This window comes from Paenibacillus sp. N119s, from assembly GCF_059447605.1.
The window spans coordinates 1-57,671 of sequence record NZ_JCAJRU010000003.1 but is presented as its reverse complement, the minus strand read 5'-3'; the positions used below and the strand labels follow the sequence as shown (position 1 = coordinate 57,671).

Annotated in this window: 59 protein-coding genes and 1 riboswitch; of the genes, 44 read left to right on the top strand and 15 right to left on the bottom strand. The window is 45.9% G+C overall.

The features are described from left to right. The first annotated feature begins 24 nt into the window (after positions 1-24). The 3 genes from AC5V8P_RS01145 to hcp all read left to right on the top strand — a co-directional run bounded on the left by AC5V8P_RS01145 (position 25) and on the right by hcp (position 4,718). Positions 25-2,025 (top strand): cache domain-containing sensor histidine kinase, encoded by a 2,001-nt coding sequence (locus AC5V8P_RS01145; protein WP_064795584.1) that lies wholly within the window; start codon positions 25-27, stop codon positions 2,023-2,025. Continuing rightward, positions 1,976-3,277: a response regulator gene (locus AC5V8P_RS01140; RefSeq protein ID WP_064795515.1), complete on the top strand. Its 1,302-nt coding sequence runs from the start codon at positions 1,976-1,978 to the stop codon at positions 3,275-3,277. Before AC5V8P_RS01145 ends, AC5V8P_RS01140 begins: the two co-directional genes overlap by 50 nt. 148 nt (positions 3,278-3,425) lie before the next feature. Continuing rightward, positions 3,426-4,718 (top strand): hydroxylamine reductase, encoded by a 1,293-nt coding sequence (gene hcp / locus AC5V8P_RS01135; protein ID WP_063212429.1) that lies wholly within the window; start codon positions 3,426-3,428, stop codon positions 4,716-4,718. Positions 4,719-4,766: 48 nt separating this feature from the next. Here the strand turns inward: hcp and AC5V8P_RS01130 are convergent, their stop codons facing one another. Next, on the bottom strand, positions 4,767-5,114 hold the full coding sequence (locus AC5V8P_RS01130) for a helix-turn-helix domain-containing protein (RefSeq protein ID WP_040101959.1): 348 nt from the start codon (positions 5,112-5,114) through the stop codon (positions 4,767-4,769). 209 nt (positions 5,115-5,323) lie between these two features. Between AC5V8P_RS01130 and AC5V8P_RS01125 the strand changes: the two genes are divergently transcribed. The 6 genes from AC5V8P_RS01125 (at position 5,324) to mmsB (ending at position 12,786) form a co-directional block, all read left to right on the top strand. Beyond that, complete coding sequence (locus tag AC5V8P_RS01125; protein WP_063212428.1) at positions 5,324-5,827, top strand: hypothetical protein; 504 nt, start codon at positions 5,324-5,326, stop codon at positions 5,825-5,827. A gap of 122 nt (positions 5,828-5,949) precedes the next feature. Beyond that, positions 5,950-6,276, top strand: a complete 327-nt coding sequence (locus tag AC5V8P_RS01120; protein WP_064795514.1) for a nucleoside triphosphate pyrophosphohydrolase — start codon at positions 5,950-5,952, stop codon at positions 6,274-6,276. After that, positions 6,260-8,704 carry a DEAD/DEAH box helicase family protein gene (locus tag AC5V8P_RS01115; protein WP_064795513.1) on the top strand — a complete coding sequence of 815 codons (2,445 nt, stop codon included), beginning with the start codon at positions 6,260-6,262 and terminating at the stop codon, positions 8,702-8,704. Before AC5V8P_RS01120 ends, AC5V8P_RS01115 begins: the two co-directional genes overlap by 17 nt. Before the next feature lie 266 nt (positions 8,705-8,970). Then, a complete protein-coding gene (gene chvE / locus AC5V8P_RS01110; RefSeq protein WP_064795512.1) occupies positions 8,971-10,056 on the top strand; it encodes a multiple monosaccharide ABC transporter substrate-binding protein in 1,086 nt (361 codons plus the stop codon). Between the two features lie 32 nt (positions 10,057-10,088). Continuing rightward, positions 10,089-11,639 carry a multiple monosaccharide ABC transporter ATP-binding protein gene (mmsA, locus tag AC5V8P_RS01105; RefSeq protein WP_064795511.1) on the top strand — a complete coding sequence of 517 codons (1,551 nt, stop codon included), beginning with the start codon at positions 10,089-10,091 and terminating at the stop codon, positions 11,637-11,639. After that, positions 11,623-12,786 (top strand): multiple monosaccharide ABC transporter permease, encoded by a 1,164-nt coding sequence (gene mmsB / locus AC5V8P_RS01100; RefSeq protein WP_064795510.1) that lies wholly within the window; start codon positions 11,623-11,625, stop codon positions 12,784-12,786. Before mmsA ends, mmsB begins: the two co-directional genes overlap by 17 nt. A gap of 106 nt (positions 12,787-12,892) precedes the next feature. Here mmsB and AC5V8P_RS01095 read toward each other — a convergent pair whose 3' ends face one another. Both AC5V8P_RS01095 and AC5V8P_RS01090 read right to left on the bottom strand, forming a co-directional pair. Next, positions 12,893-13,798, bottom strand: coding sequence for a glucose 1-dehydrogenase (locus AC5V8P_RS01095; RefSeq protein ID WP_064795509.1), 906 nt, complete (start codon positions 13,796-13,798; stop codon positions 12,893-12,895). A gap of 78 nt (positions 13,799-13,876) precedes the next feature. Then, complete coding sequence (locus AC5V8P_RS01090; RefSeq protein ID WP_064795508.1) at positions 13,877-14,629, bottom strand: MBL fold metallo-hydrolase; 753 nt, start codon at positions 14,627-14,629, stop codon at positions 13,877-13,879. Between the two features lie 158 nt (positions 14,630-14,787). Here AC5V8P_RS01090 and AC5V8P_RS01085 point away from each other — a divergent pair, with 158 nt between their 5' ends. Further along, the gene (locus AC5V8P_RS01085; RefSeq protein ID WP_064795507.1) at positions 14,788-15,213 is read left to right on the top strand and encodes an Lrp/AsnC family transcriptional regulator; all 426 of its coding nucleotides are present in this window, start codon (positions 14,788-14,790) and stop codon (positions 15,211-15,213) included. 63 nt (positions 15,214-15,276) lie between these two features. Here AC5V8P_RS01085 and AC5V8P_RS01080 read toward each other — a convergent pair whose 3' ends face one another. Beyond that, positions 15,277-15,753 (bottom strand): GNAT family N-acetyltransferase, encoded by a 477-nt coding sequence (locus tag AC5V8P_RS01080; protein WP_081276711.1) that lies wholly within the window; start codon positions 15,751-15,753, stop codon positions 15,277-15,279. A 133-nt stretch (positions 15,754-15,886) separates the two neighbouring features. Between AC5V8P_RS01080 and AC5V8P_RS01075 the strand changes: the two genes are divergently transcribed. After that, positions 15,887-16,810, top strand: a complete 924-nt coding sequence (locus AC5V8P_RS01075; RefSeq protein WP_064795505.1) for an EcsC family protein — start codon at positions 15,887-15,889, stop codon at positions 16,808-16,810. 111 nt (positions 16,811-16,921) lie between these two features. On the opposite strand, the gene AC5V8P_RS01070 is transcribed toward AC5V8P_RS01075, so the two are convergent. Continuing rightward, a complete protein-coding gene (locus tag AC5V8P_RS01070; protein ID WP_064795504.1) occupies positions 16,922-18,190 on the bottom strand; it encodes an MFS transporter in 1,269 nt (422 codons plus the stop codon). A gap of 376 nt (positions 18,191-18,566) precedes the next feature. On the opposite strand from AC5V8P_RS01070, the gene AC5V8P_RS01065 reads away from it, so the two are divergent. From AC5V8P_RS01065 to AC5V8P_RS01045, 5 genes are all read left to right on the top strand, one after another. Further along, positions 18,567-20,345: an acid phosphatase gene (locus tag AC5V8P_RS01065; RefSeq protein ID WP_064795503.1), complete on the top strand. Its 1,779-nt coding sequence runs from the start codon at positions 18,567-18,569 to the stop codon at positions 20,343-20,345. Between the two features lie 268 nt (positions 20,346-20,613). Then, on the top strand, positions 20,614-22,020 hold the full coding sequence (locus AC5V8P_RS01060) for a sucrose-specific PTS transporter subunit IIBC (protein ID WP_064795502.1): 1,407 nt from the start codon (positions 20,614-20,616) through the stop codon (positions 22,018-22,020). 18 nt (positions 22,021-22,038) lie between these two features. After that, a complete protein-coding gene (gene bglX, locus AC5V8P_RS01055; protein ID WP_064795501.1) occupies positions 22,039-24,297 on the top strand; it encodes a beta-glucosidase BglX in 2,259 nt (752 codons plus the stop codon). Next, positions 24,290-25,681 (top strand): glycoside hydrolase family 32 protein, encoded by a 1,392-nt coding sequence (locus tag AC5V8P_RS01050; protein WP_064795500.1) that lies wholly within the window; start codon positions 24,290-24,292, stop codon positions 25,679-25,681. The genes bglX and AC5V8P_RS01050 overlap by 8 nt, the downstream gene beginning before the upstream one ends. A gap of 210 nt (positions 25,682-25,891) precedes the next feature. Further along, a complete protein-coding gene (locus AC5V8P_RS01045) occupies positions 25,892-26,725 on the top strand; it encodes an AraC family transcriptional regulator (protein ID WP_064795499.1) in 834 nt (277 codons plus the stop codon). 193 nt (positions 26,726-26,918) lie between these two features. On the opposite strand, the gene queF is transcribed toward AC5V8P_RS01045, so the two are convergent. From queF to AC5V8P_RS01015, 6 genes are all read right to left on the bottom strand, one after another. Then, positions 26,919-27,416 (bottom strand): preQ(1) synthase, encoded by a 498-nt coding sequence (gene queF / locus AC5V8P_RS01040; protein WP_007429143.1) that lies wholly within the window; start codon positions 27,414-27,416, stop codon positions 26,919-26,921. A 430-nt stretch (positions 27,417-27,846) separates the two neighbouring features. Next, entirely contained in the window at positions 27,847-28,740 is an 894-nt protein-coding gene (gene queE / locus AC5V8P_RS01035; protein WP_064795498.1) for a 7-carboxy-7-deazaguanine synthase QueE, read from the bottom strand. Beyond that, complete coding sequence (queD, locus tag AC5V8P_RS01030) at positions 28,733-29,224, bottom strand: 6-carboxytetrahydropterin synthase QueD (RefSeq protein ID WP_063207595.1); 492 nt, start codon at positions 29,222-29,224, stop codon at positions 28,733-28,735. Before queD ends, queE begins: the two co-directional genes overlap by 8 nt. After that, positions 29,217-29,900 (bottom strand): 7-cyano-7-deazaguanine synthase QueC, encoded by a 684-nt coding sequence (gene queC / locus AC5V8P_RS01025; protein ID WP_064795497.1) that lies wholly within the window; start codon positions 29,898-29,900, stop codon positions 29,217-29,219. Before queC ends, queD begins: the two co-directional genes overlap by 8 nt. A 135-nt stretch (positions 29,901-30,035) precedes the next feature. Further along, a riboswitch (PreQ1 riboswitch) is annotated at positions 30,036-30,079 on the bottom strand. A gap of 85 nt (positions 30,080-30,164) precedes the next feature. Then, positions 30,165-30,869, bottom strand: coding sequence for an AIM24 family protein (locus tag AC5V8P_RS01020; protein ID WP_064795496.1), 705 nt, complete (start codon positions 30,867-30,869; stop codon positions 30,165-30,167). 24 nt (positions 30,870-30,893) lie between these two features. Next, positions 30,894-31,334, bottom strand: coding sequence for an SH3 domain-containing protein (locus tag AC5V8P_RS01015; RefSeq protein WP_064795495.1), 441 nt, complete (start codon positions 31,332-31,334; stop codon positions 30,894-30,896). A gap of 314 nt (positions 31,335-31,648) precedes the next feature. On the opposite strand from AC5V8P_RS01015, the gene AC5V8P_RS01010 reads away from it, so the two are divergent. From AC5V8P_RS01010 to AC5V8P_RS01000, 3 genes are all read left to right on the top strand, one after another. Continuing rightward, positions 31,649-31,804 (top strand): hypothetical protein, encoded by a 156-nt coding sequence (locus AC5V8P_RS01010; RefSeq protein WP_196771803.1) that lies wholly within the window; start codon positions 31,649-31,651, stop codon positions 31,802-31,804. A 224-nt stretch (positions 31,805-32,028) separates the two neighbouring features. Continuing rightward, positions 32,029-32,796, top strand: a complete 768-nt coding sequence (locus tag AC5V8P_RS01005) for a hypothetical protein (protein ID WP_064795494.1) — start codon at positions 32,029-32,031, stop codon at positions 32,794-32,796. A 71-nt stretch (positions 32,797-32,867) separates the two neighbouring features. Then, positions 32,868-33,851 (top strand): helix-turn-helix transcriptional regulator, encoded by a 984-nt coding sequence (locus AC5V8P_RS01000; protein ID WP_063207609.1) that lies wholly within the window; start codon positions 32,868-32,870, stop codon positions 33,849-33,851. Between the two features lie 40 nt (positions 33,852-33,891). Here the strand turns inward: AC5V8P_RS01000 and AC5V8P_RS00995 are convergent, their stop codons facing one another. The 4 genes from AC5V8P_RS00995 to AC5V8P_RS00980 form a co-directional block, all read right to left on the bottom strand. Next, a complete protein-coding gene (locus AC5V8P_RS00995) occupies positions 33,892-34,563 on the bottom strand; it encodes a 3'-5' exonuclease (RefSeq protein ID WP_064795493.1) in 672 nt (223 codons plus the stop codon). Positions 34,564-34,806: 243 nt separating this feature from the next. Next, entirely contained in the window at positions 34,807-36,714 is a 1,908-nt protein-coding gene (locus tag AC5V8P_RS00990) for a 5'-nucleotidase C-terminal domain-containing protein (RefSeq protein WP_064795492.1), read from the bottom strand. A 199-nt stretch (positions 36,715-36,913) separates the two neighbouring features. Beyond that, a complete protein-coding gene (locus tag AC5V8P_RS00985; RefSeq protein ID WP_064795491.1) occupies positions 36,914-37,339 on the bottom strand; it encodes an ImmA/IrrE family metallo-endopeptidase in 426 nt (141 codons plus the stop codon). Positions 37,340-37,350: 11 nt separating this feature from the next. After that, positions 37,351-37,824 (bottom strand): helix-turn-helix domain-containing protein, encoded by a 474-nt coding sequence (locus AC5V8P_RS00980; protein ID WP_064795490.1) that lies wholly within the window; start codon positions 37,822-37,824, stop codon positions 37,351-37,353. Between the two features lie 278 nt (positions 37,825-38,102). Between AC5V8P_RS00980 and AC5V8P_RS00975 the strand changes: the two genes are divergently transcribed. The 25 genes from AC5V8P_RS00975 to AC5V8P_RS00855 form a co-directional block, all read left to right on the top strand. Then, a complete protein-coding gene (locus AC5V8P_RS00975) occupies positions 38,103-38,591 on the top strand; it encodes an ArpU family phage packaging/lysis transcriptional regulator (RefSeq protein WP_064795489.1) in 489 nt (162 codons plus the stop codon). A 107-nt stretch (positions 38,592-38,698) separates the two neighbouring features. Next, a complete protein-coding gene (gene ant(6), locus AC5V8P_RS00970) occupies positions 38,699-39,553 on the top strand; it encodes an aminoglycoside 6-adenylyltransferase (RefSeq protein WP_064795488.1) in 855 nt (284 codons plus the stop codon). Between the two features lie 479 nt (positions 39,554-40,032). Beyond that, positions 40,033-40,167 carry a hypothetical protein gene (locus tag AC5V8P_RS00965; RefSeq protein WP_269203108.1) on the top strand — a complete coding sequence of 45 codons (135 nt, stop codon included), beginning with the start codon at positions 40,033-40,035 and terminating at the stop codon, positions 40,165-40,167. Continuing rightward, positions 40,164-41,024, top strand: coding sequence for a hypothetical protein (locus tag AC5V8P_RS00960; protein ID WP_064795487.1), 861 nt, complete (start codon positions 40,164-40,166; stop codon positions 41,022-41,024). Before AC5V8P_RS00965 ends, AC5V8P_RS00960 begins: the two co-directional genes overlap by 4 nt. Before the next feature lie 10 nt (positions 41,025-41,034). Next, complete coding sequence (locus AC5V8P_RS00955) at positions 41,035-41,253, top strand: YqzN/YkzM domain-containing protein (protein WP_064795486.1); 219 nt, start codon at positions 41,035-41,037, stop codon at positions 41,251-41,253. A 2-nt stretch (positions 41,254-41,255) separates the two neighbouring features. After that, a complete protein-coding gene (locus AC5V8P_RS00950; RefSeq protein ID WP_064795485.1) occupies positions 41,256-42,722 on the top strand; it encodes a phage tail sheath family protein in 1,467 nt (488 codons plus the stop codon). 122 nt (positions 42,723-42,844) lie between these two features. After that, positions 42,845-43,252, top strand: a complete 408-nt coding sequence (locus AC5V8P_RS00945) for a phage tail tube protein (RefSeq protein WP_016821317.1) — start codon at positions 42,845-42,847, stop codon at positions 43,250-43,252. Positions 43,253-43,350: 98 nt separating this feature from the next. Further along, positions 43,351-43,785, top strand: coding sequence for a phage tail assembly chaperone (locus AC5V8P_RS00940; RefSeq protein WP_007429164.1), 435 nt, complete (start codon positions 43,351-43,353; stop codon positions 43,783-43,785). 172 nt (positions 43,786-43,957) lie between these two features. After that, a complete protein-coding gene (locus AC5V8P_RS00935; protein ID WP_064795484.1) occupies positions 43,958-45,835 on the top strand; it encodes a hypothetical protein in 1,878 nt (625 codons plus the stop codon). 16 nt (positions 45,836-45,851) lie between these two features. Further along, on the top strand, positions 45,852-46,493 hold the full coding sequence (locus AC5V8P_RS00930; protein ID WP_063207644.1) for a LysM peptidoglycan-binding domain-containing protein: 642 nt from the start codon (positions 45,852-45,854) through the stop codon (positions 46,491-46,493). Next, the gene (locus AC5V8P_RS00925) at positions 46,490-47,467 is read left to right on the top strand and encodes an XkdQ/YqbQ family protein (protein ID WP_063207647.1); all 978 of its coding nucleotides are present in this window, start codon (positions 46,490-46,492) and stop codon (positions 47,465-47,467) included. Before AC5V8P_RS00930 ends, AC5V8P_RS00925 begins: the two co-directional genes overlap by 4 nt. Further along, positions 47,460-47,867 carry a hypothetical protein gene (locus AC5V8P_RS00920; RefSeq protein ID WP_013369781.1) on the top strand — a complete coding sequence of 136 codons (408 nt, stop codon included), beginning with the start codon at positions 47,460-47,462 and terminating at the stop codon, positions 47,865-47,867. The genes AC5V8P_RS00925 and AC5V8P_RS00920 overlap by 8 nt, the downstream gene beginning before the upstream one ends. Next, positions 47,854-48,324 (top strand): DUF2634 domain-containing protein, encoded by a 471-nt coding sequence (locus AC5V8P_RS00915; RefSeq protein WP_081276710.1) that lies wholly within the window; start codon positions 47,854-47,856, stop codon positions 48,322-48,324. Before AC5V8P_RS00920 ends, AC5V8P_RS00915 begins: the two co-directional genes overlap by 14 nt. Continuing rightward, positions 48,324-49,475, top strand: a complete 1,152-nt coding sequence (locus AC5V8P_RS00910) for a baseplate J/gp47 family protein (protein WP_064795482.1) — start codon at positions 48,324-48,326, stop codon at positions 49,473-49,475. The genes AC5V8P_RS00915 and AC5V8P_RS00910 overlap by 1 nt, the downstream gene beginning before the upstream one ends. Beyond that, positions 49,468-50,142: a YmfQ family protein gene (locus AC5V8P_RS00905; RefSeq protein WP_064795481.1), complete on the top strand. Its 675-nt coding sequence runs from the start codon at positions 49,468-49,470 to the stop codon at positions 50,140-50,142. Before AC5V8P_RS00910 ends, AC5V8P_RS00905 begins: the two co-directional genes overlap by 8 nt. 1 nt (position 50,143) lies before the next feature. Then, the gene (locus tag AC5V8P_RS00900) at positions 50,144-52,726 is read left to right on the top strand and encodes a hypothetical protein (protein WP_064795480.1); all 2,583 of its coding nucleotides are present in this window, start codon (positions 50,144-50,146) and stop codon (positions 52,724-52,726) included. Between the two features lie 16 nt (positions 52,727-52,742). After that, positions 52,743-53,348: a hypothetical protein gene (locus tag AC5V8P_RS00895; protein ID WP_064795479.1), complete on the top strand. Its 606-nt coding sequence runs from the start codon at positions 52,743-52,745 to the stop codon at positions 53,346-53,348. 57 nt (positions 53,349-53,405) lie between these two features. After that, complete coding sequence (locus tag AC5V8P_RS00890; protein WP_064795478.1) at positions 53,406-53,672, top strand: hypothetical protein; 267 nt, start codon at positions 53,406-53,408, stop codon at positions 53,670-53,672. 40 nt (positions 53,673-53,712) lie between these two features. Continuing rightward, complete coding sequence (locus tag AC5V8P_RS00885; protein ID WP_269203096.1) at positions 53,713-53,844, top strand: hypothetical protein; 132 nt, start codon at positions 53,713-53,715, stop codon at positions 53,842-53,844. A gap of 52 nt (positions 53,845-53,896) precedes the next feature. Beyond that, on the top strand, positions 53,897-54,664 hold the full coding sequence (locus AC5V8P_RS00880) for a putative phage tail protein (protein ID WP_064795583.1): 768 nt from the start codon (positions 53,897-53,899) through the stop codon (positions 54,662-54,664). 41 nt (positions 54,665-54,705) lie between these two features. After that, positions 54,706-55,095: a phage tail-collar fiber domain-containing protein gene (locus AC5V8P_RS00875; RefSeq protein WP_064795477.1), complete on the top strand. Its 390-nt coding sequence runs from the start codon at positions 54,706-54,708 to the stop codon at positions 55,093-55,095. Positions 55,096-55,110: 15 nt separating this feature from the next. Further along, complete coding sequence (locus AC5V8P_RS00870; RefSeq protein ID WP_231116717.1) at positions 55,111-55,812, top strand: phage tail protein; 702 nt, start codon at positions 55,111-55,113, stop codon at positions 55,810-55,812. An 11-nt stretch (positions 55,813-55,823) separates the two neighbouring features. Next, on the top strand, positions 55,824-56,015 hold the full coding sequence (locus AC5V8P_RS00865) for a hypothetical protein (RefSeq protein ID WP_064795476.1): 192 nt from the start codon (positions 55,824-55,826) through the stop codon (positions 56,013-56,015). Between the two features lie 408 nt (positions 56,016-56,423). Next, positions 56,424-56,870: a phage holin family protein gene (locus AC5V8P_RS00860; protein WP_040101929.1), complete on the top strand. Its 447-nt coding sequence runs from the start codon at positions 56,424-56,426 to the stop codon at positions 56,868-56,870. A 153-nt stretch (positions 56,871-57,023) separates the two neighbouring features. Then, positions 57,024-57,671, top strand: a 648-nt coding sequence (locus AC5V8P_RS00855; protein WP_495473542.1) for a glycoside hydrolase family 25 protein, incomplete at its 3' end; no start/stop codon positions are given.

Sequence of the window (57,671 nt, the reverse complement as noted above, 5' to 3'; positions counted from 1 at the left end):
CGCATCCAATTAAGGGTACATCAAATGATGCCAAGGTTACGCTTGCGCAATATGCCTTTACGTTATCAGCTCATGCTGCTATTCCTGCTGTTTGGCATCGTGCCTTCGCTGGGACTAGGCCTGCTGGTGAATTGGACAGTGGAGCGAATTGTGGAGCGGCAGGTGGAAAACCATACGATGCAGTTGATTGGCAAGGTGAACGAAGCACTCGATACCAAAATGGAAAATTTGCAGAACATGACGTATCTGATTGCGTTTAATCCTGAAATTGGGGATTTTTTGAAAGGACGGACCCTGGCTGATGGCCACGCGGGTCATACAAGTGGTGCAGCGCCAGAAAACCAAGGGAAGCAAGCACAGCAGCCCCTCCTTAACCAGTCTCCAGGCTCCAAGCAGGTAGTAAGTTCCGTACAGGAGCAGGATACACTGTATGAAATGAAGCAATTTTTACAGGGCTTTACCACCTTATATCCTGAAATAGCCGGGATTCTGATCGTGAACGAAAAAGGCGATTATATTAGCAATGAAATGTATGCTCGAAGCACGCGCAGCCTGACGGAAGAAGACTGGTACACACAGGCGGCGCAGCATGCAGGGATATTCACGGTGCTGGGACAGCCAAGTCACCGTAATGTGACCACTCATGTCCGATATAAAGACAGCGAAATTGTATCTGTCGTTCGCTCGGTCACGGACTCGGAGACGGGACATGTACTGGGTGTGATTATGATCGATCTCAAGCTGCGGGCAGTGTCGCAAGCTGCCAGAGATGTAACCCTGGGCAAAAGCGGGTATGTCATGGTGACAGATGCTGAGGGACGCAGTGTATACATGCCGGATATGCCTTTGATTGAACGCATTCCGCCGCAATGGTTTGGCACAGGGGACAGCGGGATGTTTACCCGTGAAGCGGGAGGTAGGGAATTGCTGTTCATGTTCCAGGCTTCCGAGTTCACGGGCTGGAGAACCGTGGGAGTATTCCCGGCGCGCGAGTCTACACTGGAAGTGCGGCAAATTCAGTTCTATGTCGTTTGTTTTGTTTTCATTGTATGTCTGTTTGGCTTAACGGCATCCTTGCGATTGTCCAGTTCCATCGCGCAGCCGATTTTCCGGCTTATGTCTTATATGCGTAAGGCAGAGACAGGGGATCTTACGGTTCGCCAGTGGAGTGAGCGCGGGGATGAGATCGGAATGCTGGGCCGGAGCTTTAACCGAATGCTGGAGCAGATCCGCCGTCTTATGTCGCTTAGCGAACTGAGGGAACGGCAAAAACGGGATGCCGAACTGCGCAGTCTTCAAGAGCATATTAAGCCTCATTTTCTATACAATACGCTAGATACCATTCATTGGATGGCCCGAAAAAATGGAGCAGACGACGTATCTGACATGGTGGGGGCGTTATCGAAATTGTTCCGCCTTGGGCTATCCAAAGGGGATGACTTTATTCCGCTGCACTCCGAGATTGAGCATATTTCAAGCTATATGCAAATCCAGCAAACCCGTTATCGTGACCGGCTTCGCTGGGAATTGAATGTACCCGACGAGCTGAAGGATCTATTCGTATTGAAGCTGATGCTTCAGCCTGTGGTGGAAAATGCAATTTATCACGGCATTAAGGCCAGACGCGGTCCGGGCACGATTTGCGTAGAAGCTAAAGCCGAGGACGACAAGCTGCTGCTGACGGTACGTGACGACGGTGCAGGGATGACAGCGGAACGTCTGCGTGAGTTGCGTGAATGGCTGGAAAGGCCACTGGAAGCGATGGAAGGAAGACAGAAACAAAAGGGAGTTCGTACAAATGGCAGGAGCTACGGCATGCTAAATGTGCAGGCGCGTATACGATTGTCTTTTGGCGAGGAATATGGAATTGCATTGGACAGTAAAGAAGGGGGAGGGACCTGCGTAACAATCACTCATCCGTTGCTGCTGGATATGGCGCAACTGAAGAAGCCTTATGACAGAGGAGAGGGTCAGGATGACGAAATTCAAGGGAACAGACAACGCGACAACGGCGAGTCTGATTGACCAAGCCATACCAGAAGTAGGCATAGCCACGGCCAAACATTATCAAGTACTGATCGCAGATGATGAGCCGATCATTCGTGAAGGGATTCGAGATTGCCTCGACTGGGCGGCTCTAGGCATGGAGGTTGCAGCAGAGGCAGAGGACGGTGAGGAAGCGCTGGAGCTGGTTGCTCAGCTTGGCATCGACATCGTGCTGGTCGATATGAATATGCCGTTCATGGACGGGATTGAACTGATTCGGCGACTGCGGGAAGAACGCCCGGAGTGCCGTTGCCTGATCATTTCCGGGCATGATGAATTTGCTTATGCGCAGGAGGCTGTCCGACTTGGCGTAGAGGATTATATTTTGAAGCCGGTACATGCGGAGCAACTTCACGCTGCATTGTCGCGTCTTCGTCAACGACTGGACGAGGAGCGCAAGCGTGCGGTGTATATAGAGCAAGCTGCCGGGCAGATTGAACGGAATATTCCGCTGCTGCGCCAGCGGTTTTGCCTGGAATGGCTGGAAGGACAGCACACGGGAATAGACATTATGGAGCAGTTGGCGTTTTTACGTCTTCCATCCCGGCCGCCTGTTCAGATCGGTGTGGTACGGTGGCCAGCGGTAGAGGCACGGCAGACGATGATGCGTGAGAATGATCGCCAATTGTTTCTTTTCGCCGCTGAAAATATTATTGGCGAACTGCTGGAGGACCGATCACATGTGTTGTTCCGCGATGCGAATGGGCTGATCGGCATATGCCTGTGGCAGGAGGCACCCGAGACGATCGGTGCTTCCATAGAGCAGGCCATTGGACGCTATCTGAATATAGCGGTTCACACACATGTGGAGCCCAACACAGGTGGGATGGAAGGCGCAATCGATGCGTATCGGCTCAGCCGGGATCGGGTGCACGGTGAATCGCAGCTATCTCCCATCGTGCGCCGGGCACGGCAGCTTATTCAGGAAGGTTATGCCGATCGGGAACTGACGCTGGAAGCACTGGCCTCGCGTCTACAGGTATCTCCTGTATATCTCAGTCGTGTGCTCAAAAAGGAGCTCAACGACAGCTTCGTGACCCTCGTCACACGTGCCCGTATTCGCAAAGCAGTGCAGCTGCTGGACTCTACGACGTTGTCTGTGCTTGAAATAGCAGAACGTACGGGATACGACAGTCAGCACTATTTTAGCACTGCTTTTAAAAAGGCCATGGGCGTGTCGCCTGTGCAGTACCGTAAGAACGGAGGAATTCAGGAGAATTCGTTGGAGTAGGAATGGAATGTTGGAATGCGGAATTGTCCTGCACCGTCCCATGATAATCTGTGCTAAAAAGTGTGTGTGTAATCACACCTGCACGTTCAGGGGTTTGTTACGCTGTAGATAACGAACAAATATCTATCAATATTTGGAGGAAAACAATATGTTTTGTTATCAGTGTGAACAGACGCCGAGTGGCGGGTGTAAAGTCATTGGAGTATGCGGAAAAAATGAGACGGTAGCGAGTTTGCAGGATACAATGATTTTTGCATTAAAAGGCATTGCTGCCTATGCCACACATGCACGTCAGTTGGGATATAGCGATCCTGAGGTGGATCGGATTACGCATGAAGCGTTATATATGACCTTAACTAATTCTAACTTTAATGTACAAGAGCATTTGGAAATGGCGATGAAGGTCGGAAATGCAGCTGTACGGATCATGGATGTGCTGGATCGTGCGCATACGGATCGTTTTGGCATTCCACAGCCGATTACCGTCAGCCAAAATAAAATCGAAGGCCAATGTATCGTCGTGACTGGACATAATTTGTACGCGCTGGAGGAATTACTGCGGCAGACGGAAGGAAAGGGTATCAACATCTACACCCATTCGGAAATGCTGCCTGCCCACGGTTATCCGGCGTTAAAGAAATATGCACATCTCAAGGGCAACATCGGCAAAGCCTGGTACGATCAACGCAGATTGTTCGAAGAATTCCCGGGCGCGATTCTTGCCACGACCAACTGTGTTATGCCGATTAAAGGCACCTATGCAGACCGTTTCTTCTCTTATGAAGTAGCAGGACTGGAGGGTGTTGCCAAAATTGTGAACGATGACTTCTCTCCACTGATCGAACGTGCGTTGGCCCTGCCAGCCGCAGATGTAGACTCTGAACAGGTGCTTACGACAGGATACCATCATGAGACGGTCATCGGACTGGCACCTGAGATCATTCAGGCAGTCAAAGACGGACATATCCGTCGTTTCTTCGTCATCGCGGGCTGTGACGCACCAGGCAAAGGCGGCAACTATTACCGCGAGCTGGCGACATCCTTGCCGAATGACACGGTCATTTTGACCACGTCCTGTGGTAAATTCCGCTTTAATGATGTGGACTACGGCACTGTTGGAGATACTGGCATTCCGCGTTATATTGATTTGGGGCAATGCAACAATTCGGGTTCTACTGTGAAAATCGCTCTGGCATTAGCAGATGCTTTCGGCTGTACAGTGAACGAGCTGCCTGTCAGCATCGTGCTGTCCTGGTTTGAGCAAAAAGCGGTTGCCATCCTGCTAGGCTTGTTCAGCCTGGGCATTCAGGATATTCGTATTGGGCCGAAGCCGCCTGAGTTTATTTCTTCTGGTGTACTGGATGTACTGGTGGAGATGTTTGGCTTGAAGCTCATTACGACTGCAGAAGAAGATATGAAAGCGATGCTGGCGTTATCGTAAGGAATAGAGATGGTGGGGAACTGCAAAGCGCAGTTCCTTTTTTTTGCTTCATCGTTCATCGATTCTCATAAAGATGTCCGTAAGAATCTTTAAAGCCAGTTCAGTATCTTTGGATTCACGAGTTCTTAGGAGAGACAAAATGGCTTTTATACTCGAATCTTCTTCGGTAAGCTCATCATTTTCCTTCACATATGTAAGTAACTGATAGACGCTCACGTTCAATGCCTTTGCTATTTTCTCCAGATTTTTTAAAGATATATTTCTCTCCGCGCGCTCAATGAAACCAATGTAACTCGAATTGAATCCTGCTTGTTCGGCTAAAGCTTCTTGGGAAAGTCCTTTAGACTTTCGAATATCTCGAATACGTGTACCGACTAATTCTAAAAGTTCTGACATGTTTACACCTCTCTATAGTTAGAAGTGTAGAGAAAGAGTTACATCTAATTAATATGCGTTAGTAAGTAAATTGAATTAAAAACTACTATATAGTAATATTCAATATGAAGCTTGTCCGATAGCTAGAAAATTATACATTTTAGTGGTCCAATGATATGCTACGTTGCTCACACTGTTTGTGAAATTTTAATTCAGGAGTTGATTCCCCCATGAAACATTACTCCTTAAGCAACCAACTACATAGTGAAGCTGATTTCAAATTGCCTAAGTATAGCGACACCCACATATTGAATTGCATGCTGGATTTTCAAAAGCTTGCCCAATACCAAATGCAGCTTGCCCAGATGATGCGTGACCATAATCAATGGCTAAACTGCCTCATTCTTTGTGATCGTGCCATGTTTTCTATGGCGAAGGCCATATATGTACATCGAAATCAAATCATACCTTTATCCATTAGCCTATCCATGAACGATCTGCTTAGGCTAATTCGCTCGGATGCGGAGCCGTGTTTAGATGTGGTGCTGTTTATGGGCACCGTGCATTATCTGGTTTCCGGAGAGGATGAAGCATCCGAGGAGTCGATGAAACAGGAGGAAGTAGACATGTTGCTTTATAAAACAGACTCTATTCTAGAGCGTCTATCGCGGCGTATTGTAACGAATCCATCGAAGCAGTATCCGTCTATTTTTAAAGAAGCCCCGTTGCATTAAATTGTTAAATTTTTATCCATAACACCCGATTATTTTAGAGCTGATGATATAATGGCGAAAAGGGAGATATTGGCTAAGGCCTAGACCCTAAAACCTCCACATTAGAAAGGGTGTTATTTGATATGCCTACATACAACAAGCTGGTGCGGGACCGGATTCCGCATATCATTATGTCTCAGGGGAAGGAATGTCGGACACGCATTTTAGACTTAGAGGAGTATAAGCAGGAACTGCGAACGAAGCTTCGTGAAGAGACAGAGGAATATTTTGCGGCAGACAAAGATCAGGATGCGCTGGAAGAACTGGCGGACATGCTGGAAGTCATCCGAGCGCTAGCAGAAGTACATGGGGCGAACGTACCCGAGCTGGACAAGCTGCGGGCAGACAAAGCTGAAGCACGAGGCGGATTTCAGGAGCGGGTGTTCTTAATTGATGTCGACGAAGCTTAACGTCAAGCTTATTACGGATAATTTGGCGGATGAGCTTATAGCCGGAATACAACATGCCTCCGGGATTTATATTATGACTTCTTTTATAATGCATTCCGGGGTCAAGCTGCTGGCTCCGCATCTCAAGCAGGCTGTAGATCGTGGCGCAGAGGTGCGTATGCTGGCGGGGGATTATCTATATATCACACAGCCGGAAGGTTTGCGGGCGCTATGTGAGATAGATCATCGGGTTGAGGCAAGATTATGGCAAAGTAGGGGGACATCTTTTCACCCGAAGGTGTATTTGTTCGATCATGATAATGGAGAAGGATTGCTGATAGTAGGCTCATCCAATTTCTCATTCACTGCATTGAAGACGGGATATGAATGGAATTTGGCGATGAACGCGCAGGCAGAACCCTATACTTTTCAGTCAGCTTTGGACAAATTTATGCAGAGCTTTTACCATGAAACAACTCTTCCAGTCAATACAGATTCTATTGCTTCCTATGAGGAAGAATACAAAAAAATTCACCAAAAGAATCCCGAGTTGATTCGGCGTATAACGGATATGGAAGAGGCTGAAATTAGGGTAAGAATGGTGGAGGATTTGTCTGAACATACGGATGAGCAGTTATTTACACCAATTGAACCACGTCCTGCACAGATAGCGGCATTGGAGGCTCTTGAGGGAACACTGGAGGAGCAATATGACAAAGCAATGGTTGTCATGGCTACCGGTTTGGGAAAAACGTATCTGGCGGGCTTTTTTTCTCGGCGGTTTCGACGTGTACTGTTTGTCGCGCACAGAGAGGAAATTTTGTCTCAGGCACGAAAATCCTTTCAGCAGATTATGCCAGACCGAACTTACGGGATTTACAATGGTCAATTTAAGGAGGGGGATGCAGACTGCGTGTTTGCGTCTATATACACGCTTGGGATGAGAAAGCACCGTGAAGGATTTGAGCCAGACGCTTTTGATTTAATTATAGTGGATGAATTTCACCATGCGGCGGCACCCTCGTACTTATCGGTAATCCAACATTTTCACCCCAAATTTCTGCTGGGAATAACCGCAACACCGGATCGTCTGGATGGCAAGGATGTATATGCCTTATGTGATGGAAATGTAGCCTACCAGATTCATTTTATTGAAGCAATTCGAAGGGGCTGGCTGGTACCCTTCCAATATTATGGAGTATATGATCATACAGATTACTCGAAAATTCACTGGTTAGGTACCAAATATGATGATGAGCAGCTGGCGGCAGTGCAGCTTCAGGAAGAACAGGCAGAGAAAATCTATACTGCATGGGTTCGGCATAAACAGACAAGGACAATCGGGTTCTGCTCGTCAATACGTCAGGCAGATTTTTTGGCAAAATATTTCCGTGACAAAGGTATGAAGGTATTAAGCTTACATTCACGAACTGTGCAAATGTCCCGAGAGGAAGCGATTAGACAGTTGGGAGTCGGTGAGCTGGAGATCGTCTTTACAGTTGATCTCTTTAATGAAGGTACGGATATTCCGCAGGTAGATACACTTTTGTTTGTTCGTCCGACGGAATCACTTACCGTCTTCACACAACAGGTAGGTCGGGGTTTGCGACTGGCCGAGGGGAAAACACATTGTGTGATCATCGACCTAATCGGTAATTACCGGAACGCAGATGTAAAGTTTCAGCTTTTTGCAGAGTTGGAGGCAGAGGATTCCACAAGGAAAAAGCAAGATGCAATTATACCAGAAGTGCCTGAAAGTTGCGAAATTCAACTTGAAACACAAGTTATAGACCTGCTGCAAGAGCTAAGCCGCAAAAGGATGCCGCACCGCGAAAAGCTGCATCGTGATTTTCTTGACTTAAAACAGGAATTAGGTCGTATTCCTACATATCTGGAATTGCACTTGCTTGGTCGTTCAATAAGTAAGGCATATCGGAATGAGTTCGGCTCCTATGTCGGATTTCTCTACTGGGCGGAGCTTTTGTCTGAACAGGAAAAAGAAACGTATGTTCACCACGAGGCGTGGCTGCGGGATGTGGAACGGACTGTGATGACCAAGAGCTACAAAATGGTCGTTCTCCTCTATATGCTGGAACGCGGGGAAGAACACTGGACAGACCCGGTAAAACCAGAAGATATAGCATTATTTTTCCATACGTTTCTTACAGAAAAGGAATATCGGAGACAAAAAGATTTTGCTGATAAGGAATCAACAGGGTTATGGGAATGGAATGCATTAACTGAGAGGAAGGTAGTGCAACTCATTTCCAATATGCCTATGACAAAATGGAGTACAGCAAAGGGAAGCATGACGCGGTTCGAGGAAGGTGTATTTACACTAGCTTTGAAGGTAGAGGACGCTGACGAACGCGCAATACTATATCAATGGACGAAGGAAATTTGTCTGTATCGTCTGCATGTTCATTTTGAACGAAAGTTGAAGGAATAGATGTAAAGTTTTGGCTACCCATAGGTAGCCTCTTTTATTTTTTATCCACACAAAGGTTAAAATTTTATAAAAAAAGTTCAAAACCTGCAAAGACCTTCCCTGGTCTGGAATGATACCATGTGTTTACACATAAAAAAGGAGAGGTGCTCATCGCCTCACTTATGTAAGCGCTATCTAATTACAGATCTAATCAGCACTGACCTGAGGATTTTGCAAAATCCTTACCTTCAAATGACCTGCATCACATGAGGAAAGGGGAACTTCATATGAAAAAAGGAGCTGTTGTCGTTTGGCTTCTGATTTTGACCCTGATGCTTTCGGCCTGCAATCTGGCGGAGAGTGGAACGGGCAGCAAGGAAAAAGGCTATGTGGGTATTTCCATGCCGACCAAATCGTCCGAGCGTTGGGTAGGGGACGGGGAGAATATGGTTCGGTTGTTTCAGGAGCAAGGCTATAAAACGGATTTACAGTATGCCGAGGACGTGGTAGAAAATCAAATTTCCCAAATCGAAAATATGATCACCAAGGGTGTCAATGTCATGGTCATCGCTTCGGTCGATGGGAACACGCTGACGGATGTAATTCAGAAGGCACATGACCGAGGGATTCAGGTCATTTCTTACGACCGTCTGATTCGTAACACACCGTATCTGACATATTATGCGACCTTTGATAACTTCAAGGTGGGCGTGCTACAGGCGGCATATATTGAGAAAAAGCTGGGTCTCAAGGAAGGCAAGGGCCCTTTCAATATCGAGCTGTTCGGCGGATCACCGGATGATAATAACGCATACTTCTTCTTTAATGGTGCGATGTCCGTACTTAAACCATACATTGATTCCGGCAAGCTGGTCGTACGCAGCAAGCAGATGACGATGGCGCAGATTGCTACGCTGCGGTGGGACGGAGCTTTAGCACAGTCACGGATGGATAATCTGCTGAGTGCCTACTATTCAGGGGCCAATCTGGACGCGGTACTCTCCCCGTATGATGGCATTAGCATCGGTATCATTTCATCCCTGAAAGGGGTCGGATACGGAACAGCGACCAAGCCGCTGCCGATCATTACGGGACAGGATGCGGAGCTGGCTTCGATCAAGTCCATTGTGGCTGGAGAGCAGACCCAAACCATATTTAAGGATACCCGCAAGCTGGCTGAGCAAACGGTTGTGATGGCCAATAGCATTTTACAAGGCAAGCAAGCGGAAGTAAATGACGTTAAATCATATAACAACGGTAAAAAGATAGTGCCTGCGTACTTGCTTGATCCAATCTCGGTGGATCGGACGAATGTAGAGAAGGATATTGTCGGCAGTCACTATTACACCAAAGAGCAAATTGGACTCAAATAAGAGTAGGAATCCAACCGAAAGGAGTGTAACCCATGAGTGGAATCATTTTGGAAATGAAGGGAATTACCAAAACCTTTCCCGGCGTAAAGGCATTGGAAAATGTAAATCTCAAGGTCAAGGAAGGCGAGATTCATTCGCTGTGCGGCGAGAACGGTGCGGGCAAATCGACGCTAATGAAGGTATTGAGCGGTGTATATCCACATGGAACCTACGAAGGGGATATTATTTTCCAAGGCAAAACGTGTGAGTTTAAGGATATCAAGCAAAGCGAGGAATTGGGCATCGTCATTATCCATCAGGAGCTGGCATTGATCCCGTATCTCTCAATTGCGGAAAATATTTATTTGGGCAACGAACGCGCCAGCGGCGGCGTGATTGATTGGAAAGAGACTTTTGTCGGGACACGCGAGCTGCTGTCTAAGGTCGGTTTGAGCGAAAATCCCAATACCTTGGTTACGAACATCGGGGTCGGCAAGCAACAGCTGGTCGAAATTGCGAAAGCGCTCTCTAAAAAGGTAAAGCTGCTTATTCTGGATGAACCGACAGCGGCCTTGAATGAGGATGATAGTGAAAATCTGCTTAATTTGATGCTGGAATTTAAAAAACAGGGTATTTCCTGCATTCTCATCTCCCACAAGCTGAATGAGGTCGCCAAGGTGTCGGATTCGATTACGATTTTGCGGGATGGGAAGACGATTGAGACGCTGGATATGAAAAAGGATGAGGTCACAGAGGATCGGATTATTAGCGGGATGGTTGGACGTGATCTGACCAGCCGTTATCCAGAGCGCCATGCCAAGATTGGCAAAGTTGTGTTGGAAGTGAAGGACTGGACGGTGTATCACGAGCATCATGCGGACCGCAAGGTACTGGATCTGGTGAATCTGAACATTCGCCGTGGTGAAATTGTCGGTATTGCCGGGCTGATGGGTGCAGGACGGACTGAGCTGGCGATGAGTATCTTTGGCAAGTCATACGGACGCAATATCTCGGGTCAACTGATTAAGGACGGCAAGCCGATCCAGAACAACACGGTTACGGACGCGATTAACAACGGTTTTGCCTATGTGACAGAGGACCGCAAGGAGTACGGCCTCATTTTAATGGATGATATCAAGCGCAATATTTCGCTGACTGGTCTGAGCAAGCTGACGAAAGGCGCTGTGGTCAATGAGCAGGAGGAAGTCGTCGTTGCAGAGGAAATGAAAAAAAGCATGAACATCAAAGCGCCGAGTATTTTACAGAAAACCGGTAATCTGAGTGGCGGCAATCAGCAGAAGGTAGTACTGAGCAAATGGATTTTTGCCGGACCGGATATTCTGATTCTGGATGAGCCGACGCGCGGGATAGATGTGGGTGCCAAATATGAAATCTATACGATTATTCACCGACTTGCCGCTGAGGGCAAGGGGGTGCTGGTCATTTCGTCTGAGCTGCCAGAGGTACTAGGCTTGTGTGACCGGATTTATGTCATGAATGCCGGGCGGATCACCGGAGAGGTTAGCCGTGAGGACGCTTCGCAGGAAACGTTGATGAGATATATGACCAAGTCAGGAGGCGTGAAGCATGGAAACCATAACTAAACTATTTAAAAATAACATCCGCCAATATGGCATGATGATTGCGCTGGTCGTTATTATGATTTTGTTCGAGGCGCTGACAGGCGGCTTGCTGTTGAAGCCGATTAATATTACCAATCTGATTTTGCAAAACAGCTACATTCTCGTGCTGGCGATCGGGATGGTGCTGGTTATCATCACTGGGCATATTGATTTGTCCGTCGGCTCCATAGCCGCTTTTGTCGGTGCAGTTGCCGCCATTATGATGGTCGATTGGCAGCTTCCAGCGTGGGTCGCTGTGATTGCAGCTTTGCTGGTCGGAGCGTTAATTGGGGCATGGCAAGGGTTCTGGGTCGCTTATGTACGGATTCCGGCATTTATCGTTACCCTGGCGGGCATGCTGCTCTTCCGCGGATTAACAATGATCGTGCTGGAAGGTCAATCAATTTCTCCTTTTCCGGGGGGATTTCAGAAAATCAGTTCAGGTTTCCTGCCGGATTTTTCATCTACAGGTTATAACCTGGTATCCGTCATTGTAGGGATTGCACTTACGGTATGGTTTATTGTGAACGAACTTCGTGAACGCCGTTCTCAGCTTAAATATGGATTCGAGGTTCCGCCACAGGCGTTATTTATACTCAAATTGATCGTAGTGGCTGCTGTGATTAATCTGTTCACCTTCATGCTTGCGAGCTATGCGGGGATACCGAACATTCTCGTCCTGCTGTTCATCCTGATCGTGGTATATTCCTTCGTCATGAACCGCACGGTTATGGGCCGTCATGTGTATGCACTGGGTGGAAATGAAAAGGCAGCGGGCCTGTCTGGTGTCAAAACGAAAAAAGTAACATTCTGGGTATTTGTCAACATGGGCGTATTGGCTGCTATTTCCGGTCTCATCTTTGCTGCACGTCTGAACGCGGCTACACCGAGAGCGGGTACAAACTTTGAGCTGGATGCCATCGCGGCTTGCTTTATCGGTGGAGCTTCAGCGTCAGGCGGGATCGGTACGGTTTTTGGAGCGATTATCGGTGGCTTGGTTATGGGCGTACTGAATAACGGTATGTCTCTGATCGGCCTCGGTATTGACTGGCAGCAAGGCATCAAGGGCTTGGTACTGCTGCTGGCGGTTGCCTTCGATATTTACAACAAAAACAAAAGATCAGTCTAAGCTTATATTCATTATTGTAAGATAAACAAACCTCCAGTCCCACTTAACTTGTGGATGCTGGAGGTTTGCTTTGTATGTTAGGCCTTATGGCTATTAGCCAACCCAACTATGTCGTCACCATTTGTCCGCCGTTCACATGCAGCGTTTGACCGGTAATGTAGGAGCCGTCATCCGAAGCCAGCAGCACATAGGCAGGAGCTAATTCATAAGGCTGCCCGGCCCGCTTCATCGGCGTATTGCTGCCAAAGGTGCGGATGACTTCGGTCGACTGTGTGGCCGGATTCAGCGGAGTCCAGATCGGACCGGGAGCAATGGCATTCACGCGAATACCCTGATCGACCAGATTGTTAGCCAAAGCGCGCGTGAAGCTGACAATGGCTCCTTTGGTAGCTGAATAGTCAATCATATTTTTTTGCCCAACATAGGCTGTAACCGATGCTGTATTGACAATGCTGCCCCCTGCCCGCATATATGGCAAGGCTTCTGTAGTCATATGGAAGAAGGAAATAATATTCGTGTCAAACGTATCACGAAGCTGCTGCTCACTGATATCCAGATACGATTCACGAACAAACTGAACACCCATATTATTAATGAGGATATCAATACGACCGAAGGTTTCCATCGTTTTTTGAACAACCAGACAGCAGTTGCTTCTAAGCCTTAGATCACCTGGAATTAGCAAACAACGTCGGCCAAGCCGGTGAATGACATCACGGGTTTCCATAGCATCTCGATGCTCATCGAGATAGGCAATGACCACATCGGCCCCTTCCTTGGCAAATGCCACTGCAACTGCACGACCAATGCCACTGTCCCCGCCGCTGATAATAGCTACCCGATCCTGAAGCTTTCCCGTGCCGATATACTTTGGATTATCAAAGATAGGGCGTGGAACCACCAGGTATTCCAACCCCGGCTGTCTATATTGATGCTGGGGAGGAAAAGCAATCGGAACTTCTTTACATTGGGTTTCTGTACCATAATAAGGATGTTGATATTGCCAATTCATTTAATAATCCCTTCTTTTAGGCGTTTTGAAATCCAATATATGCGAAATGGGCGCAAATGGTGATTCAGGATGGTCGCCTTATGCCGAAATCGTCGCTCCATCCACCGGAATATGGACGCGTTCCTGCAAACCTTCGCGGTGGATATGTTCGGTAAGCTCGGAGCGGGTCAGTACACAATGGTTGATTGCTTCCATATGCACAGCAACGACTTGGGTGTAAGGGGCATGCTGTGCAACAGCCGTTACATCTTGGGCAGTCATAATAATAGGATCGCCCACTGCAAACCGCGCTCCTCCAGCGTTCACGATTGTCCAGTCAGGGTGGTATTTATCCAGTGCTTCCGCGACTTCACTGCACCAAATGGTATCCCCAGCCACATAGACGACAGGCTCGCCCGGAGCCTGAAATACAAAGCCGGATACGGGTCCCATCTGTTCCCCGATTTCTCCAGTTCCGTGATGCCCGGTTGTACGGCTAATCTCGATTTTCCCGACTGAGCCAGCCACTGCAATCGGAGTAACCTGTGTAAAACCGTCGGCTGTGATTTGTTCTTCATTTCCGGGCTGGCAGAAGACAGGGATTTGCTTGTCCAGCCAGCGTACTGCCGCCGGGTCCCAATGATCTAGATGCAAATGTGTGACGATGATTACGTCAGGCTGGACAAGCGTTTGCCATTGCGGTGGCAAGGGAACGAGCGGATTACGGCGGGTATTTTCTGTGTTAGGGACCGGTGGGTTTATCCCAGCATCGCTCAGCATCGGATCAATCAGAAATTTTACTCCAGCGTATTCGATCCACAAGGTTGCGTTGCGGATTAGTGTGATTTTCATATATGGAGGCTCCTTCGATTGTAAATGTTTTTTGACCGACTGTATTTTCGGCTGTTCTTTGTTTCTGCTACAATCATACCTGACGGAAATAGATGCAGGCTACGACCTGCTGAAAGGAAAACCAGCATTCTCGTTTCATGATGAAAGGAAAAATAACTATGGAACTATTCGTACCTGATGAGACCGACCTGCGCATCCTTCATCATCTGATTGAAGACAGCTCTTTAACGCATAAGGAGGTCGGTCAGCTTGTTCATTTGACGGGTCAAGCAGTAGGGGCACGCGTTCGAAAAATGCAGGACGCGGGCATCATCGAGGGTTATACGTTGCGCTGGAACCCTGAAAAAATTGGACAGACGATCCATGCCTTTATTACGGTTTTTTTAAATTCAGGAACGACTCACAGTGCTTTTCAGGCTTTTGCACGGGAGCATCCCTCTATCGTCGAAATCCATCGGGTGAGTGGGGAGGGCTGTTATTGGATGCGGGTACGCATGTCTTCACAGTCAGAGTTAAATACGATGCTGGATGAGCTTACGAAGTTTGGTAACTACAAATTGAGCTTTTCAATCGGCGAAATTTGAGGATAAAAGCTTTCGGCGTTTGTGCCGAAAGCTTTTGTTTTACGAGGGCAATCCAAGTCAGCGTTATAGGCTCATTTTGAAAATATGCTGCAAGCCGTGTTGTCCCATTTTAGTGTTACCTTCATCGGTAAAACCGCATTTGAGATAAAGACTTTGAGCAGAAAGATTACGGGCATTGACGCCCAGTACAATCTCGCGAATATGTGGGAAGTGTCTAGAAATAAACTGTGGTAGCAAAAGCAGTCCTTGTTTAGCGAATCCTTGTCCTTGATCTGCGTAATGAATAGAAAACGCACGCAGTAGCAGTGCCTCAGAAGAATTCGTGTAGTCCGCTAATTCATCTCCATCATATAAAACAAAAAATCCAACCGGTCTTCCGGTAGCCGTAATTACGACAGGATGGCGATGTGGATCTTCCTTAGCCAGTGCCAGCATGTCAGCTGGCAATCCAGTAAATTGCTTTTGCTCCTCAGGCAAATAAAAGGTATGTAAAATAGCATCATGCTCACAATGGTAAGGGACAAGCTCTATATTATTCATCATTACACTCCGATCTGAACAAATTTTAATCTACTATATCAATCTTGTTTGCTAAAAAAAGAAACCTGAACTCATCTTACTTACGTATTATCCATACATAAACTAGCATAGTCAAAAGGAGACATCTACGCTTATGAAGCCGCTGATAGAATATCGTGAAAGTCAGGATATATTGCACCGAGAGCTAAAGCAGATTGAGAAGTGGGAGAAGGAGCAGAAGGATATTTTTTTCTGGGAAAAAATCGGCAGGTGGCCCTTTATGCTGCTGGATCGGCTGACGCCGAAAATTATTAAAGACAAGCTGGAGCAACTGCTAAACGAGCTGGGCAGCTTCATTCAGAATGGCGGCAAATATTTGGTGAAAGAAGAAACGGTTCTGAGCAGGCTGAACAAAACGGCCTGTGAATATATGATTAAGCAAAATAGTGCAGATTCCGTCTTAGATACGGAGGATCAGCCCCGTGGCGGGAAAAATACAGATGCTGAGCATAGTGACGATTCTCTGTGGGATTTGAAGCAGGTGGCTGAGCTACCGCTAACGATCATGGATCAGACTGCGGACGATATAACGTCGGGGCGCATTACCTTTGCCACCGCTCAGGGAGCAACCACGGGGATAGGCGGTGTGTTTACGATTGCGGCGGATATTCCTATTTTGCTCGGCTTGTCACTCAAGGTGCTTCAGGAAATCGCTTTGTGCTATGGCTTTAACCCTCATGATAAGCAGGAACGCATTTTTATTATTAAATGTATGCAATTTGCTTCATCTGATATTGTGGGGAAAAAGGCTGTATTAGAGGAACTGGCCTTGTTCGATGATCCTTCGCGTCAGGCACAGGTTTTTTCGCAAATGCAAGGATGGAGAGAAGTCATTAACACTTATCGTGATCAGTTTGGTTGGAAAAAGCTACTGCAAATGGTCCCAATTGCGGGCATATTGTTTGGCTCCATGGCCAATCGAAGTGCTATTCATGACGTAGCTGAGGCGGGGAAAATACTGTATCGGAAGCGTCGTATTTTAAAGCGTTTAGCAGAAATAGAGAATGGGTTGGAGTAGAAGTAAGGAATGGAGGAGAGGTGAAGAGTGGGGAAGAAGTGAGGAATGTGGCTTGAGTTAGTTGTTTATAAAGGTGTGCAGCGGCCAAGATGACCGCCGCACGTTAGCCTGTTACACTTCGGCTCCATTTTCTTCCGCCCAGCGATTGAGGGTTTTGTCTGTAGGAAGTAGAAATGTTAAAATGCCGAGCAGTGGCAAAAAGCCACACAGGAACATGATGTTGGTAATGCCTACTTTGTCGATCCAACTGCCGAGCACAAGTGCGCCCACCCCACCCAGACCAAAAGCCAAGCCTGTGATGAGACCGGACACCGTTCCGATTTTGCCAGGCACGAGCATCTGGGCATATACGACTGTGACCGAAAAGCTGGACAACATAATAAATCCGATAATCGCCAGCAGGATCGCCGTCCAGAATTGGTTGGCATAAGGCAATAGCAGGGCCAGTGGTGCAGCTAATACCATGGACAGAAAAATCATATTGCGTTTACCAAACCGGTCTGCCAGCGGGCCGCCAAAGAAGGTGCCCAAGGCTCCAGCTCCGAGGAACAGGAAAATGTACAACTGTGCATCAGCCAATGGCATTTTAAATACTTCCATCAGGTAAAACGCATAGTAGCTTCCGACCGACGTCGAATACCACGAACGAACAAATACCAGCAGAATGAGGACAATCATGGCAAACATAATGCGGCTGCGCACTTCGGGCTTCATACGGCGTGTTGCCGCTTTTTTGCGTGCAATGCCTTCTGTACGCAGGACGTTACCGTACCAGCGGGCAATGAACGATTGCACTACAATCCCGGCTGCCGCAATACCTGTGAACCAGATGGCGCCAAATTGCCCCAACGGGATAAAAATCCAGCTCGTGAGCATCGGTGCCAGTGATTGACCTGCATTGCCGCCGACCTGGAAAATGGATTGTGCCAATCCCCGGCGTGATCCTGCCGCCATATGGGATACGCGCGAGCCTTCCGGGTGAAAGGCAGCTGAGCCCAGACCTACGAAGATGACTGCGATTAGCACCGCTTTGTAATCGGCAGCATAGGCGAGCAGCAGCATGCCAGTCAGCGTAAAGCCCATACCGATAGGAAGGATAGCGGGTGTAGGCCGTTTGTCCGAAAACAAGCCAATTACAGGCTGCATGATCGAAGCTGTGAAGTTGATGGCGAATGAAATCCAGCCGATCTGCGTGTAGTTCAGGCTCATAGATTCCTTCAGGATCGGAAAGATCGCTGGAATGACCGATTGAATCGAGTCATTGAACAGATGGACGAAACTGATCGCAATCAGAATCGCAAAAACGGTGCTTTTCGCTTGTGGTCCCGGTAGGGGGAGCGATTGGCCCGTTTCTTTTTTTGTAGCCGGTTTAGTAGACATGGCAACCTCCGGGTATGTATGTATATTTTAAGATATAGGAAGCAATCCACTTGCAGCAAATGGCTGAAAGGGGGATAAAGCCCCTCTTTCCTCCTCGCTGCTTGCCCATTCTGCTGGATACTCTTTATTGCTCGATCCTTTAATTCACAACAGATTAACTTGCCCTGAGTGTATTATATCTGCATGAATTGGTTCCATGTTGAATGTTGTTGATATTCTTTTTACATATAAATAAGCAAGCAGAATTTAACAAAACGAAGCTCTTTATTTAACAAACTTAAGGTATGATTCTTTATGTCATACATCTTGTTGTATAGATAATAGCTCCGTAGAAACAGTATGCAGAGCACAAGAGAAGAGAGGATCTGATTTGAGAATGAAATTGCTAAAGAAACCATTATCAGTTGCGTTATTATCTTTACCTTTACTTCTAGGTTCTCTGGGTGGAAGTTATGCGAGTGCGGCCACGCTGCCAACAACAGTAACTCCAACAGAACCGTCATGGGGATATTTTGTAGATCATTATAAAAATAATAGTGCTGCTAATAAGACGGAAAGCTCCAATTCGACTCTCGGATTGCTTTCTGAATTTAATAAGCTTTGGACTCCTGGCGCTACCTGGGACACAGGCACCAAGCTAAACAGCAGTGTACTGGACGCTAATATTCAAAAAGTGATCGATATCGCTGCCCGTCGCACTGCCGGTGAGGCCGATGCGGCTTATTTGGATGATCGCCGAAATCAGAGCTACAGTATAATCGACGGTCTGGGTTCGCTTACTGATATCTATCGAAAGAAGGCAGGTGCGACGACAACAATCAACGACGTCCCGGCTGATGCCACAACTAAAAAATATGAAGATGAGGGAACGAATGTAGGGGACACAAGCTCCAGTCTTGGTAACATCGTGAAACTGGTCAATACCTTGCGTGGGGATTACTCTACGACCAACCCGGCTAAATCTTACTTTAGCTATCCTCGTCCGTTCCGCTGGAGCGATAATTCAGTGGTTGTTCCCAGTCTGATCCCTGCACTCAAATCTGATGCTACTAATGATGGCGGCTTTCCTAGCGGTCATACCAATGCTGCGTATCTCAGTTCTATTGCCATGGCCTATGCCATGCCGGAGCGTTATCAGGAATTGCTGACACGAGCTTCGGAGCTGGGTAATAACCGCGTGGTTGCTGGTATGCATTCCCCACTTGATGTTATGGGGGGACGTGTCATGGCAACAGCGATGGCGGCTGCCATCCTGTCCGATCCAGCCAATAGCAGCTTGAAGAAAGCAGCTTATCAGGATGCTCATACGCAATTGTTGTCCCAAAAGGGTACAGCCCCAGATCGATACAGCAACTATGCCACGAATAAAAAGAATTATAATGAACGATTAACGTACGGATTCAGCCCGATTAATCCAACGACGAAGCCAATGACAGTGCCTAAAGGAGCGGAAGTATTATTGGAGACACGCCTGCCTTACCTTGATAGCACACAACGCCGTTGGGTATTGGCCACTACAGGTCTTCCATCTGGATATCCTGTGCTTGACGATGCCGAAGGATGGGGACGATTAGACCTGTTTTCCGCTGCGGATGGCTACGGTGCTTTCGTCAATAATGTTACAGTCAATATGGACTCCTCCAAAGGCGGTTTCAATGCATTGGATCGCTGGCGCAACAATATTTCTGGGGTTGGAAAGCTGACTAAAAAGGGCACAGGTACGTTGGAGCTTATGGGTAGCAATACGTATACCGGCGGTACACAGATCGATCAAGGCATACTTGCAGGGAATTCGGAGACGGCCTTCGGAAGGGGCGCAGTTACAAATAACGGGGGAACTCTTCTTAAAAATAATTCTGGAAAGCTGGTTGTTAGCGGGAATTACAAACAAACTGCCAAGGGAAAACTTGAGCTCAACCTGCAAAGTAAAAATGATGTGCTCAAAATTAAGGGAACAGCCCAACTTAACGGGAAATTACGCCTGAATTTTTCTAATAAATATGTACCAGCTAGCGGCGCCACCATTATAACCTACGGTAAACGCAATGGGGCATTCTATTCCATTGAAGCAGCGGGTTTACCAAGCAATTATAAAGTGAAGGTGGTCTATACAGCTAATAGTGTTCAGTTGAAGATCACGAAAATAACCAAATAGGACAATTAAAGGTGCACCTTTAAAATACACCGGATCAACTATGAAGTTATCCAGTGCTCATTCTGAAGGTGTATTTTTTGTTCCCGTACAAATCCGATTTCTCGGTGTTATTTATAGCCAAGGGTATAAAAAGGTCAAAATTTGACCTTAATGTAGTAAAATAATCGCACTGTTTGAAAGCGCAGTCATGTTATTCTTAAGAGGCATATTAGTCCAAGTTTTAAGGGTTCAGACTAACTAAGAGGAACAGAGGAAAGGAAGAAGACTGATGAGTCTTGAAAAAGAATACGTTAAAATAGCCCAGGATGTCATTAAAGGGCTTGGCGGAGAAGACAATATTATTTCTATGGCACATTGTGCCACACGGCTGAGATTGATTGTAAAAGACAGGGACATCATTGATGATGAATTTATCGAAAATATTGATAAGGCAAAAGGGGTGTTTTTTACCTCTGGACAATATCAGATTATTTTTGGAACCGGTACCGTGAACAAGGTTTACGAAGCGATGGTCGGCCAGAACGTATCTGCGACATCGAAGGCAGAGCTGAAAGAGAAGGCCTCAACCCAAGATGATAACTTTTTCAAAAGAATGATCCGCGTTTTCGGGGATGTATTTGTTCCCATTATCCCTGCATTGGTAGCTACCGGCTTGTTTATGGGAGTTAGGGGCTTAGTAACTCAGCCTGCACTGCTTCAGTTATTTGGACTTACACCGGATGATATTTCTGCGAATTTCATATTATTTACGCAAATACTGACCGATACCGCGTTTGCCTTTTTACCTGTGCTGGTATGCTGGTCAGCATTCAGAGTGTTTGGCGGGTCGCCGATCTTGGGGATTTTGCTCGGACTCATGCTCGTAAGTCCTTCATTACCTACATCCTGGGATGTCGCTCAACATGTGAAGGAACCTCTTTTATTTTTAGGCTTCATTAAAATCGCAGGCTATCAGGGCTCCGTTCTGCCGGCGTTCATTATAGGGATCGTGGGAGCGATGATGGAGAAAAGAATCAGGAAATCCGTTCCTGAGGCATTGGATTTGATTCTGACACCGTTTCTGACATTGTTGCTCACACTGGTACTGGGCTTGTTCGTGATTGGTCCCATCTTCCATGAAGTAGAGGTTTTAATATTATCGGCAGTTACAGCTATTTTGAAGTTGCCGTTTGGCATTGGCGGGTTTATTTATGGTGGCATTAATCAGATTATTGTCGTTACCGGGCTGCACCATGCGCTCAACCTGATCGAAATACAAATGCTGGTAGATGGCGGCTGGAATATGGTTAATCCGATTAGCTCGGCATCTATTTGTGCACAAGCGGGTGCGGCGTTAGCTGTCGGCTTGAAATCCAAAAGATTAAAAACCAAATCTATTGCTTACCCGTCTGCTGTGTCTGCACTACTCGGCATTACAGAACCCGCTATTTTTGGGGTGAACATTCGATATGGCAAACCATTCGTGATGGGCTTGATTGGGGGAGCAGTTGGAGGATTCTTTGCACGTATCTTTAATGTTCAGGCCACAGGCATGTCGATTACAGCTATACCTGGTTTGTTGCTGTATTTGAATAATCAGATTTTTCTGTATGCTTTCGTTTGTTTAATCGGTTTTGGTGTCGCATTTGCGTTGACGTGGATCTTTGGATTTAAAGAAAAAGTAGAGAACAAATAAAATTTAGTGGAGAAAATCATGGACAACAAAACATTGCTTGAAAAATTGAATACCCTTTCAATAGAAGAGAAAATTGGTCAGCTTATTCAACTGACCGGTGATTTTTTTGAAGGAGACATGGATACGGTTGTGACGGGCCCTTTGAAAAAACTGGGGCTAAATACGGACTATAATATTTATAATACGGGCTCCATATTAAACATTACCAACCCGGAAAAAATAATTCGATTGCAAACCGATTATTTGGAGAAATCGGCTCATAAAATCCCACTGTTATTCATGGCAGATATTATCTACGGATATCGAACCATTTTCCCGATTCCGATCGCTCAAGCATGTAGCTGGAACTATGAGGAGGTAGAGAATGCGGCTTCGATTGCCGCCCGGGAGTGCTACGAGGAAGGCATTCATGTAACCTTTTCCCCTATGGTAGATTTGGTGAGAGATCCTCGCTGGGGGCGGGTGATGGAATCGCCTGGTGAAGATACCTTGCTGGCGCAGAAATATGCCCAGAGCGTAGTGCTGGGAATCCAGGGAAACAACTTGGAAGGTGGAGCCGTACCAGCCCATAAAATTGCTGCTTGCGTCAAGCATTTTGCCGCTTACGGAGCACCTGTCGCCGGAAGGGAATACAATGCCGTGGATCTATCGGAGCATGCATTGCGAGAATATTATTTGCCTGGATATCAAGCTGCAATAGAAGCGGGTGCCAAGCTTGTCATGACGGCTTTTAATACATTGAATGGGATCCCTGCGACTGGAAACGAGTGGCTTAACCGTAATGTATTAAGACAGGAAATGAATTTTGACGGTGTATTGATCTCGGATTACGCCGCTATTGAAGAGCTAATCATGCATGGTTATGCCGAAGACGAGACTTCTGCCGCCAGGCTGGCACTGTTGGCGGGCGTGGATGTGGATATGAAAACGGCTGTGTACGCTAATCAATTGAAAAATGTAATATCAGGTGACGACTATATGCTAGGGCTTCTGAATGAAGCTGTATACCGTGTATTGAAGCTGAAAAATGATTTGGGGCTGTTTGAGGACCCATTCCGCGGATTACAGGAAATCGTTAAACGTTCAACCAGCAGTATTTTGTCAGACGATCATAAACAAGCGGCATTGTCCCTGGCAGAGGAATCTGTGGTGCTGCTGAAAAATGAAAATAATGTATTACCGTTATCAAAGGAAATGAAGGTTGCTTTGATTGGTCCCTATGTAGAAGAAAATTCTACCCTGGGCATGTGGGCGATTAAGGGGGAGGAGACAGACACTATAAATTTAAAAACGGGGTTGTTACAGCTGGTTGACCCCGACAATCTCTCGGTATGCAGGGGAAGTTATCTGCTGCCTCCTGATGCAAGGAAAACGTTCGATAAATATGCGGACAAACTGGCGGTGGAAACAAGCTCGGAGGAAGATCTACTGCAAGAAGCCATTAGGAATGCAAATGAAGCAGAAGTCATAGTCCTTGCCTTGGGAGAAAGTATTTATCAGAGCGGAGAAGGTGGATCACGAACGAACCCGACGCTTCCAGAGCCGCAGTTGAGACTACTTCATGAATTAAGCTTATTGGGCAAAAGGATCGTTCTGATCGTATATAGTGGAAGACCTTTAATCCTTACCGATGTTGCTGAAAAGGTGGACGCGTTTGTTCAGGCCTGGTATCCGGGCACGATGGGCGGAGAAGCGCTGGCCAATATACTGTATGGAGAAGTAAATCCGTCTGGGAAATTAGCGATGACCTTTCCACGTAGCGTCGGTCAGATTCCGGTATACTACAATGAGCTGAATACAGGCAGACCAAATTTAAAGGAAAATGGCTCTTACCGCTTTGCGTCCCGATATATAGATGAAGTGAACGAACCCTTGTATCCGTTTGGCTATGGCCTATCCTATACCTCATTTGAATACAGTCTATTAACCGTCAGCCAAAAGGAAATGAAAACAAATGAGTCAGTGGATATCCGCATTTCTGTATCCAACACTGGAACGTATGCTGGGAAAGAAACGATTCAATTATATATTCGCGATAAATTTGCAAGTGTGGCAAGGCCAGTGAAGGAATTAAAAGACTTCAAAAAAGTATTTTTGCACAGCGGCGAAACTAAAATTGTTGAATTTTCAGTGGATGAAGACATGCTTAAATTTTATGGACGTGAAATGGAATATAAGAGTGAACCTGGCGAATTTGAGGTTTATATCGGTTCAAGCTCACAGGAAACTTTGCTAAGCTTTAGTTTTACTTTGTTACGGGAGGATCAACATGAATAAAAGCGACGCTTATCATCTTAAATATCATATTACTCCTCCCTACGGGCTATTAAATGATCCTAATGGACTTGCCTTTTTCAAGCATCAATATCATGTGTTCTATCAGTGGAACCCCAAAGGAACCGAACATCGAAATAAATGCTGGGGTCATGTTGTTTCCAGCGATCTGGTGCATTGGCAAAGGAAAAGTGTTGCGCTAGAGCCTTCGGAATGGTATGACAAGGACGGCATTTATTCCGGCGGCGCCATAGTGCATCAGGAAAAACTGTATCTGTTTTACACAGGAAATGTAATCAGGGATGACGGTGTCAAGGAAAGCTATCAATGCGTAGCCATCTCGGAGGACGGGGAGCATTTTCAGAAAATGGGCCCCTTATTCGAACATCCCAAGGGCTATACCAGACATGTCCGAGATCCCAAAGTATGGAGAGATCGGAATGGGAGCTGGTGGCTGATCGTGGGCGCTCAAAGAGAGGATTTGACTGGAGATACGCTTATCTACAAATCCACAGATTTGTCTGTTTGGGGATGCCAAGGATCATTTTTGGAGCATGATCGTGAATTCGGATATATGTGGGAATGTCCTGATCTACTTCATTTTGCGGAAAATGATATTTTTGTCTTCTCTCCACAGGGTTTACCGGAAGCAGGCGAATATTATAGAAACCCTAACCAATCGGGATATATGGTTGGGAAATTTATGAATACAGGAAAATTTAATGGGAACCTTGCCCATTTTAAAGAGCTTGATCGAGGGTTTGATTTCTACGCGCCACAGTCATTTAAGGTGAATGACAGAACCATTATGTTTGGGTGGATGAGCGGCATGAATGAAGAAGCGGAGAGGGCTGTTCCCACCATTCAGGAAGGCTGGATTCATGCGCTGACTTTACCTAGAGAAATAGTGCTATCTAACGGTGTGCTCTACCAGAAACCATTGCCGGAATTACAATTGTTAAGACTGGAGGGTGTGCATTCCCAGAAGGACATTCACAAAAATGGGGTTTGGCTGCTGCCTTCTTTGCAGGTGGAATGCATTGTTCATTTTTCGAAGCTTACAGAAAACTTCAAAATGATCATAAGAAATGCTGTGGAAATTAACTATGATTCGGCAGAAAACAGTATAACCTTATGGAGAACAAACTGGTTGACCAACCAGAGGGAGTACAGAAAAGCAACGTTAGCCAATCAACTTGCAGACATGCAAATATTTATAGAAAGCTCAAGTCTGGAGATTTTTCTGAACGAAGGCGAGGAAGTATTTACTCTGCGGTATTTCCTGGAGGATGCGGAACAACGCACTGTGGTACTTAAAGCAGGAGACAATGAAGGGAAAATTGAGATTTATCAGCTACAGGAATGTGATGTCATAATCAATCCTTAAAACGATATGAGTATCTTTCACCTGTAGAGCTACAAGCAGGCAAGAAAAGGCTGTTCAAGACTCCGTTTGCGAGAAGAACTGCCTTTTTTTGTGTTAGCGACTAAGTAGATTTCAGCTTGTGTAGGCATTTTACTATCGGTATAGTATGAGTATTAGAGTATGTGACTGAATATACTGTTGATTACTCATAGCTAGCTACTGAGGTGTCGTATGAAAAAAATTTATGAACATATCGAAATAGACAGAAGAAAAATGATTAACCTCTTTATGTTTCAATCGACAGATACAGAAAGAGTCATCCCGATGCATTTTCACAGCAATATGGAATTAATCTATTGTACAAGTGGAAGTCTGAAGGTGTGGCATGAAGGAAAGATAACCATTTTGAAGGAAAAGGATGCACTGTTTATTAATAGCAATGTACCGCACTCCACCCAAAGTATTACGGAAAACCAAGTCGTTGTACTGCAATTTCCAGCTACCTTTTTTGCCAATGAACAAGTATTCATCCAATTAAACACGCAAGAGCGAGAAGTTGAACATACTATACTTTCTAAATTAAGAGAGTTGTTTATGGATATATATAACCTGCATGTTTCCAAAGGCAAATATGACTATATTTTAGAGCAAAGCCGAATTATTGAACTTAAGTATTTGCTTGTTAATCATTTTAGTCAGGCCGCAGACTTACAGCCAGAAATATTTAGTGAAAAGCAGCAAAAGATAAAGACCATTATGGATTTTATTAAAGAGCATTATGCTGAAAATATTAGCCTGGCGAAAACAGCTCGAATCTGCGGCTATTCGGAGGCCTATTTGTCGAGAATGTTTCATGAATATACAGGTCAGACGTTTACGGAGTACAAGCAAGTTCTTTGTTTGGAAAAGGCAATTGACTTATTGGAAACAACGAATAAGCCACTTACAGAAATTTCTTACGAGGCTGGCTTTCCAAATGAAAAATCATTTAGAAAAGCTTTTAAGGAAGTTATGGGCAAAACCCCTTATGAATATAAAAAATCAAAATTTGATCTGAGTATGTAGACGGCACAAGTACGACCGGCATCTTGAGTTCATGCTCTAAAGTCCATTTTTGCCCAATTCCAAACCTACAATTTTATGCATAGATAAGCGATCCTCCTTTTCATAAATATCAAGGGGCTGTCCCTGAGTCGTTTTAAGACTTTTACAGGGTAGCCCCTTGGTATTTTTACACTGGGTCAGAAGAACTACGAGCTTATCGGTTATCTACGGTCTCCGGGTACATATCATGATTCATCATGCGATGCTCGGCCATTTGCTCATACTTGGTTCCCGGCTTGCCATAGTTTGTATAGGGGTCAATGGAAATGCCGCCGCGTGGCGTGAACTTGCCCCACACTTCGATATAACGCGGGTCCATCAGCTTGATCAGGTCATTCATGATGATATTGACGCAGTCCTCGTGAAAATCACCGTGATTGCGGAAGCTGAACAGGTACAGCTTAAGGGACTTGCTTTCAACCATTTTAATATCAGGAATATAGCTGATGTAGATGGTTGCAAAATCAGGCTGTCCTGTAATCGGGCACAGGCTGGTGAACTCCGGGCAATTAAACTTCACAAAATAATCCCGGTACGGGTGTTTATTATCAAAGCTTTCGAGAATGGCAGGATCATAAGCAAAAGTGTATTGTGTGCCTTGGTTACCAAGCAGGGTAACGTCGGTCATTTCTTCGGGTTTTCTTCCGGTCATATTGAGTGAGGCTCCTTAAAGTTGGTTTAGTGGTAAAAAGGTAGGGAGTTATGGTGGTGAAGAGGTCGCTCCGCGAAGGATTTGAGCTTCCGATCGCTGTTGAAATGGGATTCTTGCTGATCATTTAAAAGATGCATAGGTTAGAATCCCATTTCAAAGGCGAACGCTATCGCTTCTCCAGCTTCAAATCCTCCGCTCCGCTGCCGACCGCCGTCATCACCATAAAATCCCTGCTCGTTTACCTGTCGGTTGGGCAGAAGTGAGATTTCGCTCCTTATATTTAAAGAGCGTTATTTTATGGAGAAACTCCGTCCTCACGGACGAGGGTTTCTCTTGTTTTATAGCTTTGAGGTGTCGAGGGTGTACTCGACTAATTTGGTGTATCTTGTGTATCACATACAGCTTATATGGAATATATTATATATGCATGTTATACGCCGCGTTTGTTGCCCCATACGAGGGTGTGGAGCTGCGGGAGGACTCTTACATCGTTGAGCCGGGTATCGTCCATAACTCGGTCGATAAGCCATTCATAACGATGTAAAAGAGACTCAGCGATCTGTCCAGTATTCTCCGTGTTCACATCGGGATTACCCGTCTGGAGGAACAACGGTACGTGTGGATAGCGCTCGTGAATGGTGCGGGCATAGGCAAGATCTGTGTCATCGAAGATCACGACCTTCAGGCTGCATACTCCAGTGTAGAGTCTGACTGATTCATCCTCCGATTGCTTGCTGCACGTTGGGATTGAGACGTTTGTCGCAGACTTGGACGCTCCAGCTATCTTTTGGTTTGACAGACGGGCTACGATATCATCCAGCACGTCCCAGTTGGTCGTCATGCCAGAGCTGGGTGGCTTCGGGGACAAGGTCACCTCATCGATATCGTACAGCCATTCCTGCCAGCGGGAACCTTGGGTTTCGACGGCGATGGCCATGCCTTGACTGCGTAGCAGGGTAACTAGCATCCCGAGCTGTGGCAGCAGGGCAGGATTACCTCCGGAAAGGGTCACATGCGAGAACCGTTCGCCGCCGATGGACTGTAGTTCCTGCCATATCTCAGTGGCACTCAGACGGCGAATTTGATCTTTGGCGCTGCCATCCCAGGTAAAAGCGGAGTCACACCATGAGCAATGGTAATCACAGCCTGCGGTACGCACAAACATCGTTTTACGACCAATGACCATCCCTTCGCCCTGAACGGTGGGACCAAACACCTCCAGTACAGGAATAAGGGCTGCTTTAGCCTTGTCGGGTGTAGTCATAGGTTGGCGAGCATTTACGGTATTAGTAGTTACAGTATTAGCAGTTACAGTATTACTCATCGAACATCCACTCCCGTCGGAACTCGGCATAGCTGGTAGGTGTCTCGAACAGCCGTACAAACTCGGTACGTCCCCCTTCAACACGATTGCAGTATGCATCCGAGGTCAAGGCTGACTCCATTTGTTCAAAGATCCAGACGACCATATTTTCCGCCGTTGTATTCATGGGAGGAAGTGTCTCATTCAAGTAACGGTGATCCAGAAAAGGTTCAATTCGCTCTTTCCAGATCGTTTTGATATCGCCAAAATCCAGCGTCAGCCCTGTTTCTCCCGGTATACCGCTTATGCCGAATACGACGACATAGGTGTGTCCATGCAGGTTTTTGCATTTGCCTTCATAACAGTGCAAATGGTGTGCTGCATCGAACGTAAACTGTTTGCTGACGAGTACACGTTTGCGGTGATACCGCAGCTGAGAGCGCTCAATGTCTGTTCCGAACTGCTGGAGCTTGTCGACAATACGAAAGGTACCTGGCTCACGCATGGCCTTCAACTCCTTGGGATGAAGCGCCGCGAACCGCGAGATACTGCTCCAGTCCGGCACGGCGGAGATTGCAGGCAGGACATTCGCCACAGCCATCGCCAATGATGCCGTTATAGCATGTTAATGTACGGGTTCTTACAAATTCAAAAGCCTTCAGCTCATCGGCCATTTGCCAGGTTTCGGCCTTATTCAACCACATAAGCGGGGTATGAATCACAAAGGGATAGTCCATTGAAAGGTTCAGTGTAACGTTCAGCGATTTAATGAAGGAATCCCGGCAATCGGGATAGCCGCTGAAATCTGTCTCGCATACGCCTGTAATGATGTGGCGCGCTCCTTTTTGCTTGGCGAGAACTGCTGCAAAGCTCAGGAACAATAGGTTGCGACCGTCTACAAATGTGCTAGGCAGTTCGCCTTCCTCTTGAGTAATGTCAATGTCGGTGCGTGTGAGGGCATTCGGGGCAAGTTGGTTGAGCAGGCTCATATCCAGTACCGTTTGCGGAACACCTAGCTCTTTGGCAATTCCGGCGGCAACTTCGATTTCCTGCTTGTGGCGTTGACCGTAATCGAACGTCACAGTTTCTACTTCGGCAAAATGTTTTTTTGCCCAAAATAAACAGGTTGTGCTGTCTTGGCCGCCGCTGAATACGACGACTGCTTTTTCGTTTGCAAACATAAAAAAACCTCTCGATCTTCTTGGAATGGTGTAAGACACAGCGTCTTGTCACTTGGAAGAAAGAGAGTTCTTGAACCGGCTTCAACAAAAAACAGGCCTTGCCCCGCAAATTCATTTTTCAATGCGGAGGACAAAGCATCGTTAGTTTTTTATAGAGGGAGTTCGCGAACCTCTCCCATGCGCTAAGCATGGATTTTCTTCATTAGCATCTGTCACGAGGACAGACCGCTTCATTGATAGCATTGCCATTATAGCATGGCAGGGCTATTTGATAAACACTCCACCAAATGGAATGACTTCCCTTAAAAATCGTTTGATCACACCATCGTCGTTCATATCCTGCTGGAGCCGCCGATGATGCTCACCTGCATGAAATAGTACGGTACCGTGTCCCGTCATTTTAAACTGATAGTTCATATGCTGGCTGGCCAGATGGTTACCGTATACGGTTAACTCCAGCTTGGCATTTTCGGGATAGGCTATGACGCTGCTTGCATCGACATAGATCGGCTCTGACGGATGAAGCTGTTCTTGACATACCAATCCCTGTGTCAAAATACCGATGTGACCTGTCCCGTCAAATTTCATTTTAATGACATCACGGCTAAACAGCATGTTTTTCATGCTTAACAGCTTGGTACGCATCTGGATGCCGGAGCTGTACCAGAACAGGTTGCGAAAATCGTATAAGAGATCATCGCTTCCTTCAAGCTTGATCATCTTCAGACTAAAGCCAGGAGGAAGGGCGGCAATTAGCCGACAAGCCCCTGTGAAATCGGCCTGAATCAGTTTGTGCTTGCGATACATGCCTTTAATATTCATCAGCTTATCACTGCGGCCTGAACTGGGTCCGCGATATGCGATGATTTGCTGCGGATGCAGAACATGCAGCTTCTCTCCTTCAGCCAGATCGAGCGTTATGACCGAACCGACATTTTCATCATGGTGTTGTCCTGCTTGTATGTCCATGCAGACCTTTCATCCTTTCAGGCGTTAGTATCTTCCCGAACGTCGACGCATCCCGTAACGCAATAGTCGGATACCGATAAAATAACCAGCCAGCAGAATGATAGCCGTGATGATAAGCATTTTATTTCGGTGTGAAGCCTGATCGCGCTGGGCTTGAAGATTTTTTAGTTCTGTAACGGTGTCATTCAGCTTGCGGTTTTGCTCCAGCAGTTGGGCGTTTTGCTTCTGATAGGTTTCAATGCTGGAACGGGCCTTTTCCAGATCTTCCTGGGTTTGGCGATAGCTTTCCTTGAGCTGGTACACATCGCCGGGCAGGCGTGAAAACTGCTCAAAGCCTTGATATACATCATCCCAATAAGCAGCATGAACTTCGGGTACACGGGTGACTCCAAAAATAAACAAAAGCGCTATAGCAGCGCAGATAATGCGGCGGTATAAGGCAAAGTGACAAGTTGCTCGTGCCAAGAGATGTCCCCCTTTTGATAAACCAGGATGTTAGATGATATAGATCATTACCCACATCACATGGTTACGTACAATATCATGGTTTGGGTGCAGATTTTAGAATATACTGACGACAAAGACGGGAAAAAATGATCAAAAGAACTCGATATATTAGTTTAAGTGTACCCTAAAACGGGTATATCAAGGAAGCGGCAACATTCCGGCATTTTTCCCAGCAAACGAGTCAAGAATAATCCGCACCTGATCAGGGCTTGGATAGGAATATGAATGAATTGAAATATATGAAAAATGGATATAAAAGGAGATTTTGAAAAATGAAAGAAAGAGAACAAAACTATACCATTTTAAAAATTACTGTCAATGGAAAACCATTATCAAAGGAGCTCATTGTGGACAGCACTACTTTTGCTCCTATATCCGATGTTTGCACAAAGACGAATATTTCTTTAACAGAAACCTCAATTTCATAAGTTGAAATATATGAAGTAGACTATCATGTAGCCCGGCATACGCCGGGCTATTTTTGCGTATTTATGCAATTGGAAAGGATTAAAATGTTATTTCGCGAATTAGGTCCCCTTTCATAAAGATTACCATGTATAATTTTCACAATCAAACATATGTTCCCTGACAATATAGTGTCAGATAACACTGTTAATTTAGAGTTACATGTTCTTTTAGGGGGAATTTACCAGTGGTGAAGTCAATGCTCAATGTAACGTATACATGGGACAAAGAGTCTATATCTGCGAGTGGGTCCAAACAAGTAAATCTACTGATAGAATGGGGCTATGGAGCTATACGTAAAAGAAAAGGGAACCTAATACCGAAGGCAGCGGGATGTGACCTTCAACTTCAGTTCAATCCAGAAAACGGGGTGAATTTATTAAAAGCTGAAGGGGTCAGACTTGGATTTAAACAATCAGAAAACGATGATTGCATGTTTGTTCACTGTGGGGATGTGCGGCGGGGAAAATATAGACAAGCTATTTTGACGTTTTCTATCCCGGCTCACGCGTCCGGAAGACATACGATTGGAATGATCGAGTGGAGCTGGCGCAAGCCATCGCAGGAAAAGCGGACGCTGATCCGGACAGATCAGCTCTATATCCATTACACGCATCATCTTGGTTTGCTGAGCATGCCATCCAACCCGAAGGTGGAAAAATACATAAAGCTGAATGAGACGTCCCCAATTGTGAAAAAGGCGTTGCGTATGTACGAGAAAGGGGAACCTGACCGAGGGGCGTTCATCCTTACGAGACAAGCAGATGAATTGCTTATATGTGCAGCCAGAAGCGAAGACATGGATTATCTGAAGGAAGCCGAGTTACTTTTGTCCATACGCAATAAATGGAGTGGGTCTTTTGTGTCGTTTAAAGCGTATAGTTCTAAGGTCTTTTTTAATAAGGAAATATCGATAGGAGATGTTCATTTTACGGAGAATGATAGGTTGAGATAGATAATTATGCTAGTTTATTTGTGCAAATTAGTCAGTCTAATTTACTATCTTTTTGTAAAGGAGAGACTTCCTTGACTGATCGGTTGATACGTTTAATGCGGATTATTACTATTGTTCAAGCAAATCCGGGGATATTGGCAAGAGAGCTTGCCGAACGTTGTGAAACATCAGAACGTACCATATACCGAGATATGGAGGCGCTAAGCGCCATGCATATTCCGATCGCGAATATGGGGCATGGCAAGGGGTACATCTTTATTAGCAATTTTGCTTTGTATCCTCTAAATTGGACAGAAGAAGAGGCAGAGGCTTTTACCAAGCTGGGAGAGATTATGGAAACGATCAAGCCTCTCTTACCGCCAGCTTTTGAAAGTGCTTATGAGAAAGTGATGGCCTCTAGTCAGAAAAAAAAGATGGACCAGACGAGCTTCGCGCAGGAAATGAAAAATATCATCCGGCTCGGCTCGACACTTGATCGGGAAAACCAGCCCTATCTGCTCAGGCTGATTGTTTTGGCGAGTCTTACGCAGCAGACAATTGAAGCGGAGTATAGCTCGCCTCAAAATGAAGATGTATCATTGGTGCAAGTAGATCCTTATTGTTTGGTTCCTCAAGACCGGCGGTTCTATATGCTTGGTTTTTGTCATAAGCAATCCGCTATGAGAACCTTTCGGATCAGCCGCTTTCGGAATATGAGGATTTTGCCGTATACGTTTCAAAAAAATACATCTGAAATGGAAATGTTTTTTAAAGGTACCTGGTCGGTGACCAAAGGAAACCAGAATATTCGGTTTGTGGTACGTTTTTCCGCCAATTCTGTATATCGGGTTAAAGAAGAGGAACTGTTCATCAAGCCTCTTCTCAAGGACTTGCCGGATGGTAGCTTGTTATTTGAGGTGACGGTCAATCATGACCGTGAGTTTCTGGATTGGCTCACATCTTATGGAGCTGAGGCTGAAATTCTGGAACCTTTACGTTACCGCAAACGTATGCAAGAAATGCTGCGAACCTGGGGGGCGTTTTATTTCGACAAAAAGGCAGGAAATCAGGAATAACAGGGGGGGATACCCCGGAACGGGCCGGGGAGCTATCTGCTTAACGGTCCTTAAACAGGTTGGCGAGATTGCCGAAGGGACTGTACTGTTCCTGTTCTTCTTCTGGTGAAGAGTAGACGAGCTTCGAGCCGCGGCTTTCCTCATCGTCAGCAGCATTATGAACTAAAGTAATACGATCAAAATGGTGCATGAAAACCTGAGCGGTGTTCACAGCATCATCCAATGCCCGATGCTGTTGACCGTCAAAGTCAATGTTGCACAATTCCAACGCCTGAGACAAGCTCAATTGACGATACTTTCCATTGGAACTAAACAGACGGGAAATTTGCTTCTGTATATCATTTGTATTATGAATCCAGCCGAGATCTACATGATGGGTACGACAATGGGACACCAGCTTCTGACGGTCATCCGGACCCCATGCGCATAAATAATAAGGCGAATCCGTACCGAGCCAGGCAATAAATTGCTTCACGGCTTCAGGAAAGAGTGGAGCAGCATCAATGTCTCGTTGAGTAATACCCGTGAATTGAACGGTATCTGTAGAGAGCACAGGCCGATTCGATGGTCTTACAAAACTGTGAAATGTATCTGCAACGAATAGGCCATCGTCTCCCTGAATAACCTTGACGGCACCGATATCAATGATTTCAGAGGAATATCTGGCGTTACGGCTAACAGTAAATTCAAGATCATAAATAATGTATTGCATTTAATGAACTCCTTCCACACATAACTGATCCCGACGGATAACAGGATAAATGTTTTCTGCCCGAATGACTCTTCTCCATCATACCTCTCGCTTCACAACTTGTCAGCGGTTAAAAGGCTTGCTTTCAAAAAAAATATGCGATGTCCAAATGGGCTTGGACTATCGCATATCTATAAACTCCCTGACATACAGCAGCATCCAAAATCACTTGGATTTCGAATGTTGCTTATACTAGCTATGGAGTTAGGCCGGGAGGTCTAACTTTTGTCCTGGATAAATACGGTGAGGATTTTTCAATTTATTCAACTGCTGAAGCTGTTGCCAGGTGGTACCGTGTTTGCGAGAAATGGCATACAGTGTATCCCCGGATTTTACAACATATACATGGCTATTTGCAGCTTGTGCAGCAGCCGATGCCTGCTGTGGCTTGGCGGTTTTAGGCTTTGCAGGTGCCGATTTCGCAGGTGCTGGTTTTACAGCCGCTGTGGAATCGGATTGTGGTTTCTCCTGCTGAGGTGCCGGTGTCGCGGCTGGAGCAGACGGTACAGTTTGCGTAGCAGGGACAGTAGCTTTTCCATCTGCCTTGGCTTCTTGAATACGGCTGTCTGCTTGTGCGTGCAGGCTGGTAGAGCCGCCCTTTTGCATATAGCGGATTAACGCTTCATCCAGCGATCCGAACATACCTGCTTGTGAATATTTAGCGAACATCGTATATTGGTCACCGCCTACGGCAGTAAAATCATTGGTAGCCAGTGTATAGGTTGCCTCGGGATCAAGGGCCTTTCCACCGATCAGGATGGAGTGAACACGGCTGCCTTTGGCTGCTGAGGTGTCTATTTTGAACGAGATACCGGACACCTGTGGGAAACCCCCGCTTGGTTCCGGGTAGGCGGCTGTGCCATTTTCCAGTGCGGCCTGAAGGTCAGAGCCCTTTACTTTCAAGGTAACAATTTGGTTGCCGAAAGGCAATACAGTGATGATGTCTCCCTTGGTAACCGTACCTGCTTTGATGGAAGCGCGGATACCGCCCCCGTTCGTTAAAGCCACATCTGCCCCCGAAACGTCACGCATAGCATCGGTAAGCAAGTCGCCAAGATTGGTTTCACCCGCACGCACCTTTTCGCGCGCTCCTTCCAGATTTACACTCGTTTGTGCTACCACCTCTTTAAGAATAGGTTCTTGATCTTTCTGAATGGAGGAGATTAATGCAGCAATTTCAGCATTCGGCTGAACGTCGGCAGCTTGAGTTGAATCGATCAGTTTCGCTTGCTTTTGGACAACCTTACCGCCGTCTACCCATAGATCCACCACACCCAGATACTTGGTGTATTCACCTGCACTAGCGATCAACGTGCCGTTATCACCGATCAGGCCTTTTTCGAGTACGGTATGGCTGTGTCCGTCGATGAAAATATCAATGCCGGGCACTTCCTTGACGACCTTGAGGCTGGTATCTTTGCTGGATGCATCTTGTCCCAGATGACCCAGAGCCACGACGACATCTACTTTGCTGCGAATTTCGTCTACGGCCGCCTTGGCTTCAGCCGCAGGGTCAGTGAACTGAATGCCTTCCACATTTTTAGGGTTGGTTTTATATGCCGTTTCAGGCGTAGTCAGACCGATAATGCCGATTTTAACGCCATCGACTTCTTTAATAGTATACGGTTGGAACAAACGTGTCCCGTCCGTTTGCTTAATGTTGGCGCTCAGCACAGGGAACTGAATCTCCTTGCTCAATTCAACCAGATGCTTCCAGCCGTAATTAAACTCATGGTTCCCCGGAACCATTGCATCATAGCGCAGCTTGTTAATTACTTTCACAATACTCTCACCGTTAACCAGGGTAGCAAAGGTCGTTCCATGAACGGTATCCCCGTCATCCAGCAGCAAAGTATTGGGATTAGCAGCGCGGTATTGGTCGATGATTCCTGCCAGCTTGGCGAAGCCCATTTCCTTGTCATTGGCCACCACGTGAGCATGGGTATCATTCGTATGTAGGATGGTGATGTGTTTGCCGCTGACTGAAGTCGTTGTTGTCCCCGTTCCCGCTGTCCCCGTATTGGTAGCTGGGTCCGCTGCTGCGGTGCCGAGACATGCGAACAGAAGCGCGGCGGTCGTCAAGATCGACGAGAGTTTTTTCCATGAGTTCATGTTGTTCCTTCAACCTCCCATAAAATGAATGAAATAGAGAAACCGCTTACGTCCACATTTTATCAGATGATTGTAAAAATAACTTCTATTTTATATCAAAGCACTACATTTTTTTGATCAATCGGTTGTTAAAGCTATCGTCAAATTACCTACTATTATAGAGGAGTAATAAAATGAACATGAACTCATAGGATGAGAACTAACGTTCTGTTTTGTAGTCAAAAAAAAGGGCGGTCTCTTTAGGCAGCCCGATCCGCGGTAAATAGTGATCCAATGTTTCGTCAGCCAGCGGCGGATTCCCTTCACTCAGCAACAGTACGGCAAAGCGATTGGCCTGCTGTTCAAATTTGCCGGGGGAAAAGTAGGAATGCTCTTCCATAAAAAAGCGGCTAATCCCTTTATGCAGTCGATCATGGCCCAATTCATGCGCACAGACAAAACGTTCCCATTCTGGTGTAAGTCCATTGTGAATGACGATAAATCTCCTGCGTAGCTTGTGATAATACAACCCTTTGGTTGTGGAGCCCAGATCGCAGTAGCGGATATGGATGCCTAGGGCTTTCGCGATATCGAAAGGGCAATTGGTACGGTATTTTCGGACAAGTTTGTGAATGAGTTCGTTCATGCGTTCACCTACTATCCCTGATCTTTGCTCGCACCGGGGTCGGCGGGCTTTTTATGTTTGTTCATTTGCTTGGCTTCCCAGAACAGGCCTGTCAGTACGTCCTTGATCCGTTGACGGTCTTTTTCATCCAGTGGAATGCCATCAAACATTAATTCGTCGTCTTCCTCCAGCATTTTTTTAAAATCCCGGCGGTCTTTGGGAGTTGCCCATTCCGGCACAGTAGAACGATAAAGTTCATGCGGATTTTGCTCGATTGAATCATCGTCGGTCCAATATCCAGCCGCCTTCATCATTTCAGTATAGGGTACGCTGAGTGCGTCCGCTATTTTACGGAGGGTGGAGGGTTTGGGAACGCCGCGGAGTCCATTTTCGATGCGAGAAATTTGTGAATTACTAATACCTGCGGCATCTGCCAATTGGTTGATGCTCAATTGCTTGTGCTCACGCTGCTGTTTTAAGTAAGTTCCGAATGCTGGCTGTTCCACAATGGAGCTCCTTTCTGCATTAGAATCATAGGTTTAGCTTTATTATACCATTAGGCAAATAGTAAAAGCACGTAATATGCCAAAAGGCATAGAAAAATAGAGCGAATATCCTGTTTTTGGGGCTATATTGCTTTTTTTCACGATGGATACCTATCCTAAATAATGTTATGTTATACTCAAGATGCGAACAAAAGGGGAACACAATGTAAACAAATGCGTTATTCTATTTTAAAAATACATCATTGTCAAAAGGCATAATATAAGGAGTGTTGCTTTTTATGAGAAATAACTTACCCGAATTAGACCGTCGCAAAACGCAGAATGCATTGGAGGGTGTGTTTGAGAAATACCGGATATATAAAACAATAACCTTTATGGACCGGGAAAGTTTTATCACTGCTGGCTATACGGATCGCCCGAACGGACCCACGAATGTGACAAGCGACCCAACGGCCCGGACTGCCGTATATAATGTAGATGCTCCTGCCGCCCGCTTGGCCTATTGCCAAATGGTGGATGCGGTAGTGAGCCGCTTGAATGAACGTGAACAGCTGCTTATCCGTGAGCGTTATTTAAAGGATGACGATGTGTTCGATTACAAGGTCTACAATTATGTGTTGGACCCACCAGTCAGCAAGGATACGTATACGAAGCTTCGTACGCGTGCTTTTTACAAAATGGCGTTAGCGCTGGCAGATCAAGGTGTTTTGAATCTGGCGGGCCTGCAGAAGAACGTGGATCGAAGACTGGGTTCAGTAAATGCGTAGGGGTCACAGCCTGTTGCTCTATTAACCTAGATAGCAAGGAGTATGTACCACAACGGCGAATAAGAAGCATAGGTTCGTAATTAAGATGGGAACGGAGGAAGGATGCATTGAGAAGTGAACAAGAAATGCTGGATATGCTTGTAAAGTTTGCTATGAACGATGAAAGAATACGCTTGGTCACGCTGGAAGGATCGCGTACAAACTTCAATATTCCTCCCGATTCATTTCAAGATTATGATATTTCTTACTTTGTAACAGATATGGATTCTTTCAGGGAGAGTGATCAATGGCTTCACGTTTTTGGAAATAGGCTTATGATGCAAAAACCCGAGGATATGGAGCTTTTTCCATCAGAGCTAGGCAACTGGTTTTCATATATCATTCTTTTTGACGATGGGAACAAATTAGATCTGACACTGATCCCCATGAACGAGGTAGAGGATTATTTTACGAATAGCGATGGTTTAGTAGAGGTTTTGCTTGATAAGGATGCACTGATCCAAGAGGAAGTGATCGCAAACGATTGTCAATATTGGATTAAAAAGCCGACGGCAAGGGAATTTGATGATTGCTGTAATGAGTTTTGGATGGTTTCGACTTATATCGTAAAAGGATTGGCGAGAAAGGAAATCCTGTTTGCTATCGACCATTTAAACGAGATTGCACGACCTAATTTGCTGCGCATGATGGCTTGGAAGATTGGATCAGAGCAAGGATACACCTTTAGTGTAGGAAAAAACTATAAATTTATAAATCAGTATCTTCCTAATGAAGATTGGGAAAGCCTACTATCTACTTACTCTGAGAACGGCTATCGCGAAATGTGGCAGTCTTTACTTACTTGCTATGCATTGTTTAGAACATACGCTAAGGCTGTGGCCAGCAGTTTGAAATATGAGTATCCAGATTACGATGAAGCCATCACTAGATATACTGAAAATATTTATAATTCATTAAACTGAATAATAAAATAACCGCCCTTTTATGAACTGCACCCCAATTGTTAGACATAACTAACAGCTGGAGGTGCAGTTTTTTTAATGGCCAAATTAACAGCACAACATAAAATACTTGCTGTAAAAAGGTATCTGGAAGGGAAAGAGGGACAAGGAAGCGTACGAAGAGCATAGGCGTAAGCAAGAGTATACTTCAAACGTGGATTCGGCAGTATCAACAATGAGATTAAGCGTGTTTTAATGATAGGAACAAGTGTTCGCGAAATACCACCTAACTTCATCCCTAGTCTCTGCTTTTATCGTCCATTTCCCCGGCAGCGCATTCGTTATTAGGGTGTAAGATTATATCATCGGGAATCAAGACAAGAGGACATACCGAAGACACACACAGTCAAACGTTTGCCGGCCAATAGGGCCGGTTTTTTCATGCGGTGATCGTCTTTGTCACTTCCCGGGAATTCGATGTATAGAAAGGAGGAGTCGTGTTGCCTAAGCAAGGGATGCTGCAAAGCATGAGTACAAGGCTGCGCCGGATGAGAACATGGAAGTGGAAAAAAGCCTGGCTAAACAGTTACAACATGCGAGCACAAGATACGCAAGGGTGGCATGCCACAGGATGAGACAGGCTTTTAAGCAAAAGCTCATTGACATTATTCCAGCGCTGCAAGGGCGTGTATACGATGTTCAGCCACCCTCGCAGACGGCAGAGGAGCCGTATGCGGTTATGGCACTGGGCGAGGAAATCTGGAAATCTTCCTGGGCCGGTTATCGGCAGGTTGTCCGCATCAAGCTGTACGCAGGACAAGCTGGGCTGGCGCAGGCGGATGTATGGGCGAATGCCCTGATTGCCGGGCTGCACCGGACACCGGTGACAGGCAAAGGTGAGGACACGTCAGCTTTTACCGCACATTATTTGGGCGTGCGGGATGCAGAAAAGCTGGACACGGTTACGGGTAAGGCCTATAGAACGCTGCGTTTTGGCGTGTATGTGCCTGAAACGGAAGGCGGTTCGGCTATTCCAGCACCTGGTGCAGCACAGCCGGAAGAGTGGCTGGCAGCGCTGGTCCACTGGACGCAGAAGCAACTGGGCGAATCGTGGTCGGTATACGCCGACGCATGGCCTGCTCAGCCGGGAAGCCACGCGGTATTATGGCGGCTGAGCGGCTGTGAAACCCGGATGGCGGGAGCTTCCATGTATGAGCTCCGCAAACGGTTTATCGGGCACATCATCGCCCCGGATACCACCGAGGAAAACCACGCAGCTTCCGCGCTGGTTGAAGGCTTTGCCGCTCAAATCCAGCTTCCTCTAGAGCAGGAAAAGGGCCGTTATATGTCTATGGCTGAAGCTTCAGCCGATTTACAGGCAGATGCCATTTTAGACGGTCAGCTTCGGTTGATGCTGGTACAGCGGCGTATGCGTCCGGCTGAGGAAGCGGCGTTGATTCGCAGAGTGGAAATTCATCCTATTTTGAAATGAGGTGGTCCGAGTGACCTTGGAAAACCATGAGAAGAGCCTGCTAAATGCAGGGCAGGAAGCAAGTGACCCACGCTACACGCTGGAGGAACTAAAGGAGCACGCAGAATCATTGTTTTCTGTAAAAGAAGAAGTGCTGGCAGGCGCCTTTTTTGGCACACAGGACAAGCTGTTTACGGTAGCAGAAGCACACACTAAAATCGAACAATTTATGAAAGCGAAGGTGGATTAATTATGGCAGGCGGAACATGGGAAAACACGAATAAACCGGTATTACCGGGTTTGTATATGAATTTTCAGGCAGCAGCAGCTTCAGCGATTCAAGGTGGATCGCGCGGTACGGTCGTTGTACCCGTCAAAGCAAATTGGGGCCCTGTACGTGAGTTTGTGGAGATTGGCAGTGAAACGGCTATTAGCCAAATCTTCTCCGGTGACAGTGAGAATGGTGCGACAGCATATTCCACGTTGTATCTGGCTTTACTGGGAGGTCCGAAAAAACTGCTCGCTTACCGCTTGGCAGATGACACGGCTGCTGAGGCGTCTGTAACGCTAAAAAGTGGTGGCGGGACCCCAACCGATGTGCTGCGTTTGAAGGCTTTGTACACAGGTAGCCGCGGTAATGGTTTTGCCGTAACGGTACAGCCGACTTTGGGCGACGAGCAAGCTCGTGAGGTTCGCCTGTATGAAGGAACCAAGCTGCTCGGTACGTACAAAGGCAGTGACGGCACGGCTGCTTCGATTGCCAAGGCGATGAACGAGAACAGCGAAAACGTATGGGTGAAGGCTGAGGTTGTCGGCGAAGGTGGTATTCCGGTGGATGTTAGCGGCGTACACCTGACAGGTGGCAATAGCGGCAACAGCAAGCTGGTTAATGCCGATTACATCGCGATGCAGGAAGCACTTGAAGGACAGGATTTTAATGTGCTGGCCCTGGATTATGCAGCCGATCTGGCGTTGCTGCAAAGCTTTGCTGCCTGGATCAAACGTGTCCGGAATGAAGGCAAAGGCGTCATCGCTGTATTCGGCGGTTCTGCCGCAGATGATGTGTCCAAAACAGCTGTCAGCTTGGCTTCCGCACGTTCCTTGGCACTCAATCATGAAGGCATCGTGAACGTGGGTACAGGCGTACGTCTGGCAGGTACAGACTATAGCTCCGCCCAAACGGCTGCCTATGTAGCCGGACTGATCGCAGGCCAACGTTTGAACCAATCCGCAACGTATGCAGTTACGCCTTTTGAGGATGTAACCCGTCGCTGGACACGTTCCGAGCAGGAACAGGCTGTCCGTAACGGGGTTTTCCTCCTGTTCTTCGACGGTCGTCAGGTCAAAGCGCTGCGTGGAATCAACAGCTTGGTGAACCCGACGGCCGGACAAAACAACGCATGGAAGAAAATCCGTTCCATCCGTGTTATGGATGCCATTAACGCTGACTTGCAGCGTGCAGCCGAAGAAACTTATATTGGCAAAATCAACAACACAGTAGAAGGCCGTTTGGCACTCATCGGTGCGATCAAAGAATACCTGGCACAGCTGTCCCTGAGCAACGTAATCGAGGCAGATGGCTACGATGTCATTCTTGACCCAGCCTACTACGGTGATGCGCCAGTCATCAAACCAGAGCCGGACCAAGTGTTCCTGCAATGGAATGTGAAGCTCACCGACGTGATGGAGCAGCTGTTCGGCACATTTTACGTGCAATAAATAAGCATTTTACGCTCATAAGCATTTCGCAGGCAATCAGTAGGATTGCAATAGCATTTTAACAACGAGGATTTTGTGAAATCTCGAACTATATTATGAATTATTTTGAGGAGGAAAAAGAAATGTTGGATGCTTCAAGAGTTATTTTAGGTACGTTTGGTCAGGCGCACGTGGATGGGGTGTGGCAGACGAACATCAATAAGCTGGAAGCCAGCGTGGAAATGGAAAAACGCGAATTGAATCTCGTCGGTAATGAGTGGAAGGTGCATAAGCGCGGTATCAAAAAAGGGACAGGAACGATGAGTGGCTACAAGGTTACGTCCGATATGATTCGTCGTGGCTTTAACCGTTTTGAGATTATTACGAAGCTGGATGATCCTGAAGCCTTTGGACATGAAAGTATTCGTCTCATCCGTTGCACTGCTGACAAAATCCAGCTAGCCAACTGGACAGCAGGCGAGGAAGTACAGGAAGAAACGACCTTCACTTTTGAAGGCTATGAGCTACTGGATCCGATTGTAGCGAACTAAATTGGTTAACGGGGAATGGGATGTTGTCAGGTGTTCCGTTCCCCAAATGTATATAAGAATTGTGAAATTCTGAAATAAACAATAAGGGAGAATGACTTATGAGCTTGAATGAGAATATGACAGAAGAACAAATTTTGGACAGTCTGTTTGAAGCCGCTGAAAAACTTCCAGAAGAAACAGTTCGTATCAAGCGCCTCGATATGAAAATTGTGCTGCACGGTCTGACCTCCAGTAAGGTAGATAGCATTCGTGAACGTTGCACGATTCGTCGAACCGTGAAGGGTGCCGTAGATGAAAAAGTAGATACCGAAACGTTCAACGCCTTGTTGATTTCGGAAGCTACCGGAAAGCTGGAAGTGAAGGGCCTGTCCCTTAACGGTTGGGGCGATCCTCGGATTACAAGCCGCTTGAAGCTGTCTGGTGGCGAACAATCTGTCCGTCGTATGCTGCTGGCGGGTGAACTGGACGCAGTAGGGGATAAAGTGCTGGAACTGTCCGGTTTTGGTGTTGAGATTGCAGATCTAAAAAACTAATCGGCTCCGGGGGAATGACGACGATGCTGTATCACTTGTGGGTCCGGCACCACCTCCGTCCCGGAGACTTTTGGCGGCTTCCCCGCGGTGAGCGCATGCTGCTGCTGGCGTTTGCTGAAGAAGAACTAGATGCTCTAGCAGATAATATGTAGTAGTTAAAGGAGGTGTAGGTGTGGATGATATCTTGGATATAAGAAGTTTAAGTAGAGTTAATAAAGAATTAAAAGCTATGGATCGATACTTTGAGAGTATCCAGAAGAGGGCAAGAAATTTTGGGCTTAGTAGTTTCCAAAGACAAAAGATAGTTATTGACCAAACTACGGAGTCAGTTAAGCGACTTTCTAATGCGTTGAGTAATTTAACTTCACGTTTATATAAAATAAATGGCCTGGCCCGAAATTTATCTGGAATTAAGATTGCTGTTAAATGTGCCTGTTCTAAGGATTGCTCGAAATGTAGATCAACATGTCACAGTAAGATGGGCAGTTCTAATGGGATAAACCATTATTTGACTAATTTACAAAAAAAGATCACGTCTCAACTTGGTTTACAAAACAAAGTAAACATTAACAAGTCCTCAGCTCCTGGCGTGCCCTTAAAAACTAGCACATCTAATTCTCCCAGCAAATCTGTAATTTCTCAGAGCTCTGCGACTAAAAATACTGAAAAAGAAAAGATAGTTGTAATAAAGCCTGTTATGAATACTATGGCTTTCATTAAGAAATTTAGTAAGGTGAATGATGCTGTAGAATCACTAAATAAAACTATTAAAGCCTACAAGGCCATTACTCCGTCACAAGTTGCTGCAATGCCTTCATGGTTACAAACTGCTAAAACTAAAATTGACGATGTAGTAAATCGAATTAAAACATCTACTATTTACACACGAGCAGCCTCTATGTACTCGGGTGCGCCATCTTGGGTAAAAACAGGTTTGAAGGGTGCAGGTAAAATAGCCAAAAGCGCCATTGTTGTTGCAGATGTTGTATATGATGCTTCTGAAATACTCAATGCTACTGGAGAAGAAAAGTATAAACTAATAGGTGAATTTGTTGGCTCAAAAATAGGTAATATAGTAGGTAAAAGTGTAGGTGGAGCTACCGTGGCTATTCCTTATGTGGGACCAGTTATCGCTCCTATTGCCTCATTAGTTCTTGGGGCAGCAGGAGAGTGGTTAGGTGGTATAGGTGGGGGCAAAATTATGGAAAAAGTCTGGTATGCTAAAACGCATCTTAAAGGCTGGACTAAATCCTTAAATGAAGGCATTGATACTACTACCAAAGATTTTAAACAAAGTATGAATGGTTTTAACAATGAAGTGGCTAATAAAACGAATAATATAAAGACTACTGCTCCTGTAACAATTGATTCTTGGAGTAATAAAATTGTCAATTTCATTGGGAACAAAAGTGAAAGTGCTATCGGAATTGTTGAGAATATAACAGGGAAACTCTCAAAAGGAATACCTTTATCTAGTGATTTGACTAATAATATGAAGGGAGCACTTGAAAACAAGATTAATGGTGTGAGTAATCGATTAAAAGGTTATGTTCCAGGGTTGGCAGAAGGGGTCAAGGAGAAAATCAACAATATTAGTGAAGGGACTAAAAATTTTTCTAATAAATTGAATAACTTTGTTCAGAAAAATGCTGACCCTTTTAAAGAAAAAGTTAAAAAAGCAACATCAAAAACAAGCGATTTCCTTCAAATGATCTTGGATTCTCCAGAGAAATTGAACTGGGAGCTTATTCAGAGCACAGAGAAAACTGCTGCTAAAAAAAGTACTCCGAATAAATATTCTCGGACTTTAGTTGCAAGTTCTAGAACATATCGTGCAAATGATAGACACAGAACAGCAGCAGTTCATTCAGTAAAGAATACAAATAGAAATAAAGCAAACATGCAAGTGAATATGCCAACAGGAGCAATTCAGGTGGCTGTTGGTGAACGTGTTAATTTTGATGCTTTGGCTTCAGAAGTAGGCAAACGCTTCGTAGCAGGATTCCGTCAAGCTATGGATAACAACAAGACAGCGAGGACCCTAGTGTGAGTAGGAGGTGAATAGTATGGAGTTTAGTTTGACGGATGGTAAGGGGAAAAAGTTTCAGTTTCCAGTAAATCCTGAGGAAGTAACGATTTCACGACAAAAAGGATTTGATACAACGACGATCTTATCCTACGGGGAGTTTGATTTTCCGCAAGGAGAGAAGGTGAAGGAAATCTCCTTCTCTTCTTTTTTTCCGAAAGAATACAATCCAGCGTATTGCACATATGAAGATATCCCTGATCCGCAGGAGGCCATGAACACGTTGAATGGCTTTTTGTTATCCAAGAGCCCGCTACGCTTTATCATTACAGAGACAGCCGTGAATGTACCTGTAATTGTGGCTTCTCATAATTCAACCTTTCGGGGCGGGGAATATGGGGATGTGAATTTTGATTTGTCACTGCGAACCTGGAGTGAAATGAAAGTGGCCAAAAAAGCCGGAAGTGGGGCGAAGTCTGCTACAGTGAACAAAAAGCCTCGCACGGATATGAAAGAAAAAAAGAAGACTTACACGGTTAAATCGGGAGATTCCTTGTCCAAAATTGCCAAGCTGGAGTTGGGGGACAGCTCGCAATGGAGTCGCATTTATCAGCTTAACAAAAAGGTCATTGGACAAAATCCAAATTCTATTAAACCGGGTCAAAAGCTGGTGTTATCATGAGCTACAAAGTCATTTTACAGGATAAATATGATTTATCACCTCTCGTAGAGAACATTAATTTGAGGGATTCGCTGGAGCAAATCGCTTATCAGGGCACGGTCAATTTGGTGGTTACGCCGGATATGCCGCCCATTTCTCCAGGGATGTCGATTCGGGTAAGTGGGATTCCTTATGGTAAAAAGGATTATGTCCCGTTGCTGTCTCCAGCCGTTATTTGGGAAGTAGAAACTTCGAACAATGGGCTCAAACGTATGACGCTGACGATATATGATCGCACCGTATATTTGGACAAGTCCGAGGATGAATATTTGCTCCCTGCCAAGCAGACAGCTACCCAGCGTTTTCAGAAGTATGCGAGGGACTGGAAACTAAAAATCGCTTCATTGCCAGACACGAAAAAGCAGCTCGGGCGCGCTGTATACCGAACACAGTCCATTTACTCCATGATGCTGGGAGATCTGCGGGAAACGGCAAAAGCGGGAGGCAAGCTGTATCATCCACGGATGGTTACTTCCGGTTTGGAGCTTTATGAACTGGGCACGAACAAAGATGTGTACATTTTGGAAAGAGTGACCGATACGACACAATCCCGTACGCTGGAAGGTGCGGCCACGAGAGTGAAGGTGCTGGCTACAGCGGCAAGCGAGACGGGCAAAGAGGTTCCTTCCAAAGTGATGGCACTTGAAGAAAAGGACATTGCCAAATATGGAACCCTTCAGGTAATCGTGCAGGATGACGAGGTGAAGTCGGGTGCAGCGGCACGCGAGTTGGCCAAAAGTAAGCTAAGAGGCATACAACAAACGATATCGGTAAATGCGCCAGATATGAACACGATTCGAGCAGGAGACGCGGTAATGTTAGGGGCCATGAAGCTGCTGGTGATTTCAGTGAGCAGGGAATTGGGCAACCCGGGCAGTATGTCGCTGGAGCTCGGAACGTATGACGATGTAAAAAGGAGGTTTTACCTTGAATAAGGACCCCTACGGGCATTTAGCCACTGCGCTGCAATCCTCATTTCATAAACATACCAAGCAAGCACTGAGTGGAGTAGGTGCAGTATTAGGTACTATCACCTCCACAGGACTCAAGCTGGACGATTTTAAACATGAGCTCCAGGATTATCTGGTCGCCGAGCTGCCGGGGCTGCTATCTGTACCGCGCCATATGTACAAAGGCACCTCAACCTCGGTGGAATCAGAAAATTGGGAAGGCAAAGAGCTAAAAACTTCCTTTTATATCGGGGAAGATGAGCTGGAGGATGTAAATCTGAGCCTGAACAAAGGACTTAAGCCAGGGGATCGGGTATTGGCGGTGCGGGTGAATAGCGGTAACGATGTGGTTGTCGTGTGCAAGGTGGTGAATGGACGTGGCTAATTTATTTCCCGAAACAGATGATATGATTTGGACAGATGCAGATGTGACCGATCCAGATGTGCTGGAGGATAACCGTGCAGTATTTGGGCGAAGCTGGAGGTTTGATTTTGAAGCAGGGGAGTTTGTTATGAGCCCTAGCCGTAAAATCGTGACTACAGGTGAGAAAGAAGCCTGGGTACAGTGGTGTGAAAAAGCGATTCGCACTCCTCGTTATCGGCATGTGATCTATTCGCCTGACTATGGAAGTGAGCTGGAGGAGCTGATCGGCAGCAGCTATGGGCACGGTGTGCAGGAAAGTGAAATTAAACGCATGGTCACAGAGGCGTTGCTAGCGGATGCACGTACGGCTAGTGTGGATCAGTTTACGTTTCGCTGGGAAGGTGAGGCATGCTATTTTAGCTGCCAGATTACGAACGTACGAGATGAAACAGAAATTGTGGAAAGTGTGGTGATCTAATGGCAGACTTGCCGGAATATTTGGTAGACCAGACGGAAGAGGAAATTTTAAATCGAATGCTGGAAAAAGTGCCTTCGGACATCGATAAGTCCGAGGGCTCTTTTATTTGGGATGCGCAGGCGCCAGTAGCGTTTATGCTTTCTGAAGCCGCAATCTGGGCGCAGGAGCTGCTGCGTCGAGGCTTTGCCAGCACAGCAGCCAGCGATAACCCGGATTTTCGCTCGCCAGAGCTGGATTTGCGGACAGCAGAACATGGAGTGACACGGCGGGAAGCCGTTGCGGCCTCAGGGAAGGTCAAGTTCACAGGCACAGCGGGGACAACTATCCCAGCGGGAACGTTGGTGGCGACTCCGGCAGATGATGTGTCCGGAGAAGCCTCTATTGAGTATGCGACCACGGCCTCGGTCACGCTGGATGAGCAGGGCACAGGGGAAGCAATCATTCGGGCGATCAATCCTGGACGCCGCGGCAATGTTCCAGCAGGTGTCATCCAGGTGATGGCGACTCCGATTAGCGGGGTTTCCTCCGTGATCAATACGGAGGAAACCAAAAGCGGCACAGACGTTGAGAGCGACCAGCTGTTGCTGGAGCGTTTTTATGCCAAGGTGCGGAACCAGGGCACAAGTGGTAACAAGGCGCAGTATACCCAATGGGCGAATGAAATTGCTGGCGTAGGTGGCGTGGAGGTTGTTCCGCTTTGGAAAGGTCCAGGAACAGTGGGGTTATATGTGCTGGATACGGATAAACGAGCAGCCAGCCCGGATATCGTGGCTGCGGTGCAGAAGTATATTGATCCGACTCAGGATGGGCAAGGGGAAGGGCTGGCACCAGCGGGCCCCGTGGTGACGGTCATGCCAGCGGCTGAAGTAGTAATAAACATTTCGGTTAAGGTACAGCGCACCCAAGAGAAGCCGTCCACTCTGGATGAAATCAAAAAGTTGATTGAAGGCGGTGTGCGGACGTATTTGAAGCAGCTTGCTTTTTACAAGGCAGATCCGTTGGTACGGTACACCCGGATTTCCGCTGTGCTGCTGGACATTCCAATTATTATTGATTTCTCTGAACTGAAAATCAATGGACTGAGCAATCAGAATATTGAGATTGGATCAGGTCAGGTGGCCGTGCTGGGGACGGTGAGCGTCAGTGAGTAACAGCGGAATGAACAGTTTTGAAGAGCTTTTGAATAACTCAGACGAGGGAAAACGTGCAAACCGTAGTGACACTTTTGTTAATCGAGTAACTCTAGCGGAAGATGCAATGGGTCAAATGAGCAGCGAACGGGGACGCGAGCTGCTTTCCTATTTGCCTGCCTATTATGAAACCTCACGTGTGATGTGTTCTGAAATGGATGCTAAAGGAAGCGAATTGGACGCCTTGTATCTTGCAATGGATGCAACGGTGGGACAGTTTTTCGTACGTACTGCCACCTGGGGGTTGGAACGCTGGGAAATGGAGCTGGGGATCGAAACCGACCTGGCGAAGCCATTGGATCAACGGCGTGCCGTGGTGGAATCGAAGCTGCGAGGGGCAGGGACTTTTTCCGGCCGGCTTGTTAAAAATGTAGCTGAAGCGTATGACGGAGGCACGGTAGAGGTTACTTTTCATCCTGCCGAATGGGGATTTACGGTCAAATTTATAGATACCATCGGGATTCCCCCCAACGTAGAGGATCTTAAAGCAGCCATTGAGGAGATCAAGCCCGCTCATATGGCGGTGGAGTACAAATTACGCTACCTGACCATTGCCGAAGTGGAGTCTATGACCCTCTATGAAAATGAACATACAACACAGGATAGATATTTAGGAGGTGGCGCATAACATGGCAAGCGAAAAAACACCGAATCTTGGTTTAAATCAAATTGATCGCACATCACCCAAAACGACGTATTTTGATTTGGAAAAGTATCTGGATCAAAACTGGCGGTCTGTTGATGAATTTGCTGGTGGTGTAAATGATAGTGTAAATGAGATTAAGAAGCGCCTGGATACGACGGAACGTAAGGCGGTAACTTTGGAACCCGGTGTACAGATTGTTCATGCGGAAAAGGCCGCGCCATTTTCGTTGACGGGACTAAGCGGACGTACGTTGGTGAATTTGTTGGGGCGGGTAGGCTCTTGTGACCGAATTGACAGCCTTTTAGGTTGGGAAGCTGATCTTGCAGTGGATACATCTAATCAGGCGCAGGGTACGGGATCTATCAAGGTTACTGCAAAGAATGCCTCCGGTGTGTATAACGTGTATAGTACCGGATTAAAGCTTACTGGTGGAAGATACTATGTCGCCCTGGCTGATGTTAAAAACATCAATGCCTCAAATAATATCTATGTAAACTTTTCTACAGCTGGTAATAAGGCGCTCAAACAGTCCAAAGATCAGAGTCGATTTGTAACAATCTATACAAAATGTGCACCGACAAACGATACTGCGACGAACTTGGAAGTTACATCAATTTCAACAGCAACTGGCCAAGCTTTTTATGCAGACGCTATTCGTCTTTATGAGATTAGCGCTTCAGATTATGCTGCCTTAGACAGCATGACCGCTGAACAGGTAGTTACCAAATATTCATATGTGGACAGCATAATGCCTGTTCGTAATCCGTATGCGATTCGGTACGGAGAAAACCTGGCCCCGCATTCTTTTTATTCTTGGGATACTAAGGTTGGAACGCCTATTATTAAAGACGGTCAAAATGTTGTCGTTTCTTCTTCGAATATAATGATAGCATCCATCTCCCCGCTAGTTCCCGGGCAAATTTATACTGTTTCCGCTCAGTCCAGTGGGACAACGGGTAAAATACATGTAAATACACAGAATGAGACTGCAGTTATCGGTAATGTAACAGGTATTGGACGTATCTCGTACACATTCACAGTTCCCACGGATTCAAATGGTATAGTGATCCGTTTGTTAGGGACATCTACTGACGAAATAACCTTTTCCGACATTATGCTTAACATTGGCAACACAGCCAAATCATTCAAACCACGCGAGGATTCCATGCTGGCGTTGCAAACAGACTTGTACGCCGATCCAGTTACAGGAGCTAATGCGGATACAGTGTTTGAGCGTGACGGGCAATATTTCAAGTCCAAACGATGGCAGGGGATAACGCTTGATGGCAGTAGAATCTCCAAAGTGAATAACATTGTGTCGGGAACGGGTTTTAAAGCCCTCTATCCTGTAGTAGATGGCATTAATTATGCTTACGTTGGTAACGGGGTGGGCGTGAAATTTGACGGTAAAATACTGCTGTGGGGTGGGCAAGATACAACAGCAGACAGATGGGCAATAGATGGCACAGCTGGCAATTTTGCTATTTCTATTTCTGCTGCCGACAGCGGATGGGGAGACAGCTACGCACCTACATTAGACGAGATTAAGGCGTATTTCATGGGTTGGAAGATGTACAATTCTGATACTTCCGCAGGTGGGTCAAACGATGGTTCAGGTGTGTACAATGGTACTGGAATTAAGGCGTGGGGGTTTCGTAACGACAGTGGATCATACGGAGGGCTTACAAACGTATTACCGACTACCAATGCTACAATAAATTCGAAATGGACACCATACCAATTCGTATACCAACTTGCAACGCCTATAGTAGAGTCTATCGTATCCGAGGGGCAACTATCATTTGTTGAGGGCGACAATCAGGTTGAAGTAGGTACGGGGATTGTGTTGCGTGAATTAGTCGACGTTTATACGGAAACCGGAACCTCATACGGTACTAGGATAAATATAAATAATGCCAGCTTTAGCGGCTATCGCTTGCTTAAAAATCGCACAACTCGAATGTTAGCGATATTTAAAAACAATGTTTTAGACAACAGGTGGTCTAAAAGCAACGGGTGGGTTACAAGTGCGGGGGCTTTAGCTCAACTTCTATATGCGGCTGATACGGATAAAGAGCAGACTTATAGCGTCACGTACCTTATGCTTGACCGTTCGCCAGTCGTACCGTTTACAGGTTCCTACGCAGCCAACGAAAAAACTCTGCTTGCGGACTTGGTGGACAGCGTACAGCAAAACACGGCGCGTGTGTCGGTGCTGGAGAACAAGAAGGCTGACAAAGATAATCCTGCATGGCTTACGCCTACGTTGCTTAATGGATGGGTTGTAAGTCGTCCGGTAGGAATAATGAAGGATAGTAACGGGTTTGTTCATATCAGAGGGTTGGTTGTCAATGGTTTGACAAATGGAGGGTTAACATTGTTCACTCTGCCCCAAGGTTACAGACCTACAAGTATACAAGGTCCAGTATCTTACGGTTACGGAGCCAATGGGCCTGTTTTAGTACAGTTTGATATTTTCCCAGATGGAAGAGTTTGTTTTGGTGGTGGAGGGGCAAAAGATAGCACCTCGTTGAGTCTCCTTTTTCCGCCATTCCTAGCTGAATAATAAGGAGGTCTAACACATGAAAGCAGTTCCTAAAGTAAATACAAACGGCCTCTATCTTGAGGACGAGCTGGTGGACGATGCCTTTTCAGGTATCGTCCCTTTTTATACTCCATCTTCGCCTACGCTATCTGATACAAACCAGCAACTAGACACTCATCAGTTTGCTGGCAGTAGCTCTAGTACCAAAGATGCGACCGAAAGAATCCCTGCTGGTTATACAGTAGGGATTCCAGTGCCGTCTGGTCTATACCATCCTCGTTTTGACATCCAAGGTTGGCTGACCTATGAAGCGGAATATAATCAAAAGCTGATGGAAGCACAAAAAGCCTTTGATCAGTTGAACAACGAATCCCAAGTTTTATTTCAGAAGCAGCATGATGAATGGCGAAATAAGCCGGAAAACAAACGTGGAGACGAACCTGTATATTCTGCTCAGACATTCACGGCCCCAGAACGAAGAGACCCAACGACGTTCTGGAGTGAAGGATTGAGTGAGGAAGCAATTAAGGAACTGACACAAAAAGCAGAGCAACAGCCGCGTGAGACAGATCAATTAAAGCAGCGGATTGCAGATCTCGAAGTGACGTTGACCCAACTCGTGCTTGGTAACACAGGAAAATAACGTGTACTGACGACTATATGTAACAACAATCTTTATAAAAGAGGTGAAGTCATAATCATGGCAGCTTTAACAGAGGCTCAAATGCGTATTTGTGCTCATGCTTGCATCACTCGCTATGAGCGGGGTGAGGGCGATATAGCAACGATTATGGGAAGCTACGCTTTAAACGAAGAACAGCGTGAACAAGTAATGAAGATTATTTTATCCAAGCGTTCTGATCTAATAGCAGGCAACGTAGAAGATTCATCATCAACCGATGTTCCAAATGAACAGCGAGAAACGGTTAAATGGTATAGCTCAATTTTCCGTAAGAAGACGGTATAAGTATATAGCATAAATGCCTGAACTCAAAGGAGGAGTGAGCATGTATGAAAGAGTGTTTTTAGTTTTGATGGGTTTCTCCAGGCGGAAAATGTACAGACAAAGCAAACCTTTTATAAACATTCAGCCCGGTCAGGTGGCAGAGCTGGGGATGGTGAGTATGGATGGATATTAATGGAAAAAGGGAATCTGTTATCCAAGATATAACTGGAGAATTCAAAAATCGAATGTTCAGTTCGCGGGGACAAGAGCTATTCTCCTATCTGCCAGTCTATTATGAAACCTCTCGTGTAATGCATGTCGATATGGATGTAAAGGGTAGCGAACTAGATGTTCTATATCTTGCTTTGGATGATACATTAGCCCAATTTTTTGTTCGCACCGCCACTTGGGCGCTGGAAAGCTGGGAGATGGAGTTAGGTATCCCGATCAATTTGGAAAAGCCGTTGGAACAGCGACGTTCTGTCGTGGAGTCGAAACTCCGTGGGAGTGGTAAATTTTCAGGCGATTTAATACGGAAAATCATGAACTCTTTTGGTGTGGAAGGGGAAGTAGAGTTTCATCCGACGGAATATAAGTTTGGTATAAGCTTTGAAAACCATATCCCCGAAAATATGATTGATTTCAAAAAGATTATCGAGGATATTAAGCCTGCTCATCTTGCTTTTTATATGAATAATAAAACTAGGCTTGCATTTCTTCATGAGAATCTAATGGTTTCTCGTATTCGATTACGTTCGCGAGTTCGCTTTTTTGGTGGGAAGCCATGGTATCTAGATGGTGTCGAGTTACTGAACGGAATAGCCTCTTTGTCTGGGTGGACAGAGGAACCTATGCGTTATGTGAACCGTATGAAATTAGTCACCAAATATCAAGTGATTCATCATCAGGAAGGCAACGTGAAAATTCGAAACCATTATTGGAAGTTAGATGGAAGTAGGAAGCTGGATGGAAGTCAGATGTTAAGCTCAACGGAGAAAGTCATTTCAATTTAAACAAACTAGCTTTTACTTTTAAAATAGAAAGGATGATAAGTGTGGCAGAACAAGTTCTGACAGTTACAACTGCTTACGCAAGGGAACAAATGGCACGTGCCCGCGCTGAGGGAGGAACGCTGACAAAAGTGATAAAGATGGCGTTTGGTAGCGGAGGCGTAGATCAAGCGGGGAAACCACTGCCTTTGGACGGAGCAGAACAGGCCTTGAAAAAGGAATTGATCCAAAAGGAAATTACTAGTTTTGAATTCATTGCGCCTGCGACGATCCGTTATATTTGTTCACTAGCAGAAAATGAACTGGCGGGTGAGACGATTAATGAGCTTGCGCTGGTAGACTCGACGGGTAAGCTGACAGCTGTTCGTACAATGACTAATAAAGTGAAAGATAGTGATATGGAATTTGTATTCGAAATTGATGACATTTATTAAGGAGGATGAAGAAGTATGAGTATACAACAACCACGCAGATTTGTTACTACTGATCAGGGACATGCGGACGTTCTGAATGTCCCCATTGATACTCTTTACGCAAACGATCAGGAATTGGCCGCACAGGTTGAAAATATTAAAAAGGATCCGGCTGGAAACGGGGTTGCTTCTAAGGAAGCGTTAGACAGCCATGCCAGTAATACAGATCTCCACGTTACGGCAGCCAAACAAGCGGCATGGAGTGCAGCTGAGGGAAATGCCAAAAAGTATACAGAGCAATATGCAGCACCAAAGCAGCATAGTCATCCGGCATCAGATTTGCCTTCTGCATCAACACAGGCGAGAGGGATTGTGCAGCTTAATACCTCTACCAGCAGCACAGCTACAGATCAGGCAGCTACGCCGAGTGCGGTAAAGGCAATGGGCGATGAATTAAGACAACTTATAAACAATATAAAGGAGGCTGGTTCTGTGAAAAGTGTACAAAGGTTAGTTGTATCTTTAGAAGCAGGTGTTAAAGAACTTGTTGTCAATATTAACCCAGTTAACTCAAGTAAAACCATGTTGTCTCATTTAGGTGCACAAGGTTACTCAACTGATGATGGATTACTTGCCATGTTAAGTTTGATTAGCTCTAATCAAGTTAAGGTTACTCTTACGAATATTTATGATAATGCTAGTCATAATGTTAGTTTCGAAGTGATTGAATTTAATTAGGAGGCTTGGTCATGTTATATGCTTATGCGGATTTAAATAATCGCATTTATGCTGTTTTAGAAGCTGCAGCCAGCCCAGATCATGGACATACAATACTTGTTTCTTCACGGGATGTTTTAGGAAAAAAATATAATCCAGAAACTCATGAATTTGAAGATATACCGGTACTAAGGAATCCAAGAAAATTATCAGAACTGGATTAATTGAAGGCACAAATTGAGGAAGTTCAGACCCAAAATGCTGTACTGAGGCAAGCGGATTTGGACAATAAAAAATCTATAGTAAAACTGATTCAGATGATTATGGGCAAAAGTGATAATTTACGAGCAATTGAAATCCTTTAGAGTCACTGGTACTTAATGCAAAGGAGGTAAGTCAAGTGGATGAAAATATAAAAAACCTTTTGTAACTGTATTCTTTCATCTTGTTCAATCTGGTCGTCGTTCAATTGATAATGTGTCAGTAGTGCTCCAAGACATGGTTAAGGCGAATTTGGATTTAGCTAAAAATAAACAAGTATAAAAAATGCCCACGCACAGCGTGTTTTTTTATGCCCTTGGGTCGACCAAGGGCGTTCACTTTATCACCTAGGTTCAAAAGGGGGAACAAACATGCATGAAAAGATCGATCAGATTTGGCTGGGGTTTTCCACGGGGACCTTGATCGGTTATTTTTTCGGGGGGTGGACTACAATGCTGACGTTGCTGTGGTGGATGGTCGTGATCGACTTTTTCACCGGATGGGCAGCGGCCTGGATCAATGGGGAGCTGAAAAGCCGCCAGGGGTATTATGGTATTTTTCGCAAGGTTACCGTGTTTTTGCTCATTACGGTAGCTCATCTGATCGACGGTATTCTCGGGGATGCACATTACTTCCGGGATGCCGTCGTTTTCTTTTATTTAGCGAACGAGCTGTTGTCCATTATAGAAAATGTGGGCAGAATGGGAGTGCCGATGCCGGATATTTTGCGGAATGCGGTAGCCATTTTTGAGTCCAAATCGAGTGGGGAAAAAATAAAGCCAACCGACCCTTCCGACAAAGAAAATAAAGCTTCATAAAGTGCTGACCGTCGAATTGTAAAAAAAAGGAATATGGTCTTTTCGCCTTTTTTCGGCATAAAAGTGGAAAAGCCCATACCGGCTCCATGGTCCAAGCATATATAACAGAGACAGAGTGCTACAACATTATGAATGACAAGGGGGGAGCGCCTTATGCAAAGTCGCAGCCCTAACGCGGCCGAAGGCATTGACGTGTCCCGATATCAGGGAACGATTGATTGGAAACGTGTTCGAGCCGATGGCAAATCATTTGCATTTATTAAAGCAAGTCAAGGACAGCGTTACATTGATCCGACATTTATCACGAATGTAAAAGGGATCAGGGCAGCCGGCATTCTACTTGGAGCTTACCATTTTGTAGATGCGATCACTGTAAACGCAGCCAAAGCGGAAGCCAGGCATTTCGCCGAGGTGCTGGATCAGGTAGGGGGTGCGAAAGCGCTAGACTTGCCAGCGGTCATGGATTATGAAAACAATCCGGGAGGGCTTAGCTCAGCTACAATTCATGAGATTGCACTGACATTTTTGACGGAATTTGAGCGAGTTAGCGGTTGCAAGCCGATGGTATATACGGGCAATGCTTTTGCTGCCCATTTTAAAGCCCCGTTGGCTAGTTATAAACTGTGGATTGCGCGTTATAGTGCACGGGTGCCCAGTGATACTACACCATGGAAGCTTTGGGACTTCTGGCAATACAGCGATAATGGACGGGTTGAAGGCATTCAAGGACCAGTTGATCTGAATGTATATGCTGGAACAGAGGCTGAGTTACGCCTAGCATTTGCAGGAGAAGAGGGGGAA

Excerpts from the sequence above, each read along its gene's own strand:
- AC5V8P_RS00930 (WP_063207644.1), top strand. The coding sequence starts at position 45,852 with ATGGAGTTTAGTTTGACGGATGGTAAGGGGAAAAAGTTTCAGTTTCCA.
- AC5V8P_RS00885 (WP_269203096.1), top strand. The coding sequence starts at position 53,713 with ATGTATGAAAGAGTGTTTTTAGTTTTGATGGGTTTCTCCAGGCGGAAA.
- AC5V8P_RS00890 (WP_064795478.1), top strand. The coding sequence starts at position 53,406 with ATGGCAGCTTTAACAGAGGCTCAAATGCGTATTTGTGCTCATGCTTGC.
- AC5V8P_RS00940 (WP_007429164.1), top strand. The coding sequence starts at position 43,351 with ATGAGCTTGAATGAGAATATGACAGAAGAACAAATTTTGGACAGTCTG.
- AC5V8P_RS01070 (WP_064795504.1), bottom strand. The coding sequence starts at position 18,190 with ATGTCTACTAAACCGGCTACAAAAAAAGAAACGGGCCAATCGCTCCCC.
- chvE (WP_064795512.1), top strand. The coding sequence starts at position 8,971 with ATGAAAAAAGGAGCTGTTGTCGTTTGGCTTCTGATTTTGACCCTGATG.
- AC5V8P_RS00995 (WP_064795493.1), bottom strand. The coding sequence starts at position 34,563 with ATGCAATACATTATTTATGATCTTGAATTTACTGTTAGCCGTAACGCC.
- AC5V8P_RS00990 (WP_064795492.1), bottom strand. The coding sequence starts at position 36,714 with ATGAACTCATGGAAAAAACTCTCGTCGATCTTGACGACCGCCGCGCTT.
- AC5V8P_RS01115 (WP_064795513.1), top strand. The coding sequence starts at position 6,260 with ATGTCGACGAAGCTTAACGTCAAGCTTATTACGGATAATTTGGCGGAT.
- AC5V8P_RS00865 (WP_064795476.1), top strand. The coding sequence starts at position 55,824 with ATGTTATATGCTTATGCGGATTTAAATAATCGCATTTATGCTGTTTTA.
- AC5V8P_RS00925 (WP_063207647.1), top strand. The coding sequence starts at position 46,490 with ATGAGCTACAAAGTCATTTTACAGGATAAATATGATTTATCACCTCTC.
- AC5V8P_RS00950 (WP_064795485.1), top strand. The coding sequence starts at position 41,256 with ATGGCAGGCGGAACATGGGAAAACACGAATAAACCGGTATTACCGGGT.
- AC5V8P_RS01095 (WP_064795509.1), bottom strand. The coding sequence starts at position 13,798 with ATGAATTGGCAATATCAACATCCTTATTATGGTACAGAAACCCAATGT.
- AC5V8P_RS00915 (WP_081276710.1), top strand. The coding sequence starts at position 47,854 with ATGGACGTGGCTAATTTATTTCCCGAAACAGATGATATGATTTGGACA.
- AC5V8P_RS00870 (WP_231116717.1), top strand. The coding sequence starts at position 55,111 with ATGAGTATACAACAACCACGCAGATTTGTTACTACTGATCAGGGACAT.
- AC5V8P_RS00985 (WP_064795491.1), bottom strand. The coding sequence starts at position 37,339 with ATGAACGAACTCATTCACAAACTTGTCCGAAAATACCGTACCAATTGC.
- AC5V8P_RS01130 (WP_040101959.1), bottom strand. The coding sequence starts at position 5,114 with ATGTCAGAACTTTTAGAATTAGTCGGTACACGTATTCGAGATATTCGA.
- bglX (WP_064795501.1), top strand. The coding sequence starts at position 22,039 with ATGGACAACAAAACATTGCTTGAAAAATTGAATACCCTTTCAATAGAA.
- AC5V8P_RS01120 (WP_064795514.1), top strand. The coding sequence starts at position 5,950 with ATGCCTACATACAACAAGCTGGTGCGGGACCGGATTCCGCATATCATT.
- AC5V8P_RS00910 (WP_064795482.1), top strand. The coding sequence starts at position 48,324 with ATGGCAGACTTGCCGGAATATTTGGTAGACCAGACGGAAGAGGAAATT.
- AC5V8P_RS01045 (WP_064795499.1), top strand. The coding sequence starts at position 25,892 with ATGAAAAAAATTTATGAACATATCGAAATAGACAGAAGAAAAATGATT.
- AC5V8P_RS01010 (WP_196771803.1), top strand. The coding sequence starts at position 31,649 with ATGAAAGAAAGAGAACAAAACTATACCATTTTAAAAATTACTGTCAAT.
- queE (WP_064795498.1), bottom strand. The coding sequence starts at position 28,740 with ATGAGTAATACTGTAACTGCTAATACTGTAACTACTAATACCGTAAAT.
- queC (WP_064795497.1), bottom strand. The coding sequence starts at position 29,900 with ATGTTTGCAAACGAAAAAGCAGTCGTCGTATTCAGCGGCGGCCAAGAC.
- AC5V8P_RS00960 (WP_064795487.1), top strand. The coding sequence starts at position 40,164 with ATGAGACAGGCTTTTAAGCAAAAGCTCATTGACATTATTCCAGCGCTG.
- AC5V8P_RS01145 (WP_064795584.1), top strand. The coding sequence starts at position 25 with ATGATGCCAAGGTTACGCTTGCGCAATATGCCTTTACGTTATCAGCTC.
- AC5V8P_RS01020 (WP_064795496.1), bottom strand. The coding sequence starts at position 30,869 with ATGGACATACAAGCAGGACAACACCATGATGAAAATGTCGGTTCGGTC.
- AC5V8P_RS01080 (WP_081276711.1), bottom strand. The coding sequence starts at position 15,753 with ATGAATAATATAGAGCTTGTCCCTTACCATTGTGAGCATGATGCTATT.
- AC5V8P_RS00895 (WP_064795479.1), top strand. The coding sequence starts at position 52,743 with ATGAAAGCAGTTCCTAAAGTAAATACAAACGGCCTCTATCTTGAGGAC.
- AC5V8P_RS00945 (WP_016821317.1), top strand. The coding sequence starts at position 42,845 with ATGTTGGATGCTTCAAGAGTTATTTTAGGTACGTTTGGTCAGGCGCAC.
- AC5V8P_RS01065 (WP_064795503.1), top strand. The coding sequence starts at position 18,567 with ATGAAATTGCTAAAGAAACCATTATCAGTTGCGTTATTATCTTTACCT.
- AC5V8P_RS00860 (WP_040101929.1), top strand. The coding sequence starts at position 56,424 with ATGCATGAAAAGATCGATCAGATTTGGCTGGGGTTTTCCACGGGGACC.
- AC5V8P_RS01140 (WP_064795515.1), top strand. The coding sequence starts at position 1,976 with ATGACGAAATTCAAGGGAACAGACAACGCGACAACGGCGAGTCTGATT.
- AC5V8P_RS00900 (WP_064795480.1), top strand. The coding sequence starts at position 50,144 with ATGGCAAGCGAAAAAACACCGAATCTTGGTTTAAATCAAATTGATCGC.
- AC5V8P_RS01090 (WP_064795508.1), bottom strand. The coding sequence starts at position 14,629 with ATGAAAATCACACTAATCCGCAACGCAACCTTGTGGATCGAATACGCT.
- AC5V8P_RS01125 (WP_063212428.1), top strand. The coding sequence starts at position 5,324 with ATGAAACATTACTCCTTAAGCAACCAACTACATAGTGAAGCTGATTTC.
- queD (WP_063207595.1), bottom strand. The coding sequence starts at position 29,224 with ATGCGTGAGCCAGGTACCTTTCGTATTGTCGACAAGCTCCAGCAGTTC.
- mmsA (WP_064795511.1), top strand. The coding sequence starts at position 10,089 with ATGAGTGGAATCATTTTGGAAATGAAGGGAATTACCAAAACCTTTCCC.
- mmsB (WP_064795510.1), top strand. The coding sequence starts at position 11,623 with ATGGAAACCATAACTAAACTATTTAAAAATAACATCCGCCAATATGGC.
- queF (WP_007429143.1), bottom strand. The coding sequence starts at position 27,416 with ATGACCGGAAGAAAACCCGAAGAAATGACCGACGTTACCCTGCTTGGT.
- AC5V8P_RS01085 (WP_064795507.1), top strand. The coding sequence starts at position 14,788 with ATGGAACTATTCGTACCTGATGAGACCGACCTGCGCATCCTTCATCAT.
- hcp (WP_063212429.1), top strand. The coding sequence starts at position 3,426 with ATGTTTTGTTATCAGTGTGAACAGACGCCGAGTGGCGGGTGTAAAGTC.
- AC5V8P_RS01060 (WP_064795502.1), top strand. The coding sequence starts at position 20,614 with ATGAGTCTTGAAAAAGAATACGTTAAAATAGCCCAGGATGTCATTAAA.
- AC5V8P_RS00880 (WP_064795583.1), top strand. The coding sequence starts at position 53,897 with ATGTTCAGTTCGCGGGGACAAGAGCTATTCTCCTATCTGCCAGTCTAT.
- AC5V8P_RS01075 (WP_064795505.1), top strand. The coding sequence starts at position 15,887 with ATGAAGCCGCTGATAGAATATCGTGAAAGTCAGGATATATTGCACCGA.
- AC5V8P_RS01050 (WP_064795500.1), top strand. The coding sequence starts at position 24,290 with ATGAATAAAAGCGACGCTTATCATCTTAAATATCATATTACTCCTCCC.
- AC5V8P_RS00975 (WP_064795489.1), top strand. The coding sequence starts at position 38,103 with ATGAGAAATAACTTACCCGAATTAGACCGTCGCAAAACGCAGAATGCA.